Below are 54,621 nucleotides of genomic sequence, written 5' to 3' on the forward strand. Positions count from 1 at the left end.
CAGCCCACTGTATGCCGCCCTGAATGAAATGCTTGCTATGCCGCAGCAAACCGTGCTGCTGGGCTGGACCTACGAGCAGGCAGGGCAGGGGGAGCAGGAAGGCAGCGTGTGGTGGCAAGTTTCAGGTAGCTTGTCACCCCAGTGGCACGGCTGGCGGATAAGCACCGCTGCAATCAATCACACCATCACCGTCATGCCGCACCAATTTGCCTTTCTGCCTGCGGCATTGGTCTTGGAAGAGCAGCTGTACGGCCGGGGCCGGCTTCTGCTGCCACCACACGGCATCTGGCCAGCGTTGCAAATAGAGACACTTTCTGCCAACAAGATAGAGTAGTTGAACTGATTAGAGACATTCCCGAACACCGCCTGTCTGTCAGCACACACAGCGTGATTCTAGATATATACGGCAAAGATGAGTGTGAAATTGAATTCGTGGGCGGAAACGGCGAAACCTTGGCCTTGCCTGTTTTAAACGGGCAGGCAGATTCTGAACCGGAGTAGGGGGGGATAATATATAGCCCATCATTACACAGAGAATAGTGGGTAAAGCTCATCCTGCCAACATAATAAGGCTACCTGAAAGCTCCAGTTTCTACGAAGCTAAATTTCAGGTAGCCTTTTATGTTAGTTTGGCCAAATAGCAGAGAAGGTTTGTAGCAGCCAGAAAGGCCATAGCTGAAGCACTCATACAAGGCGAGCCAACGCAGTAGGATAGAGAAGTGCTTTAGCTATATACCAAGGCCACAACTGCAACTTTTCCCTGCCCTCCCATTTACATAAAAACCTATTGCCATACTAAATTAGTTTCCATTACTATACACTAATAATACTGATTATCAATAGAACAACTATTTTTAAGGGGCACACTCATGTTTGTTTGTGTTTGTAATGCCATTTCCGACCGCCAGATTCAAGAAACTGTTGCCGCCGGAGCCACCAGCCTTACTGACCTGCAAAACGCCTTGGGCGTGGCCACCTGCTGCGGCTGCTGCGCCGATTTGGCCGTTTCCTACCTAGGCAACCACAGCGATAACCATCAGGCTGCTGCCGGCAAAAACAATCTGCAATAGCCGCAGTTTTGCCACCGCGCACCCAGCTCGGCCAACCCTGTCCACACATTGACACTGCTGCCGTATTACGGCAGCATTTTGCTTTTCAGGTAGCCTCAACAATACACATCATGGACTTATTCAACACCAGCTCCGTTATCTTCGAGCAGCCCACCGCCATGCTGCGCGCCTGCCATGGCAAAGTAAAACGCTTCTGCAGCCAACTGCACGCCCTGCCCGACTATCTGCAACAGCACAGCACGGCTACAACACCGTAGCTGAGCAAGCCGTTACCCAAATCTGTCACTATTTCAATGTAGCCGCTCTTCTACACCACCAAGACGAAGAAGAAGATTTCTTTCCCCTGCTGCTGCAATACGCCCCCGAAGCAAAGGCGCTGATCCAAGAGTTGGAAAGCGAACACCAATCCCTGCACAGCAGCTGGGATTTGCTCAACCAACACCTGGCCTCCCTCGCCGACGGCATGCCGCCCAACCTCGAGCTCATCACACGCTTCACTGCCGGCTACGACTTCCACATTCCGCGCGAAGAGCAGCTGTTCGACCTAGGTGACCACAAAATCCCCGAAGCCGAACTGCACATCATCGGCAAGCGCATGGCCGCCAGGCGGCAAGGGTAAGGGCTGAGTACCGTTCGGCAGTAAGATTAAAAAGGCTACCTGAAAGTTTCAGGTAGCCTTCTTTATCAAAAGAACCAACCAAACTTAGCTGCCACAAACGCCACAGCAACCGCTTTCGGTGGTTTCGCCGTTGTTGTTGTCGGCATTGTTGAGCACCTTCAGCTCGGTATCATCCTGCACTTGCGGTGCATTGTTATCGGCGGATTCGGGCTGGAGGTTTTCGTTTTGGCTCATTGTTTTTCCTTTCATCGGATGTGTTGGCAGGAAAATAATACACCGTGATTTTAAAGCTGTTTGTCGGCAGCGGCCTCTTGCTGCTCTGATTCTTCTGCAGCCTGTGCGTTCAGCGGAACAGCAGCTTGGTCTTGCTCGGCAGCCTCATCTGCCAAAGCCGGAGCGGGTTCGGCAAGAGGCTGGTCAGTTTCGCCTGCATCTGTTGCCTCAGCGCTGCCGGCATCGGCGTCGTTGCCGCCACGCACATTGTGGCTGTAGTCTTTCGGCGGGCTGGGCTGCTTGCCCTCCATGATCTCCAGCACTTGATCGCGATCGATGGTTTCCCATTCCATCAAGGCCTTGCACATGGTTTCCATCTTATCGCGGTTTTCATCCAAAATTTTGTAGGCCACCGCATATTGTTCGTCCAAAATGCGGCGGATTTCGGCATCCACATCCTGCTGGGTTTTCTCGGAAATATGCTGCGAGCGGGTAATGCTGCGGCCAAGGAACACTTCGCCTTCGTTTTCGGCATACACCATCACACCCATTTTTTCGCTCATGCCATAACGCGTTACCATTTCGCGCGCTATCTGTGTGGCACGTTCGAAATCGTTGGACGCACCGGTGGAAATGCGGCCGACAAAAATGTCTTCGGCAATGCGTCCGCCAAACAGGATAGCCAGCTGGCTGAGCATTTGGTCTTTATACATCGAAATACGGTCGCGCTCCGGCAGCTGCCAGGTCAAGCCCAGCGCACGGCCGCGCGGCATAATGGTTACTTTATGCACCGGATCGGTAAACGGCAGGCTCTCGGCCACGATGGCATGCCCGGCTTCATGATAAGCGGTGGCGCGTTTTTCGTCTTCGTGCATCACCATGCTGCGCCGCTCGGGGCCCATATAGATTTTGTCTTTGGCATCTTCAAAGTCGCTCTGATCAACCTTGATTTTATTGCGGCGGCCGGCAAACAGCGCAGCCTCATTCACCAAGTTAGCCAAATCCGCACCGGAAAAACCGGGTGTGCCGCGCGCCAGCGACACCAAATCCACCGAAGCATCCAGTGGCACTCTCTTGGCGTGCACTTTCAAAATCTGTTCGCGGCCGCGGATATCAGGCAACGGCACCACCACTTGGCGGTCGAAACGGCCGGGGCGCTGCAAGGCTGGGTCGAGTACATCCGGGCGATTGGTGGCAGCAATCACGATAACCGTTTGATTGCTTTCAAAACCATCCATCTCCACCAGCAGCTGGTTCAAAGTCTGTTCGCGTTCATCGTTGCCGCCACCCAAACCGGCACCACGCTGGCGGCCCACGGCATCGATTTCATCGATAAAGATGATACAGGGCGCATTTTTCTTAGCCTGCTCAAACATATCGCGCACGCGGGAAGCGCCCACGCCCACGAACATTTCCACAAAGTCCGAACCAGAGATGCTGAAAAACGGCACGCCTGCTTCGCCGGCAATCGCCTTGGCCAACAAAGTCTTACCTGTACCCGGGCTGCCGGCCAGCAAAATTCCGCGCGGCACACGGCCACCCAAGCTCTGATAGCGGTTTGGCGCTTGGAGGTAATCCACGATTTCCTGCACTTCTTCTTTCGCCTCGTCGCAACCGGCCACATCGGCGAAGGTTACGCGGTTGGCATCTTTATCCAGCAGCCGAGCACGGCTTTTGCCGAAGGAAAACGCCCCGCCTTTGCCCCCGCCGCCGTTTTGCATGCGCAAAAAGTAAAACCAAGCGCCAATCAGCAACAGTACCGGCAAGAGGCTGGTGAAGAAAATATTGCTCCACAGGCCGGGTTTTTCTTCGGGGATGTATCGGAAATCAACGTTCTTGTCCTGCAGCATCGTCAGGAGTTTGTCGTCCATCGGCGCATTGGTATAGAACTTGGATTTGTCGGTGCGCTCGCCTTTAATCACATAACCGCTCAGCAGCGTGCCTTCAATATCCACCTTGGCCACTTCGCCTTTGTTTACCTGCTGGATAAACTGCGAATAGTTGATCAGCTGTTTGTCTTCCCTCTTGCCCAGCAACGTTTGGGCCGAGGCAAGCAGCACCCCGGCCAGAAACAGCCAAACCAAAATCGTCCTAACGGTGTTACGCACGGTAACAAGCTCCTAACTATATAAATGCCACAAATAAAAAACAGATGATAACCAGTACCTTGCCGATTTACCGCTTACTCCTGCCCAGCAGATACACTTCGCTGGAACGGCTGCGCGAGGCCTTGGGCTTGCGCACCTGCACTTGGGCAAACACCCCGCGCATGGCCTGCATATATTCCTGAAATCCCGCGCCCTGGAACACTTTCACCAGCATATTGCCGCCGGTTTTCAGATGCTCGGCGGCAAAATCCAGTGCCAGCTCGCACAAAACATAGCTGCGCGCCTGGTCGGTTACCGCATTGCCCGACATATTGGGTGCCATATCGCAAATTACAAGGTCTAGCGCGCGGCCTTCGAGCAAGTTTTCCAACTCTTCCAGCACCTCGTTTTCGCGGAAATCGCCTTGGATAAACGATACGCCCACAATCGGCTCCATCGGCAAAATATCCAATGCAAACACCCTGCCCTGCGACCCCGCCAGCTTAACTGCCACCTGCGACCAGCTGCCCGGCGCGCTGCCCAAATCGGCCAACACAGAGCCATTTTTAATCAACTTGTCTTTGTCGTTGATTTCCAGCAATTTGTATGCCGCCCGGGCACGATAGCCGTCTTTCTGCGCCTGATGCACATAGGGGTCGTTCACGTGCTCGTTCAGCCAGCTTTTGGAGGATTTGGAACGGGTTGCCATCATCAATCCCAATCAAAGAAACGGCCGCATTGTAGCCGATAAGGCTACCTGAAAACCACAATCGGGGTTCCAGGTAGCCTTCTGATGCGCTAATCCAAGGGCTCAAACATTAAAGCTTTCGCCGCAACCGCATTCGTTTTTCACGTTCGGGTTGGCGAATTTGAAGCCCTCCTGAAGGCCTTCTTTGGTGAAGTCCAACTCGGTGCCGTCGAGATAGATATGGCTTTTCGGATCAACCAATACTTTTACGCCGTGCCCTTCAAACACCAGATCATCGGGCAGTATTTCATCGGCAAATTCCAGCGTGTAGGCCATGCCGGAGCAGCCGCTGGTTTTCACGCCGATGCGGATACCTTCGCCTTTACCACGCTTGGTGAGGAAGCTGCGGATGTGTTCGGCAGCGTTGGGTGTGAGTGTAATCATGGGGTTTCCTTTGTTTTAGGTTCTTAAGAGGCTACCTGAAAAACAATATCAGGTTTTCAGGTAGCCTTTTGTCGGTTTACTGCCCAAGCGATAGCGGTGGCTATGGCAGATTTGGCCTGCGGGCTGTTTTTCCAGCAACTGCTGCCGGTAAGCGCCGCGCCCTGCTCTAATACATCGGCAGCATCAGCGGCAGCCAGTTTGGCCACGTCGTCCAAACCCATTTGCTGTAAGCGTTGCAGCACGGTTTTGCCGATACCTTTTCGGCGAGCAGGGATTGGGTTTCTTCTGGGGTAAACATAGGTTTATTCCGTATTGATGTCGGCAGGTTTTTTTGGGGCAGGCTACCTGAAAACCGTCATCAGACAGTAAAACGATCATACACGGCATCGATGCCCGAGCAGGCGCGTTGTCAGGAAACTCGGTTGCTATGAAACCATCAGTTTCAGGTAGCCTATTTCAGCTGGCTGTCCTTGCTGCCGCGCCGATTGTAGGCGGAGCGGAATTGCTGCTGTTTGTCGGCCTCTTCTTGGCAGGTAATGCACAACTGCACGCCGGGCAGGGCACGGCGGCGGGCTTCGGGAATGGGTTCGCCGCATTCGGTGCATTCACAGGCGCTTTCACCGGAGGGCAAATGTCGCCGGGCGGCGGCCAGCGCATCGTCTAAATTGGCATCAATTTACGCCTGTTCCGCGCCGTCGGGCGCCCAGCCACCGGCCATAGTTATACGCCTTTTTTCTTTTTATAATCGGCCACGGCGGCTTTCACTGCGTCTTCCGCCAAAATCGAGCAGTGGATTTTCACGGGCGGCAATTCCAATTCTTCGGCAATTTCGCTGTTTTTAATCGCCAGCGCGTCGTCCAGGCTTTTGCCTTTCACCCATTCGGTAATCAGGCTGGACGAGGCAATGGCTGAGCCGCAACCGTAGGTTTTGAATTTCGCATCTTCGATGATGCCTTGATCGTTCACTTTGATTTGCAGGCGCATCACGTCGCCGCAGGCGGGCGCACCCACCATGCCGGTGCCAACGTTGTTGTCGTCTTTATCAAGCGTGCCGACGTTACGCGGGTTTTCGTAGTGGTCAATAACTTTATCGCTGTATGCCATGATGTGTTTCCTTATTAAAAATTATGATGGTTTGTGATTGGATTAAGGCTACCTGAAAACGGAGTTTCTGCGAAGCTAAAGTTCTAGTTTCAACGAAATTAAAACGGGCAAAACAGATTCCTGCGAAGCTCAAATGGGGCGGCTAAATTTTGCACGCACCGCCTTCACAGCCGTCATCGTTGTTTTCAGGATCAGTGCCGCCTTCCACGGTGATACCATCGAAGTCTTCGAGTAGGGCATCCAAATTATCAAGGTCTAGTTCTTGGTCGTTCATGGTTGTGTTCTTCAAAGTTTAATGTGGAATTAAGGCTACCTGAAAAAAGGATTTTGCTATTGTTGGGTTTTTAACCCAACCTACTTGCTAGGATTGGTAGATAAATCTCAGCCAGCCTTCTCTTTGAGAGCAAATCAATGTTCTGCCCACTCTACCGTACTCAAATCAATTCCTTCCTTAAACATCTCCCACAGCGGAGAAAGCTCGCGCAGTTTGCCGATTTTGGATTTAATCAGTTCTGCTGCAAACTGCACCTCTTCTTCGGTGGTCATGCGGCCGAAGGTGATGCGCAGAGATGAGTGCGCCAGTTCGTCGTTGCGGCCGAGCGCGCGCAGGACGTAGCTGGGTTCGAGCGAAGCGGAGGTACAGGCTGAACCGCTGGATACGGCAAGTTCTTTAACCGCCATAATCAGGCTTTCGCCTTCGACAAAGTTGAAGCTGACGTTCAGGTTGTTCGGGGCGCGGTGTTCGAGGTCGCCGTTGATATAGACTTCTTCGATGTCTTCGATGCCTTTGAGGAAAATGTCGCGCAGTTTGGTGTAGTGCGCCATATCTTGCGCGAGTTCTTCTTTGGCGATGCGGAAGGCTTCGCCCATGCCGACGATTTGGTGGGTGGGCAGGGTGCCGCTACGGAAGCCGCGTTCATGGCCGCCACCGTGCATTTGGGCTGCGAGGCGGACGCGGGGTTTGCGGCGGACGTATAGTGCGCCGATGCCTTTGGGGCCGTACACTTTGTGTCCGGACATGGACAGTAAGTCGATTTTGGCGGCTTCAACGTCCACAGGTATTTTGCCGCAGGCTTGTGCGGCATCGACGTGGAAGATGATTTTGCGTTCGCGGCAGATTTCTCCGATGGCGGGGATATCTTGAACCACGCCGATTTCGTTGTTCACCCACATCACGGAAATCAGGATGGTGTCGGGTCGGATGACAGCTTTGAGTTCGTCCAAATCGATCAGGCCGTTTTCTTGTACGCCGAGGTAGGTGACTTCAAAACCTTGGCGTTCGAGGTCGCGCATGGTGTCGAGCACGGCTTTGTGTTCGGTTTTGACGGTGATGAGGTGTTTGCCTTTGGATTTATAGAAGTTTGCCGCGCCTTTGATGGCGAGGTTGTCGGACTCAGTCGCGCCGCTGGTGAAGACGATTTCTTTGGGGTCGGCGTTAATTAGGGCGGCGATGTTGGCACGGGCTTTTTCAACAGCTTCTTCCGCCGTCCAGCCGAATGTGTGGCTGTTGGAGGCGGGGTTGCCGAAGATGTCGCTCAAATAGGGAATCATTTTTTCGGCCACGCGTTTGTCTACGGGGCAGGTGGCGGCGTAGTCGAGATAGATGGGGGTTTGTTTGGCCATGATTTTCTCTGTTTGGTATGTGGTTGTGTAATTAATTCATAGCGGAAGCGCATTTCCAAAGCGGCTGGCTTACCCCCGCAGAAAGAAATAAGTGCCTTAGCTATAGTGGATATGGGTAAGGTCGATGGCGGCATCATGACAGGTAGTGGCTATGCCTTTTATCAAGCACATCTTGCAGGGAGATGCTGTTCAGGTAGCCTTGGATGGTTTGGTTGAGGTTCTCCCATAAATCATGCGTGAGGCAGGGCGTGCCGTGATGGCAGTTGGTTTGGCCGCCGCAGCGGGTGGCATCCAGCTTGTCTTCGGCGGCATAGATAATTTCGGCAATATTGATGCCGTCGGGCGGGCGGCTGAGTAAATAGCCACCACCGGGCCCGCGCACGCTTTCTACCAGCCCGGCGCGGCGTAGCTTGCCGAAAAGCTGCTCAAGGTAGGATAGGGAAATATTCTGCCGACCGCTGATGGCGTTGAGGCTGACGGGGTTTTCGTGCCCGTACAGCGCCAAATCAAGCATGGCGGTTACGGCAAAACGGCCTTTGGTGGTTAATCGCATAGGGCTATGGTCTTGTTGCATCAAGGGGATGCGGATTTTCCAATACCCAAGTAATTTAGTCAAGTATAGATACTGTCCGGCATGAAAGCAGGCTACCTGAAAATGACGTTTCGGCGCAGCCGAAGCAAAGTTTCTGCGAAGCTAAACCTGGCTCTGCCTTTTTCAGGTAGCCTTTGCATCATCGCAGGGTTATTGGGCTTTAGCCTGCCAAGTATCGCGCAAACCCACCGTTTTGTTAAACACGGGCTTGCCTTTTGCATGGTCTTTGCGGTCGGTCACGAAATAGCCCAGCCGTTCGAACTGCCAGCGGCTCTCCGCAGGCAAATCATTGGCGGCGGCTTCAACGTAGGCGGTGATTTCTTTAGCCGATTCGGGGTTGAGGAAATCGGTAAACGGCAGGTATGCGCCGTCCTCGCCGCGCACGGCATCAGGGCGGGGTTCGGTAAACAGGCGGTCGTACAGGCGCACGGTGGCGGGAACGGCATGTTCGGCCGAGAGCCAATGGATAACGCCCTTCACTTTGCGGCCTTCTGGGTTTTTGCCCAAGGTGTCGTAATCCAGGCTACATTTGAGCTCAACGATGTTGCCGCTGGCGTCTTTCACCACTTCGTCGCACTTCATCACATAGCTGTGGCGCAGGCGCACTTCGCCGCCGGGCGTCAGGCGTTTCCAGCCTTTGGGCGGGTTTTCGCTGAAATCGTCGGCTTCAATGTAGAGCGTAGACGAAATCGGCAGTTCGCGGCTGCCCATATCTTCGCGGTTCGGGTGATACGGCGCGATGCGGCTTTCGGTACGAGCGGCATCGTAGTTGGTGAGCGTTACCTTAATCGGATTCAACACAGCCATCATACGCGGGGCGGAGTTTTCCAGCTCTTCGCGAATCGCGCCTTCCAACACGCTCATATCAACGATGTTTTCAGACTTAGAAATACCGGCGCGTTTGGCAAACAGGCGCAGGCCTTCGGGCGTGTAGCCGCGGCGGCGCATACCGGAAATGGTGGGCATACGCGGATCGTCCCAGCCGGCAACGTGGCCGTCGGCAACCAATTGGTTCAGCTTGCGTTTGGAGGTGATGGAATACAACAGCTCCAAACGGGAAAACTCGTATTGGCGCGGGCGGGTGGGGTGTGGCGCGGGGATGTTGTCCAACACCCAGTCGTAGAGCGGGCGGTGGTCTTCAAATTCGAGCGTACACAAGGAATGCGTGATGCCTTCGATGGCATCGGAAATGCAATGCGTGTAGTCGTACATCGGGTAGATGCACCATTTGTCGCCGGTGTTGTGGTGATGGGCGCGACGGATGCGGTAGATGACGGGGTCGCGCATATTGATGTTGCCCGATGCCATGTCGATTTTCAGGCGCAGGGTTTTGCTGCCGTCGGGGAATTCGCCGTTTTTCATGCGCGTGAACAAATCGAGGTTTTCTTCGATGCTGCGCTCGCGGTAGGGGCTGTTTTTGCCCGCTTGTGTCAGCGTGCCGCGGTATTCGCGCATTTGTTCCGGCGTTAAATCATCCACATATGCTTTGCCGTCTTTGATTAAACCGACAGCATAGTCATGCAGCTGATCGAAATAATTGGAAGCGAAACGCGGCTCGCCCGCCCAATGGAAACCCAGCCATTCAACGTCTTCCTTGATGGCATTAACGTATTCGTCGTTTTCTTTTTCCGGGTTGGTGTCGTCGAAACGCAGGTTGCACAGGCCGTCGTAGATATAGGCCAAACCGAAGTTCAGGCAGATGGATTTGGCGTGGCCAATGTGCAGGTAGCCGTTGGGTTCGGGCGGGAAACGGGTTTGGATGGCGCTGTGTTTGCCGCTTTTGAGGTCTTCTTCGATGATGGTGCGGATAAAGTGGTTATCGGCGAATTGGTCTTTATTAAGCATGGTTTGGGCTACCTGAAAATAATGATGGTCGGGCGGATTTTACCTGAAAGCGCGGGCGGCTGTCAGATGCAGCGTTAGCTAAAATTTTTCAGGTAGCCTTTGATAACGCAGAGGCTACCTGAAAAACTCGAACCAAAACTAATCGGCCAGCGAAAAATTCGGATGCGCCAGCAACTCGGCTTTTTTGGCGGCGAAGCCTGCGGCATCGATAGCACGGGTTGCGTGCTCCAGCAGGCGCACGCGGAAGCCTTCGGCCAGCGCGTCGGCAATGCTGAAATACACGCAGAAATCAGCCGCCAACCCCACCACGTCAATATCGGTTACGCCGTGGGCGCGTAGGTAGGCGGCAAGCTGGGTGCTGCTACGGCGGCCGTTATCGTAAAACGCGCTGTAGCTGTCGGTGTGCTTGTCCATGCCCTTGCGGAATACGGCGGCGATGGGCGTGGTGTTGAGCTCGGGATGGAACGCTGCGCCGCTGCTGCCGGCAATGCAGTGATCCGGCCACAGCACTTGCTCCAAACCGTGCAGGTTTATGATGTCGAACGGTTTTTTACCGGCATGGGCGGAGGCGAAGCTCTCGTGCCCGGCAGGATGCCAGTCTTGCGAGGCCACCACCAGCGGATAGCCGCCGATAATCCGGTTTACCGGCTCGATAATGGCATCGCCTTCGGCCACAGGCAGGCGGCCGCTAGGCATGAAGTCGTTTTGGATATCGACAAGAAGAAGGGCTCGCATGGTTTTCTCCTAAGTTAAATAGCTTTCAGGTAGCCTTCTTGCAAACAGGCTACCTGAAAATCCGGCAAGCTACACGCCGCGCAGCAATTCGTTCACGCTGGTTTTTGCACGAGTTTGCGCGTCTACTTTCTTCACGATCACGGCGCAGTAGAGGCTGTGCGTGCCGTCTTTAGCCGGCAGGCTGCCTGACACCACCACCGAGCCGGCGGGCACGCGGCCGTAGTGGATTTCGCCGGTTTCGCGGTCGTAGATCTTGGTGGATTGGCCGATATACACGCCCATGGAAATCACGCTGCCCTCTTCCACAATCACACCTTCCACGATTTCGCTACGCGCGCCGATGAAGCAGTTGTCTTCAATAATGGTGGGCGCGGCCTGCAAAGGCTCGAGCACGCCGCCGATACCCACGCCGCCGCTCAGGTGCACGTTTTTACCGATTTGCGCGCAAGAGCCCACGGTGGCCCAAGTGTCCACCATCGTACCCTCGTCCACATAGGCGCCGATGTTCACATAAGAAGGCATCAGCACCACGTTTTTGCCGATAAAGCTGCCGCGGCGCGCCACGGCGCCGGGCACGGCGCGGAAACCGGCTACCTGAAACTGCTGCGGAATCCAATCGGCGAATTTGGTGGGCACTTTGTCAAAATATTTGCTCACGCCGTCGCTGGACACTTCGTTATCGGCAATGCGGAAGGAAAGCAGCACGGCCTTTTTCGCCCACTCGTTCACTTTCCACTGCCCCACGCCCTGCCGCTCGGCCACGCGCAGGTTGCCGGAATCGAGCTGATAAATCGTATCGAGCACAGCTTCCTTCACTTCGGCGGAAACGTTGTGCGGAGTAATTTCGGCGCGCTGTTCAAACGCGGTTTCGATGATGTTTTGTAGAGACATGGTTTCTCCTTGTGGATGATGGGTGATACGGCGGATTCACTTTCCTTTTGCCGCGGCATGATAGCCCGCCCGGCATGAAAGCAGGTTTATCCGCCATAGAGTAAGCGGGAGGCTACCTGAAATTTTCAGGTAGCCTGTAATCTAAAACAGCCGATATTGTGCCATGTAACGCGCTTCTTGCGAACCGGTTTCGGCACTCACGCCTCCTTGCCGAACCACGCGCCCTGCTGTTGGAGCAGGCGCTGGCCGATGGGTTCGGCAAGTGTTTGTGCGGTCAGGCGGTTTAATTCAGCCTGGAAATCGTCAAAAGCCATCAGCTCCGAGCCGAAACGCGCCAGATGCGGCGTGTCTTGCTGGCAATCAATCAAGGCGATGCTGCAGCGCTGCAAAAACGGCACGGCGTGGGCAAAGGCGATTTTCGAGGCATCGTTCTGCCAGGCAAACATCGACTCGCCGAAAAACACCCGCCCGATCTGCACGCCATAAAGCCCGCCGGCCAAAAGCAGATGCCCGCCCTCATCGGGATACCAGCATTCGAACGAATGCGCATGGCCGATGCGGTGCAGCTCGTTGTAGGCTACCTGAAACGCCGGTGCGATCCAGCTGCCGCCCTGATGCGGCCTGGGCGTGGCGGCGCAGGCGGAAATCACGGCGTGGAAGTTTTGATTGACCGTTACCGCATAATGCCAGTTGCGTATGGTCTTGGCCAGCGAGCGGCTGATGTGCAGCCGCTGAGGATGCAGCACCGTGCGCGGTGCGGTGGCAAACCAAAAAAACAGGCCATCCTCCTCAAACCACGGGAAGATGCCCTGTTGATAAGCCGCCAAAAGCCGCTGTGCCGTTAAATCCCGGCTCACTGCCACCAAGCCATCGTGTTCGGCAATGGCCAAGCGCGGGTCGGGAAACTGCAAACAGCCTTCCGGTAGCAAAGGAATATTTTGAGCCATAGAGGCTACCTGAAAATATTGCTGCCTGCTTTATAGAAGTGTTTCTACTGACAATTGCCGCACACACCATACAGATACAGCGCGTGGTCCACAATGAGGTAACCGTTTTCTTCGGCAATTTTGCCTTGCAAGTTTTCGATGGTGGGGTTGTGAAACTCGGTAACTTTGCCGCATTTCACGCACACGATGTGGTCGTGGTGGTCGCCCTTGTTCAGCTCGTACACCGCTTTACCGCTCTCGAAATGGTGGCGCAACAAAATATCGGCCTGCTCGAACTGGGTTAGAACGCGGTAAATGGTGGCCACACCGATTTCAACGCCTTCTTCCAAGAGGATGCGGTATACGTCTTCCGCGCTCAGGTGCTCTTCGGCATGGGTTTCAAACAAATCCAAAATCTTCAAACGCGGGCCGGTTACTTTCAGGCCGCTGCCTTTGAGTTGTGCAATATTGTTTTCCATGATGTATGATGTTCTGTCGCTCAAATTTGTCAGCAACCGTTATAATACGCATTTTTAAGGCACTTGCCCACCTTTAAATTACTCAGCCGGGGCGGTGCGCGATTTATCTTGAAAGGCATATTTGTGAATAAATCCGTTTATTTGGCCTTGGCTGCCTGCATCGGTTTGGCCGCGTGCAGCACCGAACGCCTCGCCCGCTTCCCCTCCTACAAGCTCACCATCGTGCAAGGCAACGAGCTCGATTTGCAGGCCGTAGCCTCGCTGCACCAAGGCTTGAGCAAAGAGCAGGTGCAGCACATTCTGGGCACGCCGCTGCTGCGCGACCCGCTGCACGGCAACCGCTGGGACTACGTTTTTGAAGTGAGCCGCGGCGGCAAAGTGCGCGAACGCAAAAACCTCACCCTGTATTTCGATGCGAACGACTCCCTGGTTAAAGCTGAAGGCGATGTGTTGGACGAATTGCGCAAGCAACAACAGCAAGCCGCACCTGCCGGCCAATCCGCACAATAATCCCGCTTGAGGAATATTACCCGCTTGAGGAATATTATGTCTGCCACCATTAGAGTTGCCCTGGCCGGGGTAAACGGCCGCATGGGCAAAGTGCTGGTTGAAGCCGTGGCGGCCAATCCGCACGCTGTGCTCACCGGCGCGCTGGAACACGAAGGCTCCGAAGCTTTGGGTTTGGATGCCGGCCATGCTTCCGGCTTGAAAACGGGCATAGCCGTCAGCAGCGACATCGATGCCGTGCTCGCCAACTGCGACGTGCTCATCGATTTCACTCACCCCAATATTTCAGGTAGCCTTTTGCCCCGCTGCGCCAAGCGCGGCATCAAAATGGTTATCGGCACCACCGGTTTCGACGAAGCGGGCAAAGCCGCCATCGCTGCCGCTGCAGAACACACCGGCATTGTGTTTGCCGCCAACTTCAGCATCGGCGTAAACCTCACCTTCCACATTCTCGACACCGTAACCCGCGTGCTGAATGAAGGCTACGACATCGAAATCATCGAAGCGCACCACCGCCACAAAGTGGACGCCCCCAGCGGTACCGCCCTGCGTATGGGCGAAGTGATTGCCCGCGCCCTCGGCCGCAACCTGGCCGACTGCGCCGTGTATGGCCGCGAAGGCCACACCGGCGCGCGCAGCCCGCAAACCATCGGCTTTGCCACCGTGCGCGGCGGCGATATCGTGGGCGAACACACCGCCCTGTTTGCCGGCGAAGGCGAGCGTGTGGAAATCACCCACAAAGCCTCCAGCCGCATGACCTTCGCCGCCGGCGCCGTACGTGCTGCCGTGTGGCTGCAACAGCAACGCACCGGCCTATACGATATGCAAGACGTATTGGGCTTAAACAACCGTTAAACCTCATCCACACCACCCGAAAAGGAAAGCACATGACCCGCATGGTAAATTGCATCAAGCTGGGCAAAGAAGCGCCCGGCCTCAAATTCCCACCTCTGCCCAACGATTTGGGCAAGCGCATTTTTGAAAACGTATCGCAGGAAGCATGGGATGCCTGGACGCGCCACCAAACCATGCTCATCAACGAAAACCGCCTCAGCCTGGCCGACCCGCGCGCGCGCCAGTATCTGTCGCAACAGATGGAGAACTACTTCTTCGGCGACGGCGAAGCCGATGTGGTGCAAGGCTACGTTCCGCCTGCCAAATAAACCCATAGCTGTCCGCACAGCATTGAGGCTACCTGAAAACTCCCCCAACCCATTTTCAGGTAACCTTTCCTACCGAAACCCCGGCCCGCCATGATTCCCAGCGAATTCATCGACGAGCTGCTGGCCAAAACCGATATTGTCGACATCATCGACGAGAGCGTGCCGCTGAAGAAAGGCGGCGCCAACTACATGGCCTGCTGCCCGTTCCACAAAGAAAAGACTCCGTCGTTCTCCGTCAGCCCGAGCAAACAGTTCTATCACTGTTTCGGCTGCGGCGCACACGGCACGGCCATCGGTTTCGTCATGGAATACCAAGGGCTGGGCTTCACCGAAGCCGTGCAGTATCTGGCTGACCGTGCCAGTATGGTGGTGCCGCAGCAAAAAGGCCGGCAGGAAAGCCCCGAAGCGCGCGCGCGCCGCAAACAGCGCCAGCAAACCCTGGAAGAAACCACCGCCCAAGCTGCTGCCTTCTACACCCGCGAGCTTGCCGCCAACGAAGCAGCAAAAGGCTACCTGAAAAAACGCGGCCTCTCCAATGAAGTCGCCACCCACTACGGCCTAGGCTACGCGCCCGACAGCTGGCGGCCGCTGGCGCAAAGTTTCACCCCCTACCCTTCCGAAGCACTGGTAAACAGCGGCATGGTGATTGAAAAAGACGGCAGCCACTACGACCGCTTCCGCCACCGCATCATGTTCCCCATCCGCAACAGCAGCGGGCAGGTTATCGGCTTCGGCGGCCGCGTATTGGACGACTCAAAACCCAAATACCTCAACTCGCCCGACACCCCGCTGTTCGATAAAGGCAAAAACCTCTACGGCCTCTACGAAGCCCGTGCCGCTGTGAAAGAAGCCGGCCGCATCCTGGTGGTGGAAGGCTATATGGACGTGGTTGCGCTGGCGCAGTTCGGCATCGGCTACTGCGTGGCCGCACTGGGCACCTCCACCACCGCCGAGCACGTTAAAATTCTGATGCGCCAAACCGACAGCATCTATTTCTGCTTCGATGGCGATGCGGCCGGCCGCAAAGCCGCCTGGCGTGCATTGGAAAACGCCCTGCCCCAACTGAAAGACGGCAAATCGCTACACTTCCTCTTTCTGCCCGAAGGCCACGACCCCGACAGCTATGTGCGCGAACACGGGCGGGAACGTTTTGAAGATATGCTGCTGCACCAAAGCAAGCCGCTTTCCGCCTATTTTTGGGACGCGCTCACCGCCAAGCTCGATTTGCGCAGCCAAGAAGGGAAGGCCGAGCTGGTGAAAACCGCCACCCCGCTGCTCACCCAGATTACCGCCCCCGCTCTCGCCTTCCTGCTCAAGCAGAAACTGAGCAACTTAGTGGGCATCGATCCGGCCAATTTGGCGCATCTGATGGGGCAGGAAGTCCCCAAACGCCACGTTGCCCAGCAACGCTACACCCTGCCGCGCCAAACCTTCCGCCAGCCGCAAATGCTGAGCTTGGCGCAACAACAAATCCGCCGCCTATTGATAAATCCGCAATGGGCTACATATATCGACCTACCCGACCATCTGGAACTGGATGCCGACCTTGCCTGCCTGAGCGTCATGGCCGCCCATGTGCGCCGCAGCCGCTCGCCGCTATCCAGTGCCGGATTGATGGAAGCCATGCGCAACACCCCCTATTACGGCAATATCAGCCGCATCATGCAGTCCGGTACGGACAGCGCCCACTTTGAGGGGGATGGCGAATCCGACGCACTGAATTTCCAATCGGGTATGCAAAAATTGATGAACGCCTTGAAAACCCAGCAAGTTGAAGCGTTGAAACGCAAACGCATCGAACACGGCTTGAGCGATGACGAAACCAAACTGCTGCTGGAGCTTTTGAGGCGTCCTCCTGTCAACGGCACCATTTAGGCAATGCCGATTACACCGACCTGTGAACAACGAGAGAAACATGTCCGAACAGAACAACCCCGCCACCGAAGAACAAGACGAAAGCAACCGCCCGCTCACGCCGGAGGAGCAAAGGGCACGGCTCAGACAGCTGATTCTGCAAGGTAAAGAACGCGGCTACATCACCTACGCCGAAATCAACGACGCCCTGCCCGATGATATGTCGGATGCCGAGCAGATCGACAACATCGTCAATATGATTTCTGGCCTGGGCATTCAGGTAACCGAAGAAACGCCCGACAGCGAAACCCTGCTGTTGGCCGACAATACGGCCAACATGACCGACGACGATGCCGTTGCCGAAGCCGAAGCCGCCCTCTCCAGCGCCGACTCCGAATTCGGCCGCACCACCGACCCTGTGCGCATGTATATGCGCGAAATGGGGCAGGTGGATTTGCTCACGCGCGAAGACGAAATTGTTATCGCTAAAAAAATCGAAACTGCCCTGCGTAACATGATTCAGGCCATCTCCGCCTGCCCCGGCTCGATTGCTGAAATCCTCGAACTGATTGAAAAGATTCGCAACGGTGAAATCCGGGTGGACGAAGCGGTGGAAGATATTATTGACCCGCACGAAGAGCTGCTTGATGAATTGGGCATCGGTGTGGGAAAAGCCGAAGAGGCGGCTCCCAATACCAATTTAGATGAAAACGAAGACAGCAATGCAGATGAAGAAGGTACTGAAGAAGATACTGGCGCCATCTCTGCCGCCAACCTCGAAGAGCTCAAGCAAAAAGTGTTGGCACACTTTGAAAACATCCAAGCTACCTATCAGAAAATGATTGCTGCGCTGCAAAAACACCACAGCCAGCACAAAACCTATCTGAACCTGCGCAACTATATTGCCGATCAACTGCTTAATGTACGCTTTACCACCCGCCAGATTGAAACTCTGAGCAACAATCTGCGCACTCGCGTAGACAGCATCCGCCGCCTGGAACGCGAAATCCGCGACATTTGCCTCAACCGTGTACACATGGATCGCGATTACTTTATCAACAATTTCCTGTCCAATATTACCGATTTAAATTGGGTGGAAGCCGAAATCAGCAAAAACCATGTGTGGAGCGAGGCCCTGAGCCGTTTCCAATATGCCATCATCGAAAAGCAGAATATTCTCATCGAACAGGAGAAACACGCGCAGATTTCCATTGCGGAACTGAAAAAAATCAGCAAAAACATGGTGGCGAACGAAAAAGAAACCGCCGCTGCCAAGCAAGAAATGATACAGGCCAACCTGCGCCTAGTAATTTCCATCGCCAAAAAATACACCAACCGCGGCCTACAATTCCTCGATTTGATTCAGGAAGGCAATATCGGTTTAATGAAAGCGGTGGATAAATTCGAATACCGGCGCGGCTACAAATTCTCCACCTACGCTACTTGGTGGATACGTCAAGCCATTACCCGTTCGATTGCCGACCAGGCGCGTACTATTCGCATCCCAGTGCACATGATTGAAACCATCAACAAAATGAACCGCATCTCGCGCCAGTATCTGCAAGAAACCGGTGAAGACCCAGACGCCGCCGAGCTGGCCGAATTGATGGAAATGCCGGAAGACAAGATCCGAAAAATCATGAAGATTGCCAAAGAGCCTATTTCTATGGAAACCCCTATAGGCGACGACGACGACAGCCACTTAGGTGACTTTATCGAAGACGTAAACAATATTGCCCCGGCCGATGCCGCCATGTATTCCGGACTACGTGAAGCCACCAAAGACGTTTTAGAAAGCCTCACTCCGCGTGAAGCCAAAGTTTTGCGCATGCGTTTCGGCATCGACATGAACACCGACCATACGCTGGAAGAAGTGGGCAAACAGTTTGACGTAACCCGTGAACGCATCCGCCAAATCGAAGCCAAAGCTCTGCGCAAACTGCGCCATCCCACCCGCAGCGACCGCTTGCGCAGCTTCCTAGACGGCGAGGAAAACAAGCAGTAATCCTTGCTAGGCCGGCGGCTTGTCGGTACAATGCCGCCCTTTCTAGCCGGGTCTGTAGCTCAGGGGTTAGAGCAGAGGACTCATAATCCTTTGGTCGCTGGTTCGAGACCAGCCAGACCCACCAAAAATAGCCAACAGGCTGCACGCAGTTGCAGCCTGTTTTCTATTGCAACAGCCTAAAAGCAAGGTTTCTCCACCCTGCTGTATGGCCAAATGAGACAAATCGGCGAACCAACACAGTACCCTTCCTATTTGGAACAGTTATACAAAATAATGCTGTTCAAATTCGCAAAAAACCTGTATAGTGCGCGCTTCACTAAACTGGAAGCGTGGCAGAGTGGTTTAATGCAGCGGTCTTGAAAACCGTCGTGGGTTAGGCCCACCGTGAGTTCGAATCTCACCGCTTCCGCCAAATTGAAAAACCTTTGTTGCGAAACAAAGGTTTTTTATTGCCTTTTGCTCTCTTGCAAAAGGCTGCCTGAAAGTGCAGTTTCACGAAGTGAGTTTTAATTGCGTTGCAGCTGTGATTTCAGGTAGCTCCATTTTTATTTCAGGTGCCTTTTCCTTATTCCAACTACCTATCCAGCCCCTGTTGTACCATTTCGGCAGCAGGGCGGCGCTTTGGTGCAGTTGTTCGCGCAAGGCTTCTGCGAAGCTAAAATGAAAAAGGCTACCTGAAAATCTTGCATTTGGTATCTTCAGGTAGCCTTTTCGGCAGACTTACTCTTCCGGCTGTTCGCCGTCGGTCTTGTCGCGTTGCCCTTCGGTAATCTCGATATTGATACCGACTTCCTTGCGGATTTGCGCTTCAATTTCGGCGGCCACTTCCGGGTTTTCCTTCAGCCACACGCGCACGTTGTCTTTGCCTTGGCCGATTTTATCGCCGTTGTAGCTATACCACGCGCCGGATTTTTTGATGATGCCGACTTTATCGCCCCAGTCGATCAGCTCGCCTTCGCGGCTTACGCCTTCGCCGTAGAGGATATCGAACTCGGCTTGGCGGAACGGCGGCGCCACTTTGTTTTTAATCACTTTCACGCGGGTTTCGTTGCCCAGGATGTCGTCGCCTTTTTTAATCTGGCCGATGCGGCGGATATCGAGGCGTACGGAGGCGTAGAACTTGAGCGCGTTGCCGCCGGTGGTGGTTTCCGGGCTGCCGAACATCACGCCGATCTTCATGCGGATTTGGTTGATGAACACCACCAAAGTGTTGGTTTTCTTAATGTGGCCGGTGAGCTTGCGCAAGGCCTGGCTCATCAGGCGGGCTTGCAGGCCGACGTGGCTGTCGCCCATTTCGCCTTCGATTTCCGCTTTCGGCACCAGCGCGGCCACGGAGTCGATCACCACCATATCCACACCGCCGGAGCGCACCAGCATATCGCAGATTTCCAGCGCCTGCTCGCCCGTATCCGGCTGCGACACCATCAGCTCTTCCACCTTCACGCCCAGCTTGCGCGCATAAATCGGGTCGAACGCGTTTTCCGCATCGATAAAGGCACACACGCCGCCGTTTTTCTGACATTGCGCGATGGTTTCCAAGCACAGCGTGGTTTTGCCGGAAGATTCCGGGCCGAAGATTTCCACAATGCGCCCGCGCGGCAAACCGCCCACGCCCAGCGCCAAATCCACACCCAAAGAACCGGTGGAAATCACTTCCAAGTTTTCATCCTGATGGCTGCCGTCCATCTTCATGATGGAGCCTTTGCCGAAATTCTTTTCAATCTGCGCCAGCGCGGCGGCCAGAGCCTTTTTCTTATCGTCTTCAGGAGTAGACGCTTTATCTGCCTTGTTTTTTGCTTCTGCCATAATCAATCCCTGTTTCTGAAGTGTGAATAAATCTGGCGAATTATCGCACAAAGCACCGCCGCTGTGTTTGTCGGGAAGCGGTTGAAACTTGAGCGCCCCGCCCGATGCTGGCAATATAGCGCCATTTGAGCCACACATTGCAGATACCCAACATGACCCAATCCGATGCCCAACACGAACAACACCCGCGCAGCATCAAATCTTTCGTTTTGCGCCAAGGCCACATGACCCCCGCCCAACAGCGCGCCATCGATGAAAACTGGCCGCGCTTCGGCCTGGATTTCCAACACGCGCCCGTTGATTTAAATGCCGTCTTCGGCCGGGAAGCCCCGAAAATCCTCGAAATAGGCTTCGGCATGGGCACTGCCACCGCCGAAATCGCCAAAAGGCTACCTGAAAAAGACTTTCTCGCCATCGACGTGCACGGCCCCGGCGTGGGCAATTTGTGCAAACTCATGGCCGAACAGGATATTGCCAATATCCGCGTGATGCGCCACGATGCCGTGGAAGTAGTGGAAACCATGCTGCCCGATGCCTGCCTAAGCGGTATCCACATCTTCTTCCCCGACCCCTGGCACAAAAAACGCCATCATAAACGCCGCCTGATTCAAGCCCCCTTCGTGGCCAAACTGCTGCCCAAACTCAAAAGCGGCGGCTACATCCACCTCGCCACCGACTGGGAAGAATACGCCGTGCAGATGCTCGAAGTGCTGGGCAGTTTCCCCGAGCTGCAAAACACCGCTGAAGCCTATGCCCTCACTCCCGCCTACCGCCCCGAAACCAAATTTGAAGCACGCGGCAAACGGCTCGGGCATGGTGTGTGGGATTTGGTGTTTAAAAAACGCTGATGAGTGGGTTTCAGGTAGCCTTTGGTTTACCATAGCTAAAACCCTTACTCTCTTCATACCGCGTTGGCTTGGCTTTCCGTATTACTCATACTGCCTGCGGTTCGCCGCCTGGTATAAAAAAATAATTGTTTCAGCTATAATCTTGCGCCCACACACTAGCATTCGCATACCCAACTCAAAAAAGCTACCTGAAAACGAATGAAGTAAGTTTCAGGTAATTTCTTACCATACCTTCAAATCTTCCCCAACCATGCCCTTCACCCTTGCTCACCCCGTTGCCATGCTGCCCTTTACCCGCCGCCGCGTTCACTTCCCAGCCATGGTTATCGACAGCCTCGCACCGGATTTTGTGTATTTCCTGCACGGCCGCGCAGTGCCGGGCGGGCATAGTTGGCCAATCTGCTGTGGCCGAACCTGCCGCTGTGTTTCGCCATCTACGCGCTCTATACCGCCCGCCGTCGGCCGCACCGCTCAGCCAAAACCGTGCAGCAGAAAAGCCTCTTCATGGGCAGGCTGCACCCTGCTGACGTTCTCCGGCTGGGCACTTTGGCAAACCGCTGTCCCCGTACCGCTGGCCCATGCCGCTACGCAAACAATCCGCCTCATCGACTGCGGCGTGCTCAGATTATTACTACTCTGCACAGCGCTTTGCTTTCAGGTATCGCTAACGCACTTCTCTTCTCTTACTGCGTTGGCTCGTCTTGCTGTACTTTTGTACTGTCTACGGCTCATGGTCTGGTAGGAGAAGATGTTGCTTCAGCTATAGCCTGAATGGAGTTGAGAGAGGCGGGATGTTTGTTTGACGCTGGAGCCTGTTCCATAAGTTTGGCTGCATGCAGGCGCTTTATAGTACAGTGCAGCCACTTTTTATCTGTTAGGTGATGATGAATATGAAAGAAGTTTCGTGGTTCCGGCTGTGGTCGTATGCTTTGCTGGCTGCTTTGGTAGTGGTGGCCGATCAGTGGAGCAAATTGTGGGTGTTGGATCATATCGTGTTCAACTGGCGCGAACCGGTTATCGAGGGGTTTTTCGATCTGACACATGTGTACAACCCCGGTGCGGCGTTTAGTTTCCTGGCCGGTGCCTCAGGCTGGCAGAAATATTTGTTTGCCGGCTTGGCGGCGGTGGTTACGCTGTATTTGGCATTGGGTATCCGTTCTGGGAAATTCGGCCGTTTGGGTGATGTGGCAGCAGCGATGATTATCGGCGGCGCCATCGGTAATGTCATCGACCGCATCAACTACGGGCATGTAATCGATTTCTTGTTGTTTTATTGGAATAATCGCTACTATCCGGCGTTTAATGTGGCCGATAGTTTTATCTGTATTGGCGCAGTATTGTTCGTAATTGACGGTTTCTGTCAGGGCAGGCGAAATCAAGCTACCTAAAGATAGCAACAGACACACATAGAGGAAAAACATGGTGAAAACCATTATGCTGGCCAATCCGCGCGGTTTTTGCGCAGGAGTGGACCGTGCCATCAGTATTGTGGAACGGGCATTGGAGCTGTTTGGTGCGCCGGTTTATGTGCGGCATGAAGTGGTGCACAATAAATTCGTGGTGGACAATTTGCGCGCCAAAGGGGCGATTTTCGTGGAGGAGTTGGAGGAAGTACCGCCCGGCGCTACACTGATTTATTCGGCGCACGGCGTATCCAAGGCGGTGCAGCAGGAAGCGGCGGAGCGTGGTTTCCGTGTGTTTGATGCCACTTGTCCGCTGGTAACCAAGGTGCACCGTGAAGTGGCGCGATTGGACGAGCACGGCTACCAAATCATCATGATCGGCCATGCTGGCCATTCGGAAGTGGAAGGCACGATGGGGCAGCTGCCGCCTGGCAGTATGCTTTTGGTGGAAACGGCGGCGGATGTGGTCGATTTGGAAGTACGCAACCCCGATAAGCTGGCGCACGTGAGCCAAACCACGCTGTCGATTGACGAAACCAAGGAAATCATCGATGCGCTGCGGGCGCGCTTTCCCAATATCCGAAGCCCGCACAAGGAAGACATCTGCTATGCTACCACCAACCGTCAAGAAGCGGTGAAGCAGCTGGCGGCGGCCAGCGATGTGGTGGTGGTGGTAGGCTCGCCCAATTCTTCCAACAGCAATCGTTTGCGCGAAGTGGCCGCGCAGCATGGCGTGGATGCCTATATGGTGGATAATGCAGGCTACCTGAAAAAGGAATGGTTCACCGGCAAAGAGCGGGTGGGGATTACTGCTGGAGCCTCTGCACCAGAGGTGCTGGTGCGAGAGGTAGTGGATACCGTGCACAGTTGGGGCTATGAAACGGTGCAGGAAAGGGAAGGCAAGAAAGAGGGCATCGTGTTTGTGCTGCCCAAAGAACTGCGTGGGTGAGTGTGGACAGATTGGGCAGCAGGTAATACCGGAATGTTTGTGTTCTCGGGAAAACAGATACTCTGGTTTTGGCTGTATTGAGGTAAGGGCAGATTTAAGCAACCAGTATGGCAAAGGTTGCCTGAAAATGGGTTTTAGGTAGCTCTTTGTTTGGTTTGTGTTGTAAAAGATTTATAGCTAAATGCATTGATTTCTTTATACGGCGTAGACCTACCTTGTCGCACTCTTGTACTGTCTGTGGCTTGCTGCTTTATATGAAAAGTGTACTTTAGCCATATACTACGAATCATGCAGGCAAAAAGCAGGCTACCTGAAAAATCAAGCAGCCTAAAAGAACAGCTAGAGAGTAACTTTACTGGGTGCAGATGCTTTCGATAGCCTGCGGGATATCGCCGGCACAAGCCCAAATCAATTGACCCTGCGACTGCATTGGCAGCAGGAGAACCGCACGTTCGGCAGTGCTGCCGGCAGGAATAGCAGTAATCGCGCCTTGACTAAGAGTGATACTCTGCCAGAACTCCTCCTGACCAGCAGGAACGTCGATTGCTTCATTGATTTCATTCAAGCGGGTACCTTTGGCTAAGCGGGTTTCCACCCATACTTTCGCCATATTCAGTGCTTCAACGGCTTTCGGATCGGTGATGGTGGGGGCAGCAGGCACTTGCGGGGCGGTTGCGCCCATACCGCTTTCATTGGCCGGTTCGGCCAAGCCGACAATGGATTTTGCCTGCTCGATGATTTCCGGGTTTATATAGGCATATACGCCGCCACCCACCAGAATCAGAGCCAACAGAAGGCCGACTGAACGCAATGCGCCGCCGCCATTCCTGCCGCTGTGTTTGCTGCGGGATTTGTTGTTTCGGGATAATTTTCTCACTGCTGTAGCCATTTATTTGGTGTCCTAATAATTGTTGGATAGTTTAGATGGGTAGAAAAAGAAATTTCGATAGTGGATAAGCATAAAGCGTGCCAAAGTTTGATGTTGGATTAAGTTTGGCGTGATGAATTTTCATTTTGATTATTATTTGTTGTTATATATAGAAATTTATTTATAGAGAATATGCGGATTAGTGATGGGGAAGAGGCTACCTGAAAACGCAGCGCAGTGAAGTTTCTGCGAAGCTAAAATTTCAGGTAGCCTTTAACGGCAAACGGCAGGCAAGAAAAAGCACCCTCAGGCGAGGGTGCTTTTGCATGGCGTTGGGACAATTACATCATACCCATTCCGCCCATGCCTCCCATTCCGCCCATGTCCGGAGCGGCGGGCTTGTCTTCCGGAATGTCGGCTACCATGCATTCGGTGGTCAGCATCAGGCCAGCGATGGAAGCGGCGTTTTGCAGCGCAAAGCGGGTAACTTTGGCCGGGTCGATTACACCCATTTCCAGCATGTCGCCGTAGCTGTCGTTACCGGCGTTGTAGCCGAAGTTGCCGCTGCCTTCCAGCACTTTGTTCACCACCACGCTCGGCTCGCCGCCGGCGTTGGCCACGATTTGGCGCAGCGGAGACTCAACCGCACGCAATACGATTTGCACGCCGGCTTCTTGGTCGGCATTGGCAGTTTCCACTTTACTCAGGGCAGAGCGGGCACGCAGCAGGGCTACGCCGCCGCCGGCCACTACGCCTTCTTCCACAGCGGCACGAGTGGCGTGCAGCGCGTCGTCTACGCGGTCTTTTTTCTCTTTCATTTCTACTTCGGTGGCCGCGCCCACTTTGATTACGGCCACGCCGCCGGCTAGTTTAGCCACGCGCTCTTGCAGTTTTTCCTTGTCGTACTCGCTGGTAGCGGTGTCAATCTGGGTGCGGATTTCGACCACACGGGCTTCTACGGCGGATTTGTCGCCCAAACCATCGATGATGGTGGTGTTTTCTTTGCCCACTTCGATGCGTTTGGCTTGGCCCAAATCTTCCAGCGTGGCTTTTTCCAAAGACAAGCCCACTTCTTCGGCGATCACAGTGCCGCCGGTGAGGATGGCGATGTCTTGCAGCATGGCTTTGCGGCGGTCGCCGAAGCCCGGGGCTTTCACAGCCACGGTTTTCAGGATGCCGCGAATGTTGTTCACCACCAACGTGGCTAAGGCTTCGCCTTCCACATCTTCAGCGATAATCAGCAGCGGACGGCTGGTTTTGGCCACTTGCTCCAGCACGGGTAGCAGGTCTCGGATATTGCTGATTTTCTTGTCAAACAGCAGAACAAACGGGCTATCCAGCTCGGCCAGTTGTTTTTCCGGGTTGTTGACGAAATAGGGGGAGAGGTAGCCGCGGTCGAACTGCATGCCTTTTACCACTTCCACTTCGTTTTCCAGCGATTTGCCGTCTTCCACGGTAATCACGCCTTCTTTGCCCACTTCATTCATGGCTTGGGCGATGATGTTGCCGATGGATTCGTCGGAGTTGGCGGAAATAGAAGCCACTTGGGCGATTTCCTTAGATTTCTCTGGCACTGGCTTGGCAATGTTCTGCAATTCTTTTACCAAAGCGGAAACGGCTTTATCGATACCACGTTTCAGATCGGTCGGGTTCATGCCGGCGGTAACGTATTTCATGCCTTCGGCCACGATGGCTTGTGCCAACACAGTAGCGGTAGTGGTACCGTCGCCGGCCACATCGTTGGTTTTGGAGGCGACTTCTTTCACCATCTGTGCGCCCATGTTTTCAAACTTGTCTTTCAGTTCAATTTCCTTGGCCACGGTAACGCCATCTTTGGTGATGTGCGGGCCGCCGAAAGTGCGGTCCAACACCACATTACGGCCTTTCGGGCCGAGTGTTATTTTCACGGCGTTAGACAAAACGTTTACGCCGTTTACCATCTTCTGACGGACTTCATTGCCAAACTGTACATCTTTTGCTGCCATATGTATGACTCCTAAAATAAAAAATCAGAAATTGTTGTCTTGATGAGGTTGCTTATTCGATGATGCCAAAAATGTCTTCTTCGCGCATCACTAGCAACTCTTCGCCGTCTGCTTTCACGGTTTGGCCGCTGTATTTGCCGAAAATCACACGGTCGCCCACTTTCACATCTAGCTTACGGCGCCCGCCGTCTTTGGTGAGCTTGCCGGCGCCCACGGCCACTACTTCGCCCATATCGGGCTTTTCAGCAGCAGAGCCGGGCAAAACAATACCGGAAGCGGTTTTTTCTTCGGCTTCCAGGCGTTTGATAACCACACGGTCGTGCAACGGACGAATTTTCATAAATCTTCTCTCCAGAATTGAATTTGATGATTTTGTTGCTACCCGATTGAGGGTAAACAGAAATATGCCGGGCAGGGCACGGCACACCACTTGTGCGGGCTTGAAGATAAGGCTGGTGACGTTGAATTCAAGAGTGGGGTGGGAAAAATATTTGGCTGAAGAAGGAGAGGATGGCAGAGAGCAAACTTTGCATGTCCCCCCGGCCACAGCTACCCCATCCACATCGGCTTTCGCCTGCTTGATAATCTGGCCGAACACATCCGCCCACACATTAGCAGCAAAGCCGCCATCATCAGCAACCAGACCGTTGCCCCGCTCTACCTTGCTTCTATTGAAGCCGCCTGCCGACAACTCGGCATCAGTACCTGCAGCATCATCCTGCCCGACGGCGAACAATACAAAAATAACGAATCCCTCCAGCAAATCTACACTGGATTGTTGCAGCACCATGCCGACCGCCGTACCACTATCCTCGCTCTCGGCGGCGGCGTAATCGGCGACCTTGCCGGTTTTGCTGCCGCTACCTACCAGCGCGGCATCCCCTTTATCCAAATCCAAGATATCTGCCTAGATACACAAATTCGGAGGTGAACATTGAGTTCAACTGTTGAAATCACTGAGCTGTATTTCGCCGCCCTGTGCGAGCAGGCAAAGAAGGAAAAATCCACATCGCCGAAGGCTGGGCCACGGCAGCCTTATACGAACAACTTTCACAGCAATACAGCTTTACTCTATACAACAGGAACGTGTGCGCGTGGCGGTACATGCTTTTGCCGGTTGAGAGCAGCTGATTGTTGCCAACGACATCGTGGCCTTTATCCCTCCGGTAGTAGTAGGCTGAATATTTGATTTGAATGAATAAGCAATAGAAAGCCAAGCCCTGCACCAACAGCTTTTAATAAGGGGCTGTACTAGATTAGCCCTAAATTCCACACCACTTCCGCAGCGTTTTAAGCTGCCGGGATGGTGTGCCGAAGTTAAGCCGGAATTCGCATTCTTTCAAGAACAGCAGGAAAGATTTGCGGTCGATTCCGTTGTATTTGCGTAAGGCGCGTTTTGCCTGATTCCAAAAATTTTTGATGCCGTTGATGTGGTTCTGACGGTCTGCAAACGCTTTGGCATGATTGATGCGGTGATAGATAAAACCACTCACATCCAGTCTGTCGTAGCTGCTTAGGCTGTCCGTGTAAATGATGCTGTCAGGGATAATTTTTTATTTGATGACAGGCAGTAAAGTTTCATACTTGTCGTTATCTGCAACCACCGTATAGGCCTTATCATGCTGTTTCAGAATACCGGAGACGACCACTTTGCCTGCCGCCACGCGACCGCGCCTACCCTTACGCCGTCTGCCAAAATAACTTTCGTCCAACTCAACTGGGCTATCAAAAATCTCATTAGTAGCCAGTGCCAGATGATGGCTGATGACTTAGCGGATTTTGCGGTAGAACAGGGCTGCCGAATTGGGATGGATACCTAAAATATCGGCAGTGGCACGGGCAGTAACTTCCAGCACAAAAAAACGGATCAGTTCTTTCTGTACTTTTTCTTTAATTTGCAGTGTGTTATCTTCATACTCTGAGGGTAACATAGATTGCTAATCTAGTACGGTCCTCTTAATAAATGAGCAATGCGGCGCTTTCCTCAGCTTCGAAGACTGGATACGCCGTCAAAACGATGGGCAGCGCGTGAATTATTTGGTGTACGGCGTGTATGAAGAATTGGCGTGCTGCCAAGGGCAGGCTGTGATTGAAGAGGCCAAACGCTGCTTTGGCTTGGAAGCAGCCGTGTGCGTGTACCACTACAGGTGGCTGGAAGTGGGTGGCATGGCGGTGTGGGTGGGTGTAACCACCTGCCACCACGATATGGCCTTCGCCGGCTGCCGCTACGTTATCGACATGGTGAAAGCCGAAGAGCTGATTTGGGAATAGGAATTCTATAAGCGTCCAAGTTGTTGTCTCATGATTTGGATAACCAAACGGCGGGTGGCGAACGCCAACAGGTCAAATAGCGGGTTGCAGTCATAAACAAGCTACTTGAAATTTCATGTAGCCTTTTGTCTTGTGTGGTTTTTTAGCCAATCGCATCCGCCACGCGGATTTTGGAGCGGTCGGTAATTGAGGCAAGCCAGTAAAATCTGTAAAATAGCAGAATAGGGCGGCAGGTTTGGAATAATTGCCCACATCCTTTCGCCCTGTGCCGTTTCAGTCTGGCCGTCGGCGCGTTTTTTGCCGAATTTAATTTAAAACCGAATGGTTGTCGTATCCCAATGGCCCTATTGTAGTGCCAACCTGGCATTGGCAGCATTCGGTTTTCAGGAAAAACACCATGCGAGGCTATCAACTCAACCCCAACCAACCCGTAGGCGGCGTTATTGCGGAGGATGCTGACCAGCAAATCGTGCAGCTCAACCTGCAAAAAGGCAATGAAGTGCCACCCTATTCGGCTGAAGCCATTATTACCATCACCGTCCTCTCTGGCGCGGTATGCCTGAAAACCGAGCAGGGGCAGATTGATTTGCAGCCGATGACCCTAGCGCGGCTTGAACCGCAGGAAACCCATGCCCTCGTGGCTTTGGAGGATAATACCTCCGTACTCGTGGTGAAACAGCTGTGCTACCACGCCCTGTTAAACCAAAAACTGCGCTTTGGCCGCTGCTGCGTTTAACCGTTTTCGTGCCGTATTGCCTGGCAATGCGGAATTATTTTAAAACCATAGCTTTACAACACAACTCTTGGAGATGAATCATTATGATTAAAGGTATTCAAATTACCCAATCAGCCCAACACCCCGCCTTGGTGCACTCTTTCTGGCTGTTGGACGACGAAACCCAGCAGGCGCGTTGCCTGTGCAGCAAGGACGAGCATTTCGCTGCCGACCAAATCGTTGCCCTGAGCGATTTGGGCGATGTGAGCTACCAAGAAGTGGCCGTAGACAGCTATATGCGTCCGAAAGTGGAAGGTGGTCAGCACCTGAACGTAAACGTGATGAGCCGCGAAATGCTGGAAGACGCAGCCGCCAACCCCGATAAATACCCGCAGCTCACCATCCGCGTATCCGGCTATGCCGTGCGCTTCAATTCCCTCACGCCCGAGCAGCAACGCGATGTGATTACCCGCACCTTCACGCAGCATATGTAAACCGGAATCACAACACAGCCCCGCCGTTTCAGATGGCGGGGCTGGTTTTTTTTGGGGTATGAAATAGATAAGGGTAGGCTGCAAGATAAGTAAAAGTAGCTCCGGTTTTGCTGAGCCATGACCAAACAGATTCTAGGTCGCCTGATTAGTACGCAGGAAGGCTACCTGAAAATTCAAAATGGTTTGATTATGTGGACCAAATTTTTCAGGTAGCCTGATGTCACCGAAGCTTTATGCTTCGGCTTATTTTTTCTCTTTTTCCGGCCGTATCCAGCCAGATATGGTGGTTTGACGAGCGCGGGTGAGGGTGAGTTCACCTTCGGGGCAGTTGCGGGTGAGCGTGCTGCCGGCGCCGGTGGTGGCGCGGTGGCCGATGGTGAGCGGGGCAACCAGCATGTTGCCGGAGCCGATGCGCACTTCGTCGCCGATAACGGTTTGGTGTTTGTGTACTCCATCGTAGTTGCAGGTGATGGTGCCGGCGCCGATGTTGCTGCGGCTGCCGATTTGCGCGTCGCCGAGGTAGGTGAGGTGGTTGGCTTTGCTGCCGCGGCCGATGGTGCTGTTTTTCACTTCCACGAAGTTGCCGATGTGCACTTCGTCGGCCAAATCGGCATTGGGGCGCAGGCGGGCGAAGGGGCCGATGCGGGCGCTGCTGCCGATGCGGCAGTTTTCGAGGTGCGAGAAGGGCTCGATAACCGTGTTGTCGCCGATGACAGCGTTTTTAATCACGCAGTTGGCGCCGATGGATACGTTGTTGCCGAATTGGTTTTCGCCTCCCAGCACCACGTTCACATCAATCACCACGTCTTGGCCGTGCTGAAGGCTGCCGCGCAGGTCGAAGCGGGCCGGGTCGCGCAGGGTGAGGCCGGCTTGGAGCAGGCTTTGCGTCTGTTCGCGTTGGAAGATGCGCTCGAGTTCGGCGAGCTGGATTTTATTGTTCACCCCGGCGGCAAGGTAGGAGGAGGCTACCTGAACGGGATGCACGGCCACGCCATCGGCGCGGGCAAGGGCGATGACGTCGGTGAGGTAGTATTCGCCTTGAGCATTGTTGCTGGAGAGGCTGCCCAGCCAGCGGGCAAGGTGTGCGTTGGGCAAAACGAAAATGCCGGTGTTGGTTTCGCGGATGGCTTTTTGCTCTGGAGAGGCGTCTTTTTCTTCCACAATGGCCGCTACTTGGCCGTTGGCCTCGCGGATGATGCGGCCCAGCCCGAAGGGGTTGGGCGGGATGTCGGTGAGCAGGCCGATTTCGCTGCCGGCGGCTTGCAGCAGCTCTTCCAGGGTGGCGTGGTTAATCAGCGGAACGTCGCCATAGAGCACGAGGGTGCGGCCCGTGCTGCCGAGGTGCGGCAGGGCGGTTTGCACGGCGTGGCCGGTGCCGAGCTGTTCTGTTTGCTCCACCCAACGGATGCCTTTGCGCTGCACTTGTTCACGCACCTGCTCTTTGCCGTGGCCGATCACCACGTTGATGCTTTGCGGGCTGAGGCTTTGCGCGGTGTCGATAACGCGCTCAAGCATAGTTTTGCCGCCGATGCGGTGCAGCACTTTGGGCAGGGCGGAATACATGCGCGTGCCTTTGCCGGCGGCGAGGATGACGATATGGAGGGGCTGGTGCATGAGTGGGCTTTCTAGAAACGATTTCTTTGAAATGATGGTTTTCAGGTAGCCTGCTTGGGGCTACCTGAAAAAAGAGGATTCAAACTGCCGATATTAATGGCCGCTTGGTGCTTCGGGCACGCTGTCGCCGCTCCAGGTGGTGCGCGGCACGCTGTGTTGGTGTTGTTCGCGGGTAACAGGCACGGGCACGGGGCGGTATTCGTTGTAGCGTTGGTCGCGGGCGAAGGTGCCGTCTTGGTATACCACGGGCGTGCCTGGGGCATAACGCTGGCGCAGGCCGGTTTTGCCTTGTTGGTCTTGGTAGGTCTCCCAAGTGCAGGCGGAAAGGGCGATGAGGGCGAGCAGTAGAACGGCGGGGCGCATGACTTTATCCTTTTTCTGTTGTGAGACTGGTGTTGCTTTTGTTGCCAATTATAACGCGAACAGCCGGGGCTGGCTGTTGGTTTTTAGGCTTTGAGGGAGGTAGGGAGTTGGGGATAGCTGTGTGTCCGTTGAGTTTTCAGGTAGCCTTTGGTCGGCGTGGGGTGGTTGTCGGTGTTGAGGCTACCTGAAAGATTGGCCAGTATATCGGCTTAATGGTAGAGTAGCGGGAGGCAATCGTGCCGTTCAAGCAATGGGAGAAAATCATGAAGCGTTTGGGTTTGATGTTGGCCATTTGTGCGGCGATAAGTGGGGCATATGCTGCTCCAGCATGGGACACGGGCTATGCGTATGGGGCAAACCATTGTTATGGTTTCCACGCACCAGCAGGCTGGACGCAGGATAACCGGTTGCTGGCCGATAAGGGCGTGCCGATGGTGTTTCTGCCGCAAGATGGCAAGTTGCGTGCGGCGCGGGTGATGATTTATGCGGGCAGCATCGGCCGCAAGCCGCACGAGAGCTTTACTGCAGCCGTGCGCGGGCAGGTGAATGATGTGGTGGCGCAATATGCCCAATCGAATGAGCGCATACGGCCAGCCATATTGCGCCGTATCCGTGCCCGCGACGGGGTGAGCGGCGAACTGTGGCGTTTTACCGGTTACAGCAACGGCGGGCAGGAGCTGGTGGCCTATCTGCCGGGCAGCCGTTCGGTGAATTATTTTGTGGCGCAAATCCCCGCGCAGGCAGATGCGGCGGCTGTGGAAACCGCTATGCTGGCTTTGGCAGCCAGCTACCACGAGCGGCAGTCGTGCCCGCCGTGCCGTGGCGAAGGATGTGTGTCGGAGTGATGATGTAATGGGTAAAAGGCTACCTGAAAGTTCAGGTAGCCTTTTGCTTTGTCGGACATAAATTCTAATCGCTGCTTTTGCCGTGCGGCTTGAGCCGGTAGGCACAGACGATGGTGAGGATGCCGACGGCGAGGGCGAAGCTCATATTCAGGTGGATGCCGTTGAGCATGGCTTGCTGCGGGCTGCTGCCGCTGGAGAGGTGTTCGCCGATGTTGGTGGTGCCCACGAAGGCGGCGGATATGGCCTGCACCATGCGCCCGGCCAGCAGCACGCCGAAATTGGGCGCGAGGGCGCAAATCAGCGAGCCGGCGAGGAAGGTGGCTTGGGTGATGAGCACCATTTTGCGGGTTTCAAACCATTGGATGACGCCGGCGGTAATCGGCGTGAATGCGCCCATCACCAGAAGAAAGCCGGTGGTGAGCCATTGGGCGGTGGTTTTATCGATGTGGAAATCGCGCATGATGGGCGTGAGCGCCACGTTGAGCAGGGTGTCGTTCAGGTAGCCGAAGAAGGCGCCGATAAAGAGCGTGGCCACGATGGTTTTGGCGGGGAAGCCGGGGCGGTCGGCAAAATATTCGTGTTGGGTATCGGCAGAATCGGTGTGTTGCATGGGGTGTTCTTTCTTGTTATTCGATTATGGCCAAGAGGCTACCTGAAATCCAGTATTGGAATGCAAGAGCCAGATTTTACATGATTTTTCCAGCTAGAGCCTGCAGCTCGCACATATTGCGGGCGATATGGTCGGCACATGGCTGCGGCTGGGCACGGCTGCCGAACCACACCGTGCGCATGCCCAAAGCTTTGGCCGCTTGCAGATTGGCCGGGCTGTCGTCCACCAGCACGCATTGCTGCGGCGGCACGGCCAGCGCGGCGCACACCATGTGGAAGGCCTGCGGCTGCGGCTTGTAGTGCAGGGCAAGGTCGTCCACGCCGAATAGGGCTTCAAAATGGCTGTCCAGCTGCATGGCTTCGATTAGGGCGTGCACATAAAATGCAGGGCCGTTGGAAAACACGGCTTTGCGGCCGGGTAGGGCGGCGAGCGCGGTATCGATGTGCGGCATCGGCTGCAAGGCGGCGATGAGTTCGGGCAGATGATGACTTTGGCGCAGGAATTCGGCGGGGCAAACCTGCGGATGGTGCTGCTGCAAACCGCCGAGCGTGGCGCCGTAGAGTTGCCAATAGTGCTCGCGCAAGTCGGAGGCTTCGGGCAGGCTCAGGCTCAGTTCGCGTGCCATGAATTCGGTCATGCGGCGGTTGATGAGGCGGAAAATGCCCGCATCGGCGCGGTGCAGGGTATCGTCTAGGTCGAACAGCCAAACGGGCTGGGAGGGCGGCATGAGGCTACCTGAAAAATAAAAAACCGAATTATATAGCTGCTTCAAATGAGCATTCTACTTCTTTGCCCGCCGTGCCATACTTGCCGCTACGGCCTGCTGCCATGCCCAATTTGAATTGGTGGAACTCACACTCCCGCCATCGGGACGGTTTGCTGCTATAATCCCACTGATTTTCACAACCAATTATCATTCAGGAGATTGCTATGGCTCTGGTATCCATGCGCCAGCTTTTAGACCACGCCGCCGAACACGGCTACGGCCTGCCCGCTTTTAATGTGAACAACTTGGAGCAGATGCGCGCCATCATGGAAGCGGCCGACCAAGTGAACGCGCCCGTTATCGTGCAGGCTTCCGCCGGCGCGCGCAAATATGCCGGCGCCCCCTTCTTGCGCCACCTGATTTTGGCGGCAGTGGAAGAGTTTCCGCATATTCCCGTGGTGATGCACCAAGACCACGGTGCCTCGCCCGATGTTTGCCAGCGCTCTATCCAGCTGGGCTTCTCCTCCGTAATGATGGACGGCTCGCTCCTGGCCGACGGCAAAACCCCGTCTTCCTACGAATACAACGTGGACGTTACCCGCACCGTGGTGAACTTCTCCCATGCCTGCGGCGTGTCGGTGGAAGGCGAAATCGGCGTGTTGGGCAACTTGGAAACCGGCGAAGCGGGCGAAGAAGACGGCGTGGGCGCGGTGGGCAAATTGAGCCACGACCAAATGCTCACCAGTGTAGAAGATGCCGTGCGCTTCGTGAACGACACCGGCGTGGACGCACTGGCGATTGCCGTGGGCACCAGCCACGGTGCATACAAATTCACCCGTCCGCCCACAGGCGACGTATTGCGCATCGACCGCATCAAAGAAATCCACGCAGCCCTGCCGAACACGCATATCGTGATGCACGGCTCCAGCTCGGTGCCGCAGGAATGGCTGAAAGTGATTAACGAGCACGGCGGCGGCATCGGCGAAACCTACGGCGTACCGGTGGAAGAAATTGTGGAAGGCATCAAACACGGCGTGCGCAAAGTGAATATCGACACTGACCTGCGCTTGGCCAGCACAGGGGCAATCCGCAAATTCTTAGCCGAAAACCCTGCCGAATTCGACCCGCGCAAATACCTGGCCAAAACCATCGAAGCCATGAAAGGCATCTGCCTGGCCCGTTATCAGGCCTTCGGCTGCGAAGGCATGGCCAGCAAAATCAAACCGATTTCGCTAGAAAAAATGGCCACCCGTTATGCCAAAGGCGAGCTGAACCAAGTGGTGGCGAAGTAATATAGTGAATGCAATTTAAATCGAGGAAAGGCGGCGAGCCGCAGGCAGTACGCGCGTACAGTCAGGCGAGCCAACGCGGTATCGGTTTAAATGTAATCTGCTATAACTTGATTTGAATGATGTAACAGGCTACCTGAAAATATGTTCAGGTAGCCTGTTTGTTTGGGGCAAGAGGCTACCTGAAAAAGCAGCAGAGCAGCTCCAATGCAGTTTCAGGTAGCCTTCTCCGTTGCCCATCATGAATTTCCCCGCCTCATCCGCTATAATCCACATAAATTAATCACGCCAATTTCTATCTATGAACCCACCCGCTTTCGTGGGCATCGTTACCCCGCAAACCATTGCATTCGAACAGCCCTTTGCCCTGCAAAACGTCGACACGCTGCTGCGTTTTGATTTGATTACCGAAACCTATGGCACGCTCAATGCCGATAAATCCAACGCCATCCTGATTTGACATGCCCTTTCCGGCATGCACCACGTGGCTTGCCGCCACCATCCGGACGACGAACACTCCGGTTGATGAGGCAACATGGTCGGCCACAATAAACCGGTGGATACCAAGCTTTTTTGTGGTCGGGCCCAATAACCTGGGCAGCAGCGGCCCGTTGAGCATCAACCCCGCCACAGGCAAACCTTACGGCTCGGATTCTCCGATGGTTATCGTAAAAGCCCGGGTGCGCTCGCAAGCCATGCTGGCCGACCATTTCGGCATCAAGGGGCGGCAGTCTCGGCAGTATACAGACCTTGCAATGGGCAACCGACTTCCCCGAACGTGTGCGTCACGTGCCGGTGATTGCCTCTGCGCCTAAATTGTCCACCCAAAACATCGTGTTTAACGACATGGCCCGCCAGGCTATCCTCACCGATCCCGACTTCCACGAAGGCCACTACTCCAGTCGCCAAGCCGTGCCCCGGCGCGGCCTGAAGATTGCTCGCATGATGGGGCACATTACTTATCTGGCTGAAGACGGGCTGGGCAAAAAATTCGGCCGTCAGATGAGGAGCGGTAAGCTGCAATACGGCTACAGCATTGAATTTGAGGTGGAAAGCTACCTGCGCTACCAGGGCGACAAATTCGCTGACCGCTTCAATGCCAACACTTATCTGCTTATGACCAAGGCGCTGGACTATTTCGACCCCGCCGCCGATTTCGACTACTGGCACAACCGTTTTCAGGTAACCTTCGGTGGGCACATATGCTCGTGAGCAAGGGTATGTTTTAGTGATTGGTACGACACGCCGAACATCCATTGGTGCATCCTGGGCTATTTCGATCACCTGTGCGCGAGAAACCGCATCCACGTACTGGAACGCGCGGTGACAGTTGGCAGCCAGCGTATTTCCTACCTGCCGAACCTGTTGGGTGGTTTGGTGTCTTATCGCGAGGGTCAAATGATATATTTGGTTTTATAATTCAGCCTGTTGCCTATATTAACGGGGAGATTGTTTAAACATACCTAATTCGCCATTTGTTTGATTTAAGTCAAATATATCGCGCCCACAGGCAATGGTATCGCCTGTGGGCAAAACGTATAATCAAGTTAAATTTTTTAGACATTTTGTAATGTCAAGGGGGAAAGCAGTATGTTGCGCAATTTTTCAGACAAATTTTTCGGCAACGACGACAAGGGTGACTTCGAGCTGCAATGCCTGATGATGATTATCGAAGACCCGGCACGCCGCCAATGGGCGGTGCGTTTGAAAATCACCAAAAAATACGATGTTAGCAACGCCCGCACCATATTGTTGGAAAAATTCGAAAAAGGGTTTGAAAAAGAACATGATGCCCAGTTGTTTGTGTTGGACGAGCTGGATGAGTTTCCGATATTCCGTGTTAAGGTGTTGGAAGGTTTCCGACAGTAATTGAGTTGTTGATTTATACAAAAGGCTACCTGAAAGCTGGATTAGGCTTTCAGGTAGCCTTTTTAGGAATGTTGAGCAAGTAGGTGAATTTTATCTTCGTGAGGGCAGGCAATACCAGGCTACCTGAAACACTGTAGCAGCTGAGCTTGCACCCATCAGCTGTACCAGTTGAGGCTACCTGAAAATGGTGCCGTCTTGGCAAAACGCATTCGGCTCCGTATAATTCGCACTTTCTACGGCGGGTCTCCCCGCATGCAGGTTTGGGACAAGGGGTCAGGTGCGGAAGCAAGCAGCCCACCCTGAATTCAGCAGTGCCGGGGCTCCGGCTCGCCACCTCATATAAAAACCGCTCCGGTGTAATACCGGAGCGGTTTTGCTATATATGGCTGAATAGCTGAAGCTATTTCAGCAAGAGCTTATTTGTAAAAACGCTCAATAGAATGAATTTTAAACGCGCTTACTTGGCATTTGTCGGCCACGAATTTTTTAAATTCGGCCTGGTTCAGATAGCGCACTTCCTCGCGTGGCAGCTGCAACAAGACCTGGCGGTTTTGGTTGCTGTTGATGGCATCAGCAATGGTTACAACGTAGTTGGTGGTTTTTTTTGTCATAATTTACTCTCGTTAAAGCTGTTATTTTCTAGTGCAAACAGAATTTTTATTATCTGATAGATTGCTTTTGTAAAAATGGTAAATTATCTATTCTGATTGTGCAAGGTTCAGGAGGGTAAAGATATGCAGGGCTATGTAAATGCAGTAATGTCGGTAGGCGGCCTCAGAGGTTTACCACTTTTTTGTGGATAGTTCATCGGTCAGCTGTTGCAGAAGCTGTAAGCGGTTGGCACGGATATGGCCGGCTTCTGCAGTGGCTTTGATCGCGCAGCCAGGTTCTTGGCGGTGGCTGCAGTTGTGGAACCGGCATTGGCCGATGAAGTCGCGCATATCGGGGAAATAGTGGGGCAGGGAGGCTACCTGAAGATGGTGCAGGCCGAATTCCTGCAGGCCGGGGGAATCGATGATGTGGGCGGTTTCGTTTAGGTCGTAGAGCTGGGCGTGGGTGGTGGTGTGTTTGCCGGAGTCGAGGGCGCTGGAGATTTCGTTGGTGTGGGCGATGCTTTGGCCGAGCAGGGCATTAATCAGGGTAGATTTGCCCATACCGCTTTGGCCAAGCAGGATGCTGGTGTGCCCATTCAACACTGGCAGCAGGGCGGCGGCATCTTGCATGGCGCTAACGGGCAGCACGGGGTAGCCCAGGCCTTCATAAAACTCTAGTTTGCTGCGCCATTGTCCTGTTTCCGGCAAATCGGTTTTGTTCAACACAATCACTGCGCCGATATCAGCTGCTTCTGCCGCCAGCAGGGCGCGTTGTAACAGCAGCTCGCTGGGTGTAGGCACAGCAGCCAGCACAATCAGCAGTTGACTCACATTAGCGGCAATCAGCTTGGTTTTCCAAGCATCTTGGCGGAAGAGCAGGCTGCGGCGCGGCAGGAAATCTTCAATCACCGCTTGCTCGGCATTCAGCGGCGTGATGTGTACTTGGTCGCCGCAGGCGAAGTCTACCCGCTTTTTGCGGGTGGTGGCCTCGAAGGTGTGGCCGCCGGTGGTGCGTACAATAAAGCGGCGGCCGTAGCTGGTAACGATTTGGGCGGTGTCGGTCATGGCAGTGTGCCGGGTGGGAAAGTGTCATCATAGCAAGGATTGGCATGCTGATGCCAATTTGCCTGCTGTGCCGGGCAGAATGGCTATATAATCCGGCTTTATTTATCCCGATCAATAGGGAATCGCCACACCATGACTACCACGCCGCTTCTCGATACCATCGACTACCCGCAGGATTTGCGCCGTTTGCGTGAAGACCAGTTGCCGCAGCTGGCTGCTGAATTGCGTACCTTTTTGCTCGACAGCATCAGCAAAACCGGTGGCCATTTCGCTAGCAATCTGGGCGCAGTGGAGCTGGCTGTGGCATTGCATTATGTGTACGATACGCCTAACGACCACTTAATTTGGGACGTAGGCCACCAAAGCTATCCGCACAAAGTGCTCACTGGCCGCCGCAATCGCATGCACACCATGCGCCAATACGGCGGCTTGGCCGGTTTCCCCAAGCGCAGCGAATCGGAATACGACGATTTCGGTGTTGGCCACTCCTCCACTTCCATCGGTGCGGCATTAGGCATGGCGGTGGCCGACAAGCTTTCAGGTAGCCCCAACCGCAGCGTGGCTGTTATCGGCGACGGCGCGATGACCGCCGGCCAAGCTTTTGAAGCGCTGAACAATGCGGGCGATATGGACATCGATTTGCTGGTTATCCTCAACGACAACGAAATGTCGATTTCCCCCAACGTGGGCGCTTTCCCCAAATACCTTGCCGGCAGCCAGGCCAAAGACTGGCGCGACACCTTGCGCAGTATCAAACACAAATCCGAAAAAGTGCTCGACAAATTGCCCGGCGCGCTGCATATCGCGCAGAAAGTGGAGCAGCGGCTGAAAAGTGTGCTCGACGGCTCGCGCATCCGTCCAGATTCCTTGTTCGACAACTTCGGCTTCACCTACACCGGCCCGGTGGACGGCCACGACGTGCGGCAACTGGTGGCTGTGCTCAAAGATATGAAACAGCGCAAAGGCCCGCAGCTTTGGCATGTGCTCACGCAAAAAGGGCAGGGCTACAAACTGGCTGAAAACGATCCGGTCGGTTTTCATGCCGTGGGCAAATTTAATCCCGACCAAGGCCCAGTGAGTGGTGGCGCTGCCCCTTTGAGCTACACCCAGATTTTCGGCCAATGGATATGCGACCAAGCCGCTGCAGATGGCAAATTGGCCGCCATCACTCCCGCCATGCGTGAAGGCAGTGGGTTGGTGGAGTTTGAGCGACGCTTTCCCGAACGCTATTTTGACGTCGGTATTGCCGAGCAGCACGCCGTTACCTTTGCTGCCGGCCTAGCCTGTGGCGGCATCAAACCCGTGGTGGCGATTTACTCTACTTTCCTGCAACGCGCTTACGACCAACTTGTGCACGACGTGGCATTGCAAAACCTGCCAGTATTGTTTGCCATCGACCGTGCCGGTATCGTCGGCGCCGACGGCCCTACCCATGCCGGTGCCTATGATTTGAGCTTCCTGCGCTGCATTCCGAATATGGTGCTGGCTGCGCCCAGCAGCGGCGAAGAATGCCGCCTGCTACTTTCTACCTGCTACGCGTTGGATTGCCCCACTGCCGTGCGCTACCCGCGCGGTGTCAGCGGCAGTACGGTAATCGGCAGCAGCTTGGATACCGTGCCGGTAGGCAAGGGCGTGGTGCGGCGGCAGGGCAGGGGAACTGCTGTGTTGGCTTTCGGCAGTATGGTGCAGCCCGCGTTGCAGGCAGCGGAACAGCTGGATTTAACTGTGGCCGATATGCGCTTTGTGAAACCGCTGGACGAAGAATTGATTGCCGATTTGGCTGCCACCCATCAGCAGCTAGTGTGCATTGAAGAAAACGCCGTGCAAGGCGGAGCCGGCAGCGCGGTGTTGGAGGTGCTGGCCAAACAAGGCTGCCGCTTGCCCGTGTTGCTACTGGGCATCGAAGACATCGTTACTGGCCACGGCGACCCGACTATCCTGCTGGACGACCTGGGTTTGAGTGCTGAGAAACTGACAGCACGGATTGAAACATTTGCATAATTAGTTGGCTGAGTACAGCTGAGAGCAGCTATTGTGATGGGATGAATCATAAAATGATGGTAAAAAGGCTACCTGAAAGTTTCAGGTAGCCTTTAATTGCGGTTGAACAAAAAGGGTTGTAATGTATTGGTTTTTGCCAAAGCACTTTACTTCCTACTATGTTGGCTTACCTTGTTGTATTCCTGTATTGTTTGTGATTAGCCATCTTGTATCAGTTTCAGTAATTCCGATAAAGCAATAGCAGATAATTGTAGCAGATACAATACATAAAACATAAATAAGAAGAACTTAACTTTGGAAACAAAGTTAAGTTCTAAAGTCATTATTTTTTGTTATTCCAAAGCCCAAAATTAACTGAACTCTTGAAATCTTGGCACGCTGTACTTTCTATACTATGAACTCAACGGATGCATATCCTACTACCAAAAATCTTTCGTGTTCAGCCTAGCTCTCGCTTCTGGCAACAATCTTGTAAATCTGTGAAGGGTGAATTTGCTCGCCCAAATTCTTGGTAACTTGCTTGGCTATTCTCGTTATTCCTACCCCTATCATTGCTTTTGTGCAGTATCACAATATGTCGATTCCTCCTCAAATATTGGTGGTAACAAACAACACATAGTCTCCATCTGACTGGCTGCGGTCGATACTTTTCAGCTCGTCATGTTCTTGTCGTGCATCGCTCAGGCATTGGAAGTGAACTTCGAATGGGTGGCCACTGGCAAAGGAGAAATGACCGGCATCATGTATGAGCCAGTGCGAGAGGTGCTGGCCGAAGCCTTGCCCGAATACAACAACTATACTGAAGAGCAGCGCGAGTTTTTGTGCCTGTTTGATAAACTGCCCAAGGGCAAGCATGAAATTCTGTTCACGTTTATGTGGGAGTGGGTGAGGTGAAAAATTTGGAGCCGGTGGAGTTCTTGGAATTTCAGGTAGCCTGCAGGTTTTTGAGTTTGATCTGTTCGCAAACCTACGGGCTGGAGTTACGCGATTACTGTGATGTTTTTAGATGTTGGAATACAGTTAGAAAATCAGCGAACTGCTCAATAAAAAAGTATTTGATACTCTGTTACTTATTAACGATGGGAAACCGGAACATAAAGCATTGATGGAATAGTGCTCAGGCTGCTGGCCCAGCTCGTTTCCTCTTCCAGGCAAAGATGGGCATGAGATGACGGCCAGAAATATCCAACAGCTTCTGCTTATGTGGTCTTAATATCAGGGAGTTCAAACTCATTGCCCCTTCCATTTTGATCAACACCTACAGGGTAGGTAGACAAGCTGGCTGCTATGTTTGTTGGTAGGCAATTCAATTGGTATTAAAAAATGACGGATTTACACTACTGTAAATCCGTCATTTTAGATAATGGGATACTTAGTTAGAAAGAAACCCGCACTCCCGTTCGTACCGATCTGCCCGGCAACGGAGCCAAATACTTCAAGGTGGAGTTATGCGGACGTGCTTCGGTATTACTCAGATTTCGGGCATCCAAAAACCATTCCATTTGAGCGGACTGTCCCAATTGATGGGAGTAATTCAGGTACATATCCCAAATAGTATACCCACCCAAACTGATTTCTTCGTTGATGACGCGCCCTAAATGTTTTTGTGGTAAATAGTGAGTCAAACTGCTGCTGAGCATCCAGTTTCCTTTACTCCAAACTAAACTTGCTCCGTATCGTGATGCTGGTAGTCCGGGCATATAATCACCATCATTTTTACGGCGCACATATTCATCCCATGAAGAACTATTGGAATCATTTTTACCGGTAAAAACCGGACTATTTTTTACCCAATCTACAAATACTTTTGCTTCTAAAGTACCATAACGATCTAAATGAAAATGATGGGATGCTTCTAATTCCATCCCTTTAATCCGGGTATCTCCCTGCCGCCATTCTTTATAAGGCAGCCCATCCCCTTTATCTGTGCCAGTTTGTCCCAAGTAGATATAGTCCTGGAAACGGGTTTGGTAATAATTAACCTTCAGTCGGCTATTTCTCCAACTAATTTGTTGGCTGAATTCCCATGTATTGGCCGTTTCAGGCTGCAAACGCGGATCGCCGTGCTCATTGGTTAAAATGGCGTAGTGTCGGTTACTGGCAAACAGCTCGTTTACTTCCGGCGCCCGTTGCGAACGGCTGTAGCGGATACCGGTTTCCCAACCTTCAGCAGGCTGCCACTTTAAAGCTGCCTGATAGCTGTTCAATTCAAACATTTTATTATTATGTTGTTTGATATAACCTTCATTTAAGCCGCGCCCAGGCTGGTAATTGCCCAATATGGCTTGCTGACGGGTGCGTCCATGCCGCGCACCGATATCAGTTGACCAATTTCCCCAATTAAACTTCTGCAACGCAAACACCGCATATTCGGTCGTTTTTGTGTCCGGCAGATAACGATCAACCCCCTCACCGTTAGTGCGGCGTTGTGTCCAATCCCCGCCCAACACTCCCTGCCACCATTGGATAGGTCGGTAATTTATCTCTAGTCTTCCTTGGTTGCTTTGGCTATTCAGGCTGTCGGCAAATTGGTTGCCGAGCAACTCACGGTTTGTCGCATCAATATGCGCAAAAGAAAACCTGACGTTATCCAACCAGGGTTGTTGCGAACGATACATCCCATCCAGTAGCCAACGGGCTTGGCTGCTTTCTATATTAACTGGTGACAATGCATTCTTCCTACCAGCTCGCGTGGATAAGGAGGCATAGCCCGGTACCCCGTAGCGGTTCAGATAACGGCTGACCCCCAACCCAATATATCCATCTGCACCGATATAGCTGACACCGGCCGATACAGATTGTTGGTGCATATGGCTATTGGCCATTTTGCCGTGTTCATTAGGTGTTACATCTTCAATACTTCTCAACCGTCTGCCTTTGCCTTCGGTAACAGATGGATCATATCCGGGATTTTCCACCCAATTGCCGTAAGAAGGCTTATCCCGACGGTAAACATCGGAAATATCCAATTCGTATTGGTCTAAGTAGTCTTTACCTCTGAGTAGATAATTCCGATCTACATATTTATAGAACCCCTGATTGAAGAAATACTCGTAATTCCTCGAAACTTGACACAAGAGAGTCAGCGGATAATTGGTATTGATTTCTGCCCGATTGTGGCATATCGCAGCCTTACTGTCTCCCGGTACGCGGTAGGATGAAATCTTGTTATTCATCCCGTCGATATGCCAGGCAATCTGCCCGCTTTTGCCGGTAAGGTTGAATAACTGCGTGGTCGGAGTATTGTATCCCCCGCTGATTTCCCCCTTGCCGCCAAAATTTTTCTCCGGCAGTTGTTGGGGAATCTGCCCAGTTTCCACTTGAACCGCCCCTCCAACAGCATGCCCTCCATACAACACGGCAGCAGAAGATTTCTGTACAGTTATCTTATCAGCTAGGAAAGGCTCAACCGCACTGGGCAGATTGCCGCTGATACCGGCCATATCCGATATACCCAAACCATTTTGCATCAGGTATACCCTCGATCCGGTCAAGCTGCGGATTTGCGGCAAACCGTTATTGGGGCCGAAGCTGTTGTTGTGAACACCACTGATTTTTTCTACCGTCTGCCCCAAGGATATTGCTCGAACAGATTGCAGATCTGAGTTATAAAGCACGCTCTTGCTACCGCTATCCAAACGGGCACCCGATTGCGGGGTTTTACGTCCCGTGATATGAATCTCCGATAACTCTACTGCATCTTCAGCCCAAACTGTTGTTGGGTAAGTATTAAAAACAACTAAACCTACTGACAGAAAAACAAAAAACTTCATAGCTACACCAGTTACACTATGTTATTCTATAACATAGTGTAACATGATTTAATAAAACAGCTCTACTGAGATCTTAAAATAGGTGGTGATGCAGATGCCGGGCACTATGATGCAGCTATTACTTACCCATACGCCGGCCATTTGGGCAGGTCGTTGCACTGGTTGTCGGCTACTTTTACCAGTCCTGCATATTTTTTGCACGGCGTCCGAATAGCTGCCAGCTGGCGGTAGTGGTTTCATCAATCGTGCCGGTGGTGTTGGCGGTTTTGCGGGTAGAAATTCACCGAACTATCCACTCTCAAGCACTGTGCCGAGTCCAGCATAGGCAGGAAGCGGGAAAATAGCCGGTCGGCCGGCATATCGTCGATTTCTTCCAGCGAACCGATACTCAGGCCGTCACCGTCAATTTGGCTCATGATGCCGTAGCAGACGGCCTTACTGCCGTTGTGGAACTGGTAACGGGTATCGGCAATCTGTCGCCGCCCGGATTTATAGCCGATCCAACCACTCAAAATCGGGCTGCGTCGGATGGCATCGATGTGATACATCAGGTTGGTTTGGCTCTGCTGTAAGCGTGGCGCCACAATCCCTTCTTCTTGGAAAGGGGTAGTAGCCAAATATTCCAGGCAGTACATTTCTTTCACTGCTGTTTTACCGGTCCGGCGGCAGGAAAAATCCACCGTATTGCGGTGGTCGTCCATCTCCTGCATCTTCAATACCTGCATCGGGTCGAGACCGACGTTGTGCACATGCTTGTGCCACAGGGCATGCGGCCTGATGCCGGTAACCTGATCGGGTCGGGCATAGCGCATGATTTCCTGCTCGGCGCTATGCTGTATTTGGATGCGTTGGGCGGCGGTCGTCATGCAGCCTCCGTCTGTGGAGCCAACTGCGCCAAATAAGCCGTCCATTCCTCATGGCAGTCGCGGCACACGTCCAAATATTGCAACTGCTCGTGCCCGTCCAATTTGGCACCGCAGTCGGCGCAGTAGTCAGCTGGCAGCATCATTTATCCCCATTCTGCTGCCGGTATTCAATCAACACCGGGTCTTGCTGCTTGCGTGCGTTAGCGCGTTGCGCCAGCACTGCCAAGTTCTCCAGTGCTTTGGCACTGCGCTCGGAGAATTCCAAAAGCGACTGCTGGGTGGCGGCATCCTGTTTCAGGTGGCCTAATGCCTGCTCTTCCTGCTCGATGACTTTCGGTGTCATTCCCATATCGGCCAACGACAGACCATTTTTGCTCAAGAAATCCTGCAGGCTGCGAATCAGCGGATGGGAGTGGACTTCGTAAATCACCTTCATCTCGCCGCTGGCCCGGTCGAGGTATTCGCCGATCACTACATTGCCTTCCTGATCCACCTTCCATGCCGGTGCGCGCAAAACCACCCCGTCCGCCACAATCGTCTGCAGTATCTGCTGGACGATGGCGGTGATGGCCGCCTGCATATCGGCATAAATCTCGGTCAAATACCGCGGGTCGCGCTGCTCGAACGCGGCGTGGTGCAGCATAAACAGCTGCGTCTGCTTTACGCAGGCCGGCTGGCTGCGGCAGTATTCGCGATCCACAGTGCAGGTGCGGCAGGCCGGGTAGCCGTCCGGCTTGGCCGGGAAATAGGTGGCGGTGCGGGCATTCATGCCGTGTTTGAGCGCATTGAAGCGGGTCCTTCGTGTTTCCTCCGGCGTCGGGTGGCCTTCCAGATTCTTACGCACCGCCGCCTTGCCTTCCGGCGTCTTCGGACCAGTGGCATTTGCCCAGCCCTTCATTAGGTTGCGGTGCCAGGCCGCCTGGGCACAGGTCTCCCCGCATTTCGGGCAGGCTGCCTGATAGGCAAACGGGTGCCACTCGCATTCAGGCGCATCCCGCACCGTCTGCGGCGCACACTCAAAAGTGTGCTTGCAGGCGGTGCAACGGAAAACAACGGTATCGAGGGATTGGGAAGAATGGTCGGCCATACGGGCATTAAACGACCAAAGACAAGAACAAAACAGGGGTATTTTTGGCACAGGATAGGCAGTAAAATCCACCCTACACAGGAAGGGAAATCATGAAACGAGCAATCATCTATGTGCGGGTCAGTACCACCCGCCAAGCCGACGAGGGCATTTCAATCGATGCCCAGACAGATCAATGCAGAAAGAAAGCCCAAGAGCTCGGTGCCGGTGTGCTGCAGATATTCCGCGATGAGGGTATTACCGGTACTTCGGCTGTGAAGAGGCAGGCATTTCAACGCGCGATTCATTATTGTGCGGTAAACGATGTGGACTACTTTATCGTCTGGTCCACCTCCCGTTTCGCCCGTAATAAGTTGGATGCCGCCCGCTACAAACTGCTGCTGCGTGAAAACGGTACCCGCCTGGTATATGCATCGATGAATATCGATAGCGACACTGACGAGGGCTGGTTCACCGATTCGATTATGGAAATTATGGATGAGCAGGTATCACGCCAAATCAGTCGCGACACCCGCCGCGCCATGTTGAAAAACGCGGAAGAAGGCTGGTTTAACGGCGGACGCGCACCGTTCGGCTATCAAATAACCAGCCAGGGCAAACGCCGTAAACTGGTGCCGAACGATGCCGAAAAAACACTGGTGCAGGAAGCCTTCCGCCGTTTTGCGGCAGGGGAGGGCGCCGTTGCCATCGTCCGCAGTTTTACTGGGCGCGGTCATACCCGGCGCGGGGCCGAATGGCAGGCCGCCAGCCTGTCGCATATGCTGAAAAACCGTGTCTACATCGGGCAGACCGTGTATAACAAACGCAGCGGCAACAAACCCAACCCGCCGGAAGAGTGGATTATTCGGCAAACCCACGAGCCGTTGGTTTCGGAAAAAGATTTCGAAGCCGTACAAAAACGCTACCGGCCGGATTATAAGCAAACCGGCAGCCCTTCCAGCCGTTTCCTATTCACCGGTTTGCTGCGGTGCGGCCACTGCGGCAAGGCCATGAGCATTGAAACCGCCACCGGTAAAACCAAACGCCGCTACAATTACTACAACTGCAGCGGCTTCAAGAAAGGTTGCAATTGCATATCGCGCCGCATATCGGCCGAAAAGCTGGATGACTACCTGCTAAATATTGTGGTCGACAAACTGCTTACCCAAGAAGTGGTCAGCGATTTCATCGGTGAGGCTTATCGGAAATACGTCGAAAAACGTACCAATAATGCCGAGCAGCGCAAACTACTCCAGCAAGAACTCACCGAACTACGCCGCCGGCGCAATACCCTGTTTGAACTGGTGGAATCAGGGCTGTCCGGTTCAGACAGCCGCTCCCTGCTTGAGCGCGTGGCCGGTTATGATGAACGGGAACAAACCCTGCTCATCGAACTCGACAAGCTGGCGGGCGCGCCCGATGTTGATGCAATCCCGGAGATTGATGTCGACAGCGCATTACGCACGCTGAGAACTATCCTCCTGAATACTGCAAATGAAAAAAAGCTCCGCATTTTATTGCAGAGCTTTATCGGAAAAATTGATATAAATCCCACTGAAGTGGTTATACACTACAACCCGGAACGAATTATCAATGATTCCATAGGGGTTCATAGTACGGAAAGTTGGCACGCCCAGGGGGAATCGAACCCCCGTTACCGCCGTGAAAGGGCGATGTCCTAACCGCTAGACGATGGGCGCGGATAAATTATGGCGCACCCGGAGCGATTCGAACGCCCGACCCTCTGGTTCGTAGCCAGATACTCTATCCAACTGAGCTACGGGTGCGCTGTGAAGTTCTGAATTATATTTAGGATTAATTTCCAAGTCAAGCTATTTCGCCGAAAATATTCCCTATTCATGCACAATATTGTCTAGCTGTTTCATTCATCAGTAAAAATAAATGTTATATAAGCCCTTTTTATCAAATACTTTTAAACTGTACAGCTTGGTTTCCAGGTAGCTTTCCCTAGCTTGCAGACTACCTATAACTTGGCAAATCCAACCAAACTCGCTATAACCCAGCTTCATCACCATCTACCCAATTCTGCTCCTCATGACCGAAACTTCTTCCCTCTGGCTGGCCAAACAGCTTATTGCCCGGGCCTCCATCACCCCGGATGACCACGGCTGTCAAGAGATAATTGCCGAACGTTTACGCGCCATTGGTTTTTCTATTGAACACATGCCCTTTGGCCACACACAAAACTTATGGGCGCGGCGCGGCAGCGGTATGCCGCTATTGTGCTTTGCTGGCCATACTGACGTTGTTTCGCCCGGCTCCGTTGGAGCATGGGCATCTCCGCCGTTCCAGCCCACCGAACGCAACGGCAAACTCTACGGGCGCGGCTCAGCCGACATGAAAACCAGCATCGCCTGTTTCATTACTGCCTGCGAGCGCTTTATTGCACAGCATCCACAATTTTCAGGTAGTCTCTCCCTGCTAATTACTTCAGACGAAGAGGGCGACGGCAAAGAAGGCACCGTGCGCGTGGTTGAAACCCTGCACCAACGTGGTGAGCATATCGACTACTGCATCATCGGTGAGCCTACCGCGGAACACATCCTGGGCGATACCATCAAAAATGGCCGACGCGGCTCGCTTTCAGGTAGCCTCACCATCCACGGCAAACAAGGACACATCGCCTACCCCCACCTCGCCGCCAATCCCATTCATCTGGCCGCTCCCGCTCTAGCCGAGCTCACTGCCGAGCATTGGGACAACGGCAACGCCTACTTCCCGCCCACCGGCTTCCAAATTTCCAATATCCACGCCGGCACCGGCACCACCAACGTTATCCCCAGCGAGCTATCCGTACAATTCAACTTCCGTTTCTCCTCAGAAATCGATGCCGCAAGCCTGCAACGCCGGGTAGAAGCCATATTAGATAAACATCATCTGCACTACAGCCTCCAATGGCAGCTCTCCGGCCAACCCTTCATTACCGAAGCCGGCCGACTCACCCAAGCCGCTCAAGCTGCTATTGCCGAGGAATGTAGCATCCAAGCCGTCCTCTCCACCGGCGGCGGCACCTCAGATGGCCGTTTCCTCAAAGCCATTGCCCGCGAACTTATCGAACTCGGCCCAGTAAATGCCAGCATCCACCAAATCGATGAGCACATCGATCTAGCTGCCATCCCCCGGCTTTCTGCCATTTACGAAAATATCTTGCGCCGCTTGTTACTCGATTAAACCTGTTGGGTATTTCAACCCGAATGCCACAAAGTTTCAGGTGGTCTGCTTATCTACAGGCTACCTGAAAATTCAATGCACTGAAATAAAAAATAAAATTACAAGACCAAACAAAAGGCCGTCCCTACAAACTGGACAGCCCAACAATCATCACGACAGCTTAAGTCCGCTCGAACACAGCCCCCTTTTCTTCCACCACGCTCTCCGGCGGCAGCCCGCGCAGTTTGGCCAGTTTGGCCGCAATTTGCACTTGGGCGGCAGCACATAGGTCTTGTCGTGTTTTGCCTTCCGGCGAGATCGGTTCCAGAAAATATAGCACGCCTTCGCTGCGCCGTTGCGGAAGGATGCGGCAGAACGACTGCCAAAGGCTGGTTTCACCGCAATAGGCCATATCCGTGTTCGGGCTGCCGTCTTCATTCGGGTAGTACACCAGCACCGGCCAAACCGGATATTTGCCAATAATGGCGGTATCGAACAGCCCGCTCTTAAACGGCTTGATGCCCCGCCCGTCGGTGCTTGTTCCTTCGGGGAATACCACCGCATAATCCTTTTCTGCCAAAATCTGCAACAGCACATCCATCACCTGCTGCGATGATTGGCGGTTGCCGCGTTTAATAAAAATCGTGTCCACCCGCGCCACCAGCCAGCCGATTACCGGCCAGTCGCGCACTTCCTGCTTGGCCACAAAGCGCACGGCCTGCACAGAGTTGATGAGGAAAATATCCAGCCAAGAGATGTGGTTGCCCACCATAAACTGGCCACCTTCGGCGAAAAAACGTTCCGCGCCGTGCACGGTCAGCTTGGTACCGAACACTTTCATGCACTGGCGCGACCAGCGTTGAATCCGCCATTGACGTTTGGCCTTATCTTCACGGCCGAAAAACAAGGCTACCTGAAAGCAGCCCCACAACAAAATGGCAGCCACCCCAAATAGCCTGACAATCAGTCTGAGCCTACGCATCAGCTAACCTTGTCTTCTGATTTATTTAACAAAATGTTTGGCGTAACGCGGATGGATATTGGCCATCGGCATCATTACCAGCATATCGGCACTACCGAAATCCTTATCCCAATGCGGCTCGCCGCAAATCCATATGCCGGCGCGCAGATAGCCTTTCATCAGAGGAGGTGCTTCCACCTCCAAATCCTGCCGCAGTTCGTTCAGCGGCAGCGGCACTTTCGGGAACACGCGATATTCCTCGGGCGAGTAATGGGTTTGTTTAAGCTGGTTAAACAGGCTGGCGGCATAGTGTCCGCCGTCGTCCACATGCACGCTACCACAGCCGATCATGTATTCTAGGCCATGTGCTTGCATGAAACTGATCAAACCCATCCACAGCAATGAAATCGTGCCACCAGTACGGTAGTCTTTGTGTACGCAGGCGCGACCTAGCTCCACGGTTTTGGGCAGGATATGGCGAATGCGGGAGAGGTCGAATTCCGAATCGGAATACCAACCACCGGCGGCTTGGGCAGCTTCTTCGGTGATCAAGCGGTAGGTGCCGATGATGCGGCCGCTGGTTTTGTCGCGCACGATCAGGTGGCGGCAGAATTCATCATAACGGTCGATATCGCGGCCGTCTTCACCGTGTATACCGGCGCCCATCTCGCGGCCGAAGATGTCGAAACGCAGACGTTGCGCTTCTTCCACGGCATCAGCTTCGCGGGTCACACTCACCTCAAGATTGCCGCCGTCCACCAGCAGCCATTCTTGGTCTTTTGTCTGTTGCATGGGTGTTTCTCCTGAGAAACGTGCATTTCGCACAGGCCGAACTGTAAAGCCACAAGGCGCAAGTGGCAAGTAGATTGTTTGCCCGTGCGGCGGAAATGGCGGATTTTAACAAAGGTTTTACTCGACAGCGAAATGGCACGCCTTAGATTATTCAAGAATATCGTCGGCCAAATGTTTGCTCTAGGTTAAAGTTTGTGCCTTCAGGTAGCCCTGTTAATCCATAGCTAAACAGGCTACCTGAAAGCCTGCCTAAGTAGTATAAATCTTTCAGGTAGCCTCTTACATTCGCCGTAAAAACCGTGGCGGCACTTCCTTAATTAGCCATACTTTATTGGCTGTTAAATAAAACACAAAACCCTGCCGCCGCATCAGCCCGGCCTGCACTTCCAATACCAACGGCTTGCCGTGGCGGCCACCTACCGACACAGCCGTCTCCACATCGCCCGACAGGTGCACATAATGCCGGCTGCCCGGCAACAAGCCTTGCTCTTCAATAGCTTCGGCAAAACGCTGCGCCGTGCCGTGATACAGGATTTCCGGCGGCTCGGTTTCGGTGTGGGCAATATCCACCTGTGCAGTGGAATGCCCTTGCTCGGCACGGATTTTGCGGCCATCGGCAGACAGCGTAAACCGTTTTTTATTATTGGTAGCCACCACTTCATGCAATAGCGGCAGGCTGATGTTGCGCCCGTGCGCAGCTGCCTGAGTTAATAGTTCACCCACATCTGCCCAGCCTTCGCCATCTAGCGTCAAACCGATGGCTTCGGGATGATGGCGCAGGATATAACTGAGGAATTTGCTCACGCCGGCGTTTGATTTGTCCATTGTATTGCCTTTAAATCTGGTGTTTGGCTGTATTTTGATATCGCGCTGGGATTAAAAAACGAAAAATATTAAATGAGCCCTACCACATTCATCAAACCATACCGGCCTGATGCAGCACTTGTTCCTAGCAATTAAGGCTACCTGAAAATAAAATCATTAAATAAATAAACTTGTTAAAACAGCATGTTAAATACAAAAACCTATCCAGCACACCGTTGTAGGCACCCTACCCACAAAATGTTGTATCCAGCAGCACATCCGCCAAGTTCATCGCGATAGAACTTGAACCGAAAATGCTTTCTATGGTATAAAGCAAGTTTCGTTTCTATCTAATATTTTTTTGAAGTTTGGAGAATTAACCATGGCACGAGTTTGCAAAGTAACCGGGAAGCGGCCGATGTCCGGTAACAACGTATCGCACGCCAACAACAAAACCAAGCGCCGTTTTTTGCCGAACCTGCAATCGCGCCGTTTTTGGGTTGAGAGCGAAAACCGCTGGGTGCGCCTGCGCGTTTCCAACGCGGCTTTGCGTTTGATTGACAAAGTTGGCATTGATGCCGTTCTGGCTGATCTGCGCGCACGCGGCGAAGCCTAATCACATTATTTAAGGAATTAGAGTCATGCGCGATAAAATCAAGCTGGAATCCAGCGCCGGCACCGGCCATTTCTACACCACCACCAAAAACAAGCGGACTACCCCCGGCAAATTCGAAATCAAAAAATTCGATCCGGTTGCCCGCAAGCACGTGGTTTACAAAGAAACCAAGCTGAAATAATCTTTCAGCCACACTTTCTACTCAGACTGCATTTTCTGCTTGGCAGAGAATGCAGTTTTCTATATCTGCCGCACTAAGGGCGCATCTGCCGTTAAATAGGGCAAATGCGCGTAATACCAATGCCCTGCCGGGCAAAGAGCCTGTATACTATGCGCCGCTTTTTGCAAATCTAATGCTTGACCAAGTTTGCATATCGTGTGCCTTGCCGCCATATCAAATACACTGCTGAAGCATATTTTGCAAATGAAGCGAACTGATGCTGCATGAAGTGATTTTTAGCCAGATAAAGGCTACCTGAAACCCTGCCAATCCCATGATTGCAGCCTGCTTCGGCAGACTGCGGAGCCCATTCCACTATGCTTTCCTTAGAAACTTGGATCGGCCTGCGCTACATGCGCGCCAAAAAACGCAACGGGCTGATGTCTGTTATCAGCATCATCTCGATTTTCGGCATTGCCACCGGCGTAACCGCGCTGATTGTGGTGCTTTCCGTAATGAACGGTTTTCAAAAAGAAATTCGCGGCCAGCTGCTGCAAGTTACCCCGCATATGCAGATGAGCTATCTACAAGCTGATCCGGGTGACACTTGGCAAGGCTTGGCCAAAATCGCTCAAGTCAACCCACGTGTGCTGGGTGTGGCGCCCTACGTGAGTGGGCAGGCGCTGTTGGCTAATTCCGGTGAGGTGCAGGGCGTGCAGGTAAAGGGGATCGACCCGGCTGAAGAACCAAAAGTGTCAGAATACGGCGAAAAGCTGCCCAATGAGCTGTATCAGCAGCTCAAACCTGGCCAGTTTGAAATGATTTTGGGCAAAGATATTGCTGATCGCTTAGGCGTGCAGCCGGGCGAAAAAGTTACTCTGATTTCGCCTGAAGGCAACGTTACACCGGTAGGCATGGTGCCGCGCATGAAGCAATTCACCGTGGCTTCCACTGTTTCCACCGGCATTTTCGCTGTGGATAACAGCTTGTCTATTATCCATATTGAAGACGCCAAAACCCTGTATCGTGCCGGGGATGGCGATGTTAGCATTCAGCTGCGCCTTTCGCAGCCGGAAACCGCACCCGACGTGACCGCCACTATTGTGCCCGCCGAGCAGCGCAACCGTATCGCCGCTTTCGACTGGACCTACCAAAACCGCGACTACTTCCAAGCCGTGGAAGTGGAGAAGAAGATGATGTTTGTCATCATGTTCTTCATCAGCCTTGTCGCCTCCATCAATCTGATTTCCACCCTCATTATGACTGTAACCGA

The 54,621-nt window shown here is 53.5% G+C and carries 57 protein-coding genes, 4 tRNA genes, 1 other RNA gene and 7 pseudogenes (2 of these 69 only partly in view); 32 read left to right on the forward strand and 37 right to left on the reverse strand.

All coding sequences use genetic code 11. The annotated features are described in order from the left end of the window. The 4 genes and pseudogenes from A7Q03_RS10595 to A7Q03_RS05165 all read left to right on the forward strand — a co-directional run. Positions 1 to 334, forward strand: the 3' end of a protein-coding gene (locus A7Q03_RS10595) for a hypothetical protein (protein ID WP_153705564.1). 398 nt of this gene lie to the left of the window's left edge; only the last 334 of its 732 coding nucleotides appear in the window; the start codon falls outside the window, past its left edge; its stop codon occupies positions 332 to 334. 53 nt (positions 335 to 387) lie between these two features. Further along, on the forward strand, positions 388 to 501 hold the full coding sequence (locus tag A7Q03_RS10840; RefSeq protein ID WP_369799465.1) for a hypothetical protein: 114 nt from the start codon (positions 388 to 390) through the stop codon (positions 499 to 501). Positions 502 to 869: 368 nt separating this feature from the next. Continuing rightward, positions 870 to 1,070, forward strand: coding sequence for a (2Fe-2S)-binding protein (locus A7Q03_RS05160; protein WP_067441055.1), 201 nt, complete (start codon positions 870 to 872; stop codon positions 1,068 to 1,070). A gap of 110 nt (positions 1,071 to 1,180) precedes the next feature. Then, positions 1,181 to 1,689: pseudogene (locus A7Q03_RS05165) on the forward strand (hemerythrin domain-containing protein). Between the two features lie 84 nt (positions 1,690 to 1,773). Here the strand turns inward: A7Q03_RS05165 and A7Q03_RS10385 are convergent. The 15 genes and pseudogenes from A7Q03_RS10385 to fur all read right to left on the reverse strand — a co-directional run bounded on the left by A7Q03_RS10385 (position 1,774) and on the right by fur (position 13,352). Then, positions 1,774 to 1,923 (reverse strand): hypothetical protein, encoded by a 150-nt coding sequence (locus A7Q03_RS10385; RefSeq protein WP_167738608.1) that lies wholly within the window; start codon positions 1,921 to 1,923, stop codon positions 1,774 to 1,776. 50 nt (positions 1,924 to 1,973) lie between these two features. Next, positions 1,974 to 4,010 (reverse strand): ATP-dependent zinc metalloprotease FtsH, encoded by a 2,037-nt coding sequence (ftsH, locus tag A7Q03_RS05170; protein ID WP_067447950.1) that lies wholly within the window; start codon positions 4,008 to 4,010, stop codon positions 1,974 to 1,976. 67 nt (positions 4,011 to 4,077) lie between these two features. Next, entirely contained in the window at positions 4,078 to 4,698 is a 621-nt protein-coding gene (locus A7Q03_RS05175; protein WP_067448208.1) for an RlmE family RNA methyltransferase, read from the reverse strand. A gap of 102 nt (positions 4,699 to 4,800) precedes the next feature. Continuing rightward, complete coding sequence (gene iscA / locus A7Q03_RS05180; RefSeq protein ID WP_049257904.1) at positions 4,801 to 5,121, reverse strand: iron-sulfur cluster assembly protein IscA; 321 nt, start codon at positions 5,119 to 5,121, stop codon at positions 4,801 to 4,803. A 56-nt stretch (positions 5,122 to 5,177) separates the two neighbouring features. Then, a pseudogene (locus tag A7Q03_RS05185) lies at positions 5,178 to 5,419 on the reverse strand (recombinase RecA). A gap of 153 nt (positions 5,420 to 5,572) precedes the next feature. Further along, a complete protein-coding gene (locus A7Q03_RS05190; RefSeq protein WP_231863751.1) occupies positions 5,573 to 5,797 on the reverse strand; it encodes a DksA/TraR family C4-type zinc finger protein in 225 nt (74 codons plus the stop codon). Positions 5,798 to 5,841: 44 nt separating this feature from the next. Further along, entirely contained in the window at positions 5,842 to 6,225 is a 384-nt protein-coding gene (gene iscU / locus A7Q03_RS05195) for a Fe-S cluster assembly scaffold IscU (RefSeq protein ID WP_067447952.1), read from the reverse strand. Between the two features lie 142 nt (positions 6,226 to 6,367). Next, positions 6,368 to 6,499, reverse strand: a complete 132-nt coding sequence (locus A7Q03_RS10720) for a hypothetical protein (protein WP_255361152.1) — start codon at positions 6,497 to 6,499, stop codon at positions 6,368 to 6,370. A gap of 134 nt (positions 6,500 to 6,633) precedes the next feature. Beyond that, positions 6,634 to 7,848, reverse strand: coding sequence for an IscS subfamily cysteine desulfurase (locus A7Q03_RS05200; RefSeq protein ID WP_067447954.1), 1,215 nt, complete (start codon positions 7,846 to 7,848; stop codon positions 6,634 to 6,636). Positions 7,849 to 7,981: 133 nt separating this feature from the next. After that, complete coding sequence (locus tag A7Q03_RS05205; protein ID WP_067448210.1) at positions 7,982 to 8,401, reverse strand: Fe-S cluster assembly transcription factor; 420 nt, start codon at positions 8,399 to 8,401, stop codon at positions 7,982 to 7,984. Positions 8,402 to 8,590: 189 nt separating this feature from the next. After that, entirely contained in the window at positions 8,591 to 10,285 is a 1,695-nt protein-coding gene (locus A7Q03_RS05210) for a glutamine--tRNA ligase/YqeY domain fusion protein (protein WP_067447956.1), read from the reverse strand. Positions 10,286 to 10,423: 138 nt separating this feature from the next. Next, complete coding sequence (gene pncA, locus A7Q03_RS05215) at positions 10,424 to 11,020, reverse strand: bifunctional nicotinamidase/pyrazinamidase (RefSeq protein WP_067447958.1); 597 nt, start codon at positions 11,018 to 11,020, stop codon at positions 10,424 to 10,426. 69 nt (positions 11,021 to 11,089) lie between these two features. Next, positions 11,090 to 11,911 (reverse strand): 2,3,4,5-tetrahydropyridine-2,6-dicarboxylate N-succinyltransferase, encoded by an 822-nt coding sequence (dapD, locus tag A7Q03_RS05220; protein ID WP_067447960.1) that lies wholly within the window; start codon positions 11,909 to 11,911, stop codon positions 11,090 to 11,092. A 197-nt stretch (positions 11,912 to 12,108) separates the two neighbouring features. Next, positions 12,109 to 12,858: a leucyl/phenylalanyl-tRNA--protein transferase gene (aat, locus tag A7Q03_RS05225; protein WP_067447962.1), complete on the reverse strand. Its 750-nt coding sequence runs from the start codon at positions 12,856 to 12,858 to the stop codon at positions 12,109 to 12,111. Between the two features lie 44 nt (positions 12,859 to 12,902). After that, positions 12,903 to 13,352 carry a ferric iron uptake transcriptional regulator gene (gene fur, locus A7Q03_RS05230; RefSeq protein WP_185737504.1) on the reverse strand — a complete coding sequence of 150 codons (450 nt, stop codon included), beginning with the start codon at positions 13,350 to 13,352 and terminating at the stop codon, positions 12,903 to 12,905. Between the two features lie 87 nt (positions 13,353 to 13,439). On the opposite strand from fur, the gene A7Q03_RS05235 reads away from it, so the two are divergent. The 7 genes from A7Q03_RS05235 (at position 13,440) to A7Q03_RS05265 (ending at position 19,257) form a co-directional block, all read left to right on the forward strand. After that, complete coding sequence (locus tag A7Q03_RS05235; protein ID WP_067448212.1) at positions 13,440 to 13,826, forward strand: outer membrane protein assembly factor BamE; 387 nt, start codon at positions 13,440 to 13,442, stop codon at positions 13,824 to 13,826. A 36-nt stretch (positions 13,827 to 13,862) separates the two neighbouring features. Then, positions 13,863 to 14,678, forward strand: coding sequence for a 4-hydroxy-tetrahydrodipicolinate reductase (gene dapB / locus A7Q03_RS05240; RefSeq protein ID WP_067447964.1), 816 nt, complete (start codon positions 13,863 to 13,865; stop codon positions 14,676 to 14,678). A 32-nt stretch (positions 14,679 to 14,710) separates the two neighbouring features. Further along, positions 14,711 to 14,986: an oxidative damage protection protein gene (locus A7Q03_RS05245; protein WP_049257916.1), complete on the forward strand. Its 276-nt coding sequence runs from the start codon at positions 14,711 to 14,713 to the stop codon at positions 14,984 to 14,986. Between the two features lie 90 nt (positions 14,987 to 15,076). Beyond that, the gene (dnaG, locus tag A7Q03_RS05250; protein ID WP_067447966.1) at positions 15,077 to 16,861 is read left to right on the forward strand and encodes a DNA primase; all 1,785 of its coding nucleotides are present in this window, start codon (positions 15,077 to 15,079) and stop codon (positions 16,859 to 16,861) included. A gap of 40 nt (positions 16,862 to 16,901) precedes the next feature. Further along, positions 16,902 to 18,845 (forward strand): RNA polymerase sigma factor RpoD, encoded by a 1,944-nt coding sequence (gene rpoD / locus A7Q03_RS05255; protein ID WP_067447968.1) that lies wholly within the window; start codon positions 16,902 to 16,904, stop codon positions 18,843 to 18,845. Positions 18,846 to 18,893: 48 nt separating this feature from the next. Then, a tRNA-Ile gene (locus tag A7Q03_RS05260) sits at positions 18,894 to 18,969 on the forward strand. A 199-nt stretch (positions 18,970 to 19,168) separates the two neighbouring features. Then, positions 19,169 to 19,257: transfer RNA gene (locus A7Q03_RS05265), tRNA-Ser, on the forward strand. Between the two features lie 80 nt (positions 19,258 to 19,337). On the opposite strand, the gene A7Q03_RS10135 is transcribed toward A7Q03_RS05265, so the two are convergent. Both A7Q03_RS10135 and recA read right to left on the reverse strand, forming a co-directional pair. After that, positions 19,338 to 19,487, reverse strand: a complete 150-nt coding sequence (locus A7Q03_RS10135) for a hypothetical protein (RefSeq protein ID WP_156496203.1) — start codon at positions 19,485 to 19,487, stop codon at positions 19,338 to 19,340. A gap of 78 nt (positions 19,488 to 19,565) precedes the next feature. Beyond that, the gene (gene recA, locus A7Q03_RS05270) at positions 19,566 to 20,651 is read right to left on the reverse strand and encodes a recombinase RecA (RefSeq protein WP_067447970.1); all 1,086 of its coding nucleotides are present in this window, start codon (positions 20,649 to 20,651) and stop codon (positions 19,566 to 19,568) included. A gap of 152 nt (positions 20,652 to 20,803) precedes the next feature. On the opposite strand from recA, the gene trmB reads away from it, so the two are divergent. The 4 genes from trmB to ispH all read left to right on the forward strand — a co-directional run bounded on the left by trmB (position 20,804) and on the right by ispH (position 23,851). Next, positions 20,804 to 21,499 (forward strand): tRNA (guanosine(46)-N7)-methyltransferase TrmB, encoded by a 696-nt coding sequence (gene trmB / locus A7Q03_RS05275; protein WP_067447972.1) that lies wholly within the window; start codon positions 20,804 to 20,806, stop codon positions 21,497 to 21,499. A gap of 250 nt (positions 21,500 to 21,749) precedes the next feature. Further along, entirely contained in the window at positions 21,750 to 22,241 is a 492-nt protein-coding gene (locus A7Q03_RS09785; RefSeq protein WP_255361307.1) for a DUF4184 family protein, read from the forward strand. 139 nt (positions 22,242 to 22,380) lie between these two features. Beyond that, on the forward strand, positions 22,381 to 22,887 hold the full coding sequence (gene lspA, locus A7Q03_RS05285) for a signal peptidase II (protein ID WP_153705563.1): 507 nt from the start codon (positions 22,381 to 22,383) through the stop codon (positions 22,885 to 22,887). Positions 22,888 to 22,918: 31 nt separating this feature from the next. Further along, positions 22,919 to 23,851, forward strand: a complete 933-nt coding sequence (gene ispH, locus A7Q03_RS05290) for a 4-hydroxy-3-methylbut-2-enyl diphosphate reductase (protein WP_067447977.1) — start codon at positions 22,919 to 22,921, stop codon at positions 23,849 to 23,851. A 352-nt stretch (positions 23,852 to 24,203) separates the two neighbouring features. On the opposite strand, the gene A7Q03_RS05295 is transcribed toward ispH, so the two are convergent. The 3 genes from A7Q03_RS05295 to groES form a co-directional block, all read right to left on the reverse strand. Beyond that, entirely contained in the window at positions 24,204 to 24,728 is a 525-nt protein-coding gene (locus tag A7Q03_RS05295) for a hypothetical protein (protein ID WP_153705562.1), read from the reverse strand. Positions 24,729 to 25,060: 332 nt separating this feature from the next. Next, entirely contained in the window at positions 25,061 to 26,704 is a 1,644-nt protein-coding gene (groL, locus tag A7Q03_RS05300; protein WP_067447982.1) for a chaperonin GroEL, read from the reverse strand. Between the two features lie 52 nt (positions 26,705 to 26,756). Continuing rightward, positions 26,757 to 27,044, reverse strand: a complete 288-nt coding sequence (groES, locus tag A7Q03_RS05305; protein ID WP_067444054.1) for a co-chaperone GroES — start codon at positions 27,042 to 27,044, stop codon at positions 26,757 to 26,759. A 216-nt stretch (positions 27,045 to 27,260) separates the two neighbouring features. Here groES and A7Q03_RS09790 point away from each other — a divergent pair. Beyond that, positions 27,261 to 27,599: pseudogene (locus A7Q03_RS09790) on the forward strand (3-dehydroquinate synthase); the annotation flags it as partial. A 367-nt stretch (positions 27,600 to 27,966) separates the two neighbouring features. Here A7Q03_RS09790 and A7Q03_RS09795 read toward each other — a convergent pair. After that, positions 27,967 to 28,619: pseudogene (locus A7Q03_RS09795) on the reverse strand (IS1595 family transposase). 86 nt (positions 28,620 to 28,705) lie between these two features. Between A7Q03_RS09795 and A7Q03_RS05320 the strand changes: the two are divergent. The 3 genes from A7Q03_RS05320 to grcA all read left to right on the forward strand — a co-directional run bounded on the left by A7Q03_RS05320 (position 28,706) and on the right by grcA (position 30,184). After that, on the forward strand, positions 28,706 to 28,975 hold the full coding sequence (locus A7Q03_RS05320) for a molybdenum cofactor biosynthesis protein MoaE (RefSeq protein ID WP_231866529.1): 270 nt from the start codon (positions 28,706 to 28,708) through the stop codon (positions 28,973 to 28,975). 397 nt (positions 28,976 to 29,372) lie between these two features. Further along, positions 29,373 to 29,711, forward strand: coding sequence for a hypothetical protein (locus tag A7Q03_RS05325; protein ID WP_067440978.1), 339 nt, complete (start codon positions 29,373 to 29,375; stop codon positions 29,709 to 29,711). 83 nt (positions 29,712 to 29,794) lie between these two features. Continuing rightward, entirely contained in the window at positions 29,795 to 30,184 is a 390-nt protein-coding gene (grcA, locus tag A7Q03_RS05330) for an autonomous glycyl radical cofactor GrcA (protein ID WP_049257642.1), read from the forward strand. Between the two features lie 243 nt (positions 30,185 to 30,427). On the opposite strand, the gene glmU is transcribed toward grcA, so the two are convergent. Continuing rightward, a complete protein-coding gene (gene glmU / locus A7Q03_RS05335; protein WP_067447988.1) occupies positions 30,428 to 31,798 on the reverse strand; it encodes a bifunctional UDP-N-acetylglucosamine diphosphorylase/glucosamine-1-phosphate N-acetyltransferase GlmU in 1,371 nt (456 codons plus the stop codon). Between the two features lie 93 nt (positions 31,799 to 31,891). After that, positions 31,892 to 32,161: a hypothetical protein gene (locus A7Q03_RS05340; protein WP_067447990.1), complete on the reverse strand. Its 270-nt coding sequence runs from the start codon at positions 32,159 to 32,161 to the stop codon at positions 31,892 to 31,894. A 236-nt stretch (positions 32,162 to 32,397) separates the two neighbouring features. Here A7Q03_RS05340 and A7Q03_RS05345 point away from each other — a divergent pair, with 236 nt between their 5' ends. Beyond that, entirely contained in the window at positions 32,398 to 33,006 is a 609-nt protein-coding gene (locus A7Q03_RS05345) for a hypothetical protein (protein ID WP_153705561.1), read from the forward strand. A 64-nt stretch (positions 33,007 to 33,070) separates the two neighbouring features. Here the strand turns inward: A7Q03_RS05345 and A7Q03_RS05350 are convergent, their stop codons facing one another. Together A7Q03_RS05350 and A7Q03_RS05355 are read right to left on the reverse strand one after the other, a co-directional pair. Beyond that, a complete protein-coding gene (locus A7Q03_RS05350) occupies positions 33,071 to 33,616 on the reverse strand; it encodes an MFS transporter (RefSeq protein WP_067447994.1) in 546 nt (181 codons plus the stop codon). 76 nt (positions 33,617 to 33,692) lie between these two features. Then, entirely contained in the window at positions 33,693 to 34,343 is a 651-nt protein-coding gene (locus tag A7Q03_RS05355) for a pyrimidine 5'-nucleotidase (protein ID WP_067447996.1), read from the reverse strand. Between the two features lie 203 nt (positions 34,344 to 34,546). Here A7Q03_RS05355 and fba point away from each other — a divergent pair, with 203 nt between their 5' ends. Continuing rightward, positions 34,547 to 35,614 (forward strand): class II fructose-bisphosphate aldolase, encoded by a 1,068-nt coding sequence (fba, locus tag A7Q03_RS05360; RefSeq protein WP_003824241.1) that lies wholly within the window; start codon positions 34,547 to 34,549, stop codon positions 35,612 to 35,614. Between the two features lie 129 nt (positions 35,615 to 35,743). Here the strand turns inward: fba and A7Q03_RS10140 are convergent, their stop codons facing one another. Continuing rightward, a complete protein-coding gene (locus A7Q03_RS10140) occupies positions 35,744 to 35,887 on the reverse strand; it encodes a hypothetical protein (RefSeq protein WP_153705560.1) in 144 nt (47 codons plus the stop codon). A 25-nt stretch (positions 35,888 to 35,912) separates the two neighbouring features. On the opposite strand from A7Q03_RS10140, the pseudogene A7Q03_RS05365 reads away from it, so the two are divergent. From A7Q03_RS05365 to ffs, 4 genes and pseudogenes are all read left to right on the forward strand, one after another. Further along, a pseudogene (locus tag A7Q03_RS05365) lies at positions 35,913 to 36,769 on the forward strand (homoserine O-acetyltransferase); the annotation flags it as partial. Between the two features lie 84 nt (positions 36,770 to 36,853). Beyond that, positions 36,854 to 37,030: pseudogene (locus tag A7Q03_RS09800) on the forward strand (hypothetical protein); the annotation flags it as partial. Between the two features lie 171 nt (positions 37,031 to 37,201). Beyond that, positions 37,202 to 37,480 carry a hypothetical protein gene (locus A7Q03_RS05370; RefSeq protein ID WP_067440955.1) on the forward strand — a complete coding sequence of 93 codons (279 nt, stop codon included), beginning with the start codon at positions 37,202 to 37,204 and terminating at the stop codon, positions 37,478 to 37,480. Positions 37,481 to 37,717: 237 nt separating this feature from the next. Beyond that, positions 37,718 to 37,815: signal recognition particle sRNA small type (gene ffs, locus A7Q03_RS05375), an RNA gene on the forward strand. A gap of 81 nt (positions 37,816 to 37,896) precedes the next feature. On the opposite strand, the gene A7Q03_RS05380 is transcribed toward ffs, so the two are convergent. Both A7Q03_RS05380 and rsgA read right to left on the reverse strand, forming a co-directional pair. Then, entirely contained in the window at positions 37,897 to 38,091 is a 195-nt protein-coding gene (locus tag A7Q03_RS05380; protein WP_067440952.1) for a hypothetical protein, read from the reverse strand. 171 nt (positions 38,092 to 38,262) lie between these two features. Then, positions 38,263 to 39,138 (reverse strand): ribosome small subunit-dependent GTPase A, encoded by an 876-nt coding sequence (gene rsgA / locus A7Q03_RS05385; RefSeq protein WP_067447998.1) that lies wholly within the window; start codon positions 39,136 to 39,138, stop codon positions 38,263 to 38,265. 132 nt (positions 39,139 to 39,270) lie between these two features. Here rsgA and dxs point away from each other — a divergent pair, with 132 nt between their 5' ends. Both dxs and A7Q03_RS05395 read left to right on the forward strand, forming a co-directional pair. Then, positions 39,271 to 41,139 carry a 1-deoxy-D-xylulose-5-phosphate synthase gene (gene dxs / locus A7Q03_RS05390; RefSeq protein ID WP_067448000.1) on the forward strand — a complete coding sequence of 623 codons (1,869 nt, stop codon included), beginning with the start codon at positions 39,271 to 39,273 and terminating at the stop codon, positions 41,137 to 41,139. Positions 41,140 to 41,832: 693 nt separating this feature from the next. Then, positions 41,833 to 42,033: a hypothetical protein gene (locus A7Q03_RS05395; RefSeq protein ID WP_067448002.1), complete on the forward strand. Its 201-nt coding sequence runs from the start codon at positions 41,833 to 41,835 to the stop codon at positions 42,031 to 42,033. A gap of 482 nt (positions 42,034 to 42,515) precedes the next feature. On the opposite strand, the gene A7Q03_RS05400 is transcribed toward A7Q03_RS05395, so the two are convergent. From A7Q03_RS05400 to A7Q03_RS10150, 4 genes are all read right to left on the reverse strand, one after another. Further along, the gene (locus tag A7Q03_RS05400) at positions 42,516 to 44,912 is read right to left on the reverse strand and encodes a TonB-dependent receptor (protein WP_067448005.1); all 2,397 of its coding nucleotides are present in this window, start codon (positions 44,910 to 44,912) and stop codon (positions 42,516 to 42,518) included. A gap of 239 nt (positions 44,913 to 45,151) precedes the next feature. Then, positions 45,152 to 45,778 (reverse strand): hypothetical protein, encoded by a 627-nt coding sequence (locus A7Q03_RS05405; RefSeq protein ID WP_067448007.1) that lies wholly within the window; start codon positions 45,776 to 45,778, stop codon positions 45,152 to 45,154. Then, on the reverse strand, positions 45,775 to 45,921 hold the full coding sequence (locus tag A7Q03_RS10145) for a hypothetical protein (protein ID WP_156502937.1): 147 nt from the start codon (positions 45,919 to 45,921) through the stop codon (positions 45,775 to 45,777). Before A7Q03_RS10145 ends, A7Q03_RS05405 begins: the two co-directional genes overlap by 4 nt. Next, entirely contained in the window at positions 45,918 to 46,916 is a 999-nt protein-coding gene (locus tag A7Q03_RS10150) for a hypothetical protein (protein ID WP_156502938.1), read from the reverse strand. The genes A7Q03_RS10145 and A7Q03_RS10150 overlap by 4 nt, the downstream gene beginning before the upstream one ends. A gap of 41 nt (positions 46,917 to 46,957) precedes the next feature. Here A7Q03_RS10150 and A7Q03_RS10845 point away from each other — a divergent pair. Beyond that, positions 46,958 to 47,974: pseudogene (locus A7Q03_RS10845) on the forward strand (recombinase family protein); the annotation flags it as partial. Positions 47,975 to 48,469: 495 nt separating this feature from the next. Here the strand turns inward: A7Q03_RS10845 and A7Q03_RS05420 are convergent. Together A7Q03_RS05420 and A7Q03_RS05425 are read right to left on the reverse strand one after the other, a co-directional pair. Then, positions 48,470 to 48,544 (reverse strand) — tRNA-Glu (locus A7Q03_RS05420). Positions 48,545 to 48,554: 10 nt separating this feature from the next. Next, positions 48,555 to 48,631 (reverse strand) — tRNA-Arg (locus tag A7Q03_RS05425). A gap of 268 nt (positions 48,632 to 48,899) precedes the next feature. On the opposite strand from A7Q03_RS05425, the gene dapE reads away from it, so the two are divergent. Next, positions 48,900 to 50,036 (forward strand): succinyl-diaminopimelate desuccinylase, encoded by a 1,137-nt coding sequence (dapE, locus tag A7Q03_RS05430; RefSeq protein ID WP_067448013.1) that lies wholly within the window; start codon positions 48,900 to 48,902, stop codon positions 50,034 to 50,036. A 160-nt stretch (positions 50,037 to 50,196) separates the two neighbouring features. Here dapE and A7Q03_RS05435 read toward each other — a convergent pair whose 3' ends face one another. The 3 genes from A7Q03_RS05435 to A7Q03_RS05445 form a co-directional block, all read right to left on the reverse strand. Then, entirely contained in the window at positions 50,197 to 50,997 is an 801-nt protein-coding gene (locus tag A7Q03_RS05435) for a 1-acyl-sn-glycerol-3-phosphate acyltransferase (protein ID WP_067448015.1), read from the reverse strand. Positions 50,998 to 51,018: 21 nt separating this feature from the next. Next, the gene (locus A7Q03_RS05440; RefSeq protein WP_067448017.1) at positions 51,019 to 51,768 is read right to left on the reverse strand and encodes a GNAT family N-acetyltransferase; all 750 of its coding nucleotides are present in this window, start codon (positions 51,766 to 51,768) and stop codon (positions 51,019 to 51,021) included. A 279-nt stretch (positions 51,769 to 52,047) separates the two neighbouring features. After that, a complete protein-coding gene (locus A7Q03_RS05445) occupies positions 52,048 to 52,593 on the reverse strand; it encodes an RNA 2'-phosphotransferase (RefSeq protein WP_067448019.1) in 546 nt (181 codons plus the stop codon). 361 nt (positions 52,594 to 52,954) lie between these two features. Between A7Q03_RS05445 and rpmB the strand changes: the two genes are divergently transcribed. From rpmB to A7Q03_RS05460, 3 genes are all read left to right on the forward strand, one after another. After that, entirely contained in the window at positions 52,955 to 53,188 is a 234-nt protein-coding gene (gene rpmB, locus A7Q03_RS05450) for a 50S ribosomal protein L28 (protein ID WP_035579964.1), read from the forward strand. A 25-nt stretch (positions 53,189 to 53,213) separates the two neighbouring features. After that, the gene (gene rpmG / locus A7Q03_RS05455) at positions 53,214 to 53,369 is read left to right on the forward strand and encodes a 50S ribosomal protein L33 (protein ID WP_003822324.1); all 156 of its coding nucleotides are present in this window, start codon (positions 53,214 to 53,216) and stop codon (positions 53,367 to 53,369) included. A gap of 356 nt (positions 53,370 to 53,725) precedes the next feature. Beyond that, positions 53,726 to 54,621 carry the 5' portion of a lipoprotein-releasing ABC transporter permease subunit gene (locus tag A7Q03_RS05460; RefSeq protein WP_067448021.1) on the forward strand. It continues 355 nt past the right edge of the window, so only the first 896 of its 1,251 coding nucleotides appear in the window; it begins with the start codon at positions 53,726 to 53,728; its stop codon lies beyond the right edge, outside the window.

The organism is Eikenella sp. NML99-0057 (assembly GCF_001648535.1).
GTDB classification, from domain to species: domain Bacteria; phylum Pseudomonadota; class Gammaproteobacteria; order Burkholderiales; family Neisseriaceae; genus Eikenella; species Eikenella exigua.

What these genes read in the sequence shown, in the direction of transcription:
- A7Q03_RS05160 (WP_067441055.1), top strand. Translation starts at nt 870, where the DNA reads ATGTTTGTTTGTGTTTGTAATGCCATTTCCGACCGCCAGATTCAAGAA.
- A7Q03_RS10385 (WP_167738608.1), bottom strand. Translation starts at nt 1,923, where the DNA reads ATGAGCCAAAACGAAAACCTCCAGCCCGAATCCGCCGATAACAATGCA.
- A7Q03_RS05175 (WP_067448208.1), bottom strand. Translation starts at nt 4,698, where the DNA reads ATGGCAACCCGTTCCAAATCCTCCAAAAGCTGGCTGAACGAGCACGTG.
- iscA (WP_049257904.1), bottom strand. Translation starts at nt 5,121, where the DNA reads ATGATTACACTCACACCCAACGCTGCCGAACACATCCGCAGCTTCCTC.
- iscU (WP_067447952.1), bottom strand. Translation starts at nt 6,225, where the DNA reads ATGGCATACAGCGATAAAGTTATTGACCACTACGAAAACCCGCGTAAC.
- A7Q03_RS10720 (WP_255361152.1), bottom strand. Translation starts at nt 6,499, where the DNA reads ATGAACGACCAAGAACTAGACCTTGATAATTTGGATGCCCTACTCGAA.
- A7Q03_RS05200 (WP_067447954.1), bottom strand. Translation starts at nt 7,848, where the DNA reads ATGGCCAAACAAACCCCCATCTATCTCGACTACGCCGCCACCTGCCCC.
- A7Q03_RS05205 (WP_067448210.1), bottom strand. Translation starts at nt 8,401, where the DNA reads ATGCGATTAACCACCAAAGGCCGTTTTGCCGTAACCGCCATGCTTGAT.
- A7Q03_RS05210 (WP_067447956.1), bottom strand. Translation starts at nt 10,285, where the DNA reads ATGCTTAATAAAGACCAATTCGCCGATAACCACTTTATCCGCACCATC.
- pncA (WP_067447958.1), bottom strand. Translation starts at nt 11,020, where the DNA reads ATGCGAGCCCTTCTTCTTGTCGATATCCAAAACGACTTCATGCCTAGC.
- dapD (WP_067447960.1), bottom strand. Translation starts at nt 11,911, where the DNA reads ATGTCTCTACAAAACATCATCGAAACCGCGTTTGAACAGCGCGCCGAA.
- aat (WP_067447962.1), bottom strand. Translation starts at nt 12,858, where the DNA reads ATGGCTCAAAATATTCCTTTGCTACCGGAAGGCTGTTTGCAGTTTCCC.
- dapB (WP_067447964.1), top strand. Translation starts at nt 13,863, where the DNA reads ATGTCTGCCACCATTAGAGTTGCCCTGGCCGGGGTAAACGGCCGCATG.
- A7Q03_RS05245 (WP_049257916.1), top strand. Translation starts at nt 14,711, where the DNA reads ATGACCCGCATGGTAAATTGCATCAAGCTGGGCAAAGAAGCGCCCGGC.
- dnaG (WP_067447966.1), top strand. Translation starts at nt 15,077, where the DNA reads ATGATTCCCAGCGAATTCATCGACGAGCTGCTGGCCAAAACCGATATT.
- rpoD (WP_067447968.1), top strand. Translation starts at nt 16,902, where the DNA reads ATGTCCGAACAGAACAACCCCGCCACCGAAGAACAAGACGAAAGCAAC.
- recA (WP_067447970.1), bottom strand. Translation starts at nt 20,651, where the DNA reads ATGGCAGAAGCAAAAAACAAGGCAGATAAAGCGTCTACTCCTGAAGAC.
- trmB (WP_067447972.1), top strand. Translation starts at nt 20,804, where the DNA reads ATGACCCAATCCGATGCCCAACACGAACAACACCCGCGCAGCATCAAA.
- A7Q03_RS09785 (WP_255361307.1), top strand. Translation starts at nt 21,750, where the DNA reads ATGCCCTTCACCCTTGCTCACCCCGTTGCCATGCTGCCCTTTACCCGC.
- lspA (WP_153705563.1), top strand. Translation starts at nt 22,381, where the DNA reads ATGATGAATATGAAAGAAGTTTCGTGGTTCCGGCTGTGGTCGTATGCT.
- ispH (WP_067447977.1), top strand. Translation starts at nt 22,919, where the DNA reads ATGGTGAAAACCATTATGCTGGCCAATCCGCGCGGTTTTTGCGCAGGA.
- groL (WP_067447982.1), bottom strand. Translation starts at nt 26,704, where the DNA reads ATGGCAGCAAAAGATGTACAGTTTGGCAATGAAGTCCGTCAGAAGATG.
- groES (WP_067444054.1), bottom strand. Translation starts at nt 27,044, where the DNA reads ATGAAAATTCGTCCGTTGCACGACCGTGTGGTTATCAAACGCCTGGAA.
- A7Q03_RS05325 (WP_067440978.1), top strand. Translation starts at nt 29,373, where the DNA reads ATGCGAGGCTATCAACTCAACCCCAACCAACCCGTAGGCGGCGTTATT.
- grcA (WP_049257642.1), top strand. Translation starts at nt 29,795, where the DNA reads ATGATTAAAGGTATTCAAATTACCCAATCAGCCCAACACCCCGCCTTG.
- glmU (WP_067447988.1), bottom strand. Translation starts at nt 31,798, where the DNA reads ATGCACCAGCCCCTCCATATCGTCATCCTCGCCGCCGGCAAAGGCACG.
- A7Q03_RS05340 (WP_067447990.1), bottom strand. Translation starts at nt 32,161, where the DNA reads ATGCGCCCCGCCGTTCTACTGCTCGCCCTCATCGCCCTTTCCGCCTGC.
- A7Q03_RS05350 (WP_067447994.1), bottom strand. Translation starts at nt 33,616, where the DNA reads ATGCAACACACCGATTCTGCCGATACCCAACACGAATATTTTGCCGAC.
- A7Q03_RS05355 (WP_067447996.1), bottom strand. Translation starts at nt 34,343, where the DNA reads ATGCCGCCCTCCCAGCCCGTTTGGCTGTTCGACCTAGACGATACCCTG.
- fba (WP_003824241.1), top strand. Translation starts at nt 34,547, where the DNA reads ATGGCTCTGGTATCCATGCGCCAGCTTTTAGACCACGCCGCCGAACAC.
- A7Q03_RS10140 (WP_153705560.1), bottom strand. Translation starts at nt 35,887, where the DNA reads ATGTGGATTATAGCGGATGAGGCGGGGAAATTCATGATGGGCAACGGA.
- A7Q03_RS05370 (WP_067440955.1), top strand. Translation starts at nt 37,202, where the DNA reads ATGTTGCGCAATTTTTCAGACAAATTTTTCGGCAACGACGACAAGGGT.
- A7Q03_RS05380 (WP_067440952.1), bottom strand. Translation starts at nt 38,091, where the DNA reads ATGACAAAAAAAACCACCAACTACGTTGTAACCATTGCTGATGCCATC.
- rsgA (WP_067447998.1), bottom strand. Translation starts at nt 39,138, where the DNA reads ATGACCGACACCGCCCAAATCGTTACCAGCTACGGCCGCCGCTTTATT.
- dxs (WP_067448000.1), top strand. Translation starts at nt 39,271, where the DNA reads ATGACTACCACGCCGCTTCTCGATACCATCGACTACCCGCAGGATTTG.
- A7Q03_RS05400 (WP_067448005.1), bottom strand. Translation starts at nt 44,912, where the DNA reads ATGAAGTTTTTTGTTTTTCTGTCAGTAGGTTTAGTTGTTTTTAATACT.
- A7Q03_RS05405 (WP_067448007.1), bottom strand. Translation starts at nt 45,778, where the DNA reads ATGACGACCGCCGCCCAACGCATCCAAATACAGCATAGCGCCGAGCAG.
- A7Q03_RS10145 (WP_156502937.1), bottom strand. Translation starts at nt 45,921, where the DNA reads ATGATGCTGCCAGCTGACTACTGCGCCGACTGCGGTGCCAAATTGGAC.
- dapE (WP_067448013.1), top strand. Translation starts at nt 48,900, where the DNA reads ATGACCGAAACTTCTTCCCTCTGGCTGGCCAAACAGCTTATTGCCCGG.
- A7Q03_RS05435 (WP_067448015.1), bottom strand. Translation starts at nt 50,997, where the DNA reads ATGCGTAGGCTCAGACTGATTGTCAGGCTATTTGGGGTGGCTGCCATT.
- A7Q03_RS05440 (WP_067448017.1), bottom strand. Translation starts at nt 51,768, where the DNA reads ATGCAACAGACAAAAGACCAAGAATGGCTGCTGGTGGACGGCGGCAAT.
- A7Q03_RS05445 (WP_067448019.1), bottom strand. Translation starts at nt 52,593, where the DNA reads ATGGACAAATCAAACGCCGGCGTGAGCAAATTCCTCAGTTATATCCTG.
- rpmB (WP_035579964.1), top strand. Translation starts at nt 52,955, where the DNA reads ATGGCACGAGTTTGCAAAGTAACCGGGAAGCGGCCGATGTCCGGTAAC.
- rpmG (WP_003822324.1), top strand. Translation starts at nt 53,214, where the DNA reads ATGCGCGATAAAATCAAGCTGGAATCCAGCGCCGGCACCGGCCATTTC.